The organism is Streptomonospora sediminis (genome assembly GCF_054778995.1).
The window spans coordinates 1-57,143 of the sequence record NZ_BAAGYZ010000038.1 but is presented as its reverse complement, the minus strand read 5'-3'; the positions used below and the strand labels follow the sequence as shown (position 1 = coordinate 57,143).

The following is a 57,143-nucleotide window of genomic DNA, read 5'->3' as shown; positions in this document are numbered from 1 at the left end:
AGCGTGCCCGGTCAGCGGCCGGACCGCGCCAATGTGTACGGCGGTTCACCGCAGCATCCGGCTCCTCCTCCGTCCCCGCACCGGCCCCGGGGCCCAGCGCCCGTGCCCACACCGACACCGACGCCGGACCCGGTCCCGACACCTCCCCCGCTCCCACCCGCGTGTACCGCGCAGCTCAGCGCCGCCGCTTCTTCCCCCGTCGCCTCCGCCACAACAACGGCGCTGGCTCACTGCATGCACAGCGCACCGCTGGGGCCGCTTTCGGCGGCGCTGCCCGCCGCCCCCGCGACCGCGGCTCTGTACGCCCTCACCGGGCCCCTCACCGGGCGGAACCACCGCAAAGCGCGCAGGCGGCTGCTCGGCCATCCCGTTCGCAGCCGTCCCGCCCGCCATCAGGAGCTGCTCGCCAACGCCCGCGCGCATCCGCGCGAGGTCGCCGCGGCAGGAGCGCGGATCGCGCTGAGCGAAGGCGACGCGGCCACCGCACTGGACTGGGTCGAGTTCGCCACCGCCCCGGCCACCGCACCCGGGCCATGCCGCAACGGCGCATGGCTGGGTCTGCTCGACCGGTGCCGCGAGGTGCACGTCCGCGCCCGCGGCGGCGACCCGTCCGCCCAGCGGGAGCTGTCCGGAATGGCCGACCGGCTGAGCGCCGCCCAATGGCACGCGGACTGCATGACGAACGAAGATGCCGCCGGCGCCCCGGAGCACCCGTTCGGCGCCGCGCTCGCCGAGCATCTCACCGACCGGGTATTCGTCCGTTTTGTGCGGCTGCAGGGTGTGGACGCCGCGATCACCGTGGCCGACGGCCGCGCGCTGCTGCACCGGCTGCCGTCCGCCACCGCCACGCAGGACGCAGTGGCCAAACTCGCCTACGCCGCCCGCGCGGGAATCCTCACCGATCCGCGAGACCGCAGCCGGGACCGGGCCTGCGACCGGCGGGGCGCGATCGCCGCTGCCGCCGACCTCGTCGAGCGCCTGCTGATCGCTCCCCTGGCCGACGTGCTCGGCAGCCACCGCCCGGTCGTGATCGTGCCGTCTCCCCCGACCCACGCGCTGCCTTGGGGACTGCTACCGAGCTTGCGGGGGCGCGAGGTCAGCGTCGCACCGTCCGGCCGGGCCTGGCTGGCCGCTTTCCGCGGCGGCCGGGCTGCGGCCTGCGCGGCGGGCTCTGCCCGCCCGCGGGTGCTGCTGGCCGCGGGCGATGAGCCCGCCGGCGCGGCGGCCGAGGTGCGTGCGCTGGCTGCGGTGCATCGGCACGCGGCGCTGCTGCACGGGCCGTCGGCTCGGGTGCAGGAGGTGCTGCGCGGGCTGGAGGCGGCTGACATCGCGCACCTGGCCGGCCACGGGTCGGCGTGTCCGCAGACTCCCATGCTCTCGGGCGTACTGGTGGCCGACGGACCGCTGTTCGCCTACGACCTGGAACGCCTCACCCGTGCGCCCGATGTCACCATCCTGTCGTCGTGCTGGGTGGGCTGTTCGGCTCCAGCGTCCGCAGGCGCCCCGCTGGGCATGCCGGCGTCCCTGCTCGCGATGGGCGGCAGGGCGGTGGTCGCCGGGGTGCTGCCGGTCAGCGACCACGGCATCACGCCCGCCATGCTGTCCTTCCACGCGGCGTTGCGCGCCGGGACCGGGCCCGCGCGCGCTGTGGCCGACCACCTCGCCGATGCGGGCTTTGTCTGCTACGGCGCCGGATGAGGCGGGCCGCACTACAAAACGCCGCCCCGGATCCCGGGCCCCGCTCGCCTCCCACCGACCACCGGCGGCCGGCGTCGCGCTTGGGTCCGGGCGCGGGCGCGGCATGGTCTAGCGTGCAGGTATGGACGACCACGCCGCGCAGCCTCCCTCCGATCCGTTCACCGAAGGCTCCAGTGAGCCGCGCCTGTTCACTCTTGCCGAGGCCCGCGACCTGATGCCGCAGGTCCACCGCAAGGCGCACGAACTGATCACGGTCCGCGCCGACCTGGCCGAGCTCGCCGCCGACCTGCGCGGTGGCGACTCCGCGCTGGGTGGCCGCGCGGAGCTGAAGGCGGCCGAGGCGCACCTGACGGAGCTGCAGTCCTGGTTCTTCGACAACGGCATCGAGGTCAAAGGGGTGGCGCCGCTGCTCATCGACTTCCCCGCCCTGCTCGACGGGGTGTCGGTGCGGTTGTGCTGGCTTGAAGGCGAACCCGAACTCGGCTGGTACCACCGCACCGACCTCGGCTTCGTCGCCCGGCGGCCGCTTCCCGAGCAGACCTCCCCGTTCTGACCGGGCCGCAGGTGCGTTGGCCCCCGGTCACCGCCCCCTCATCCCCGACCCCGAACGGCGGACGGCGTCGCCGCTGCGCAACGGGGGATTAGACCGCGCGGCGCGGGGATAGGGGGCGGGTATGAGCGAGAACCATCCGGAGGAGAACGAGTACCCGGAGGACCCGGTCAACGAGACCGCAGCCGACTGGGAGGAAGCCGGGCTGCCCGCGCAGGAGGACAGCACCGAGGACCAGGCGCTGCCGGGGCGGGTACCAACCGCGATGGGCGAGTTCGGCAGCACCGGCACGGAGAAGGAGGCCGGTGAGCCGTACGAGGAGGCCGGCGAACCTCTCGATCAGGCGCTCGCACGCGAGGAACCCGACCTCCCCGGCGCCCTTGGCAGCACCGCCCGCACGGCCGACGAGTTCCCGCCGCCGGGCCCGGAGCAGGAGGCCGGCGGCGTGCGCGTCGTCGAAACCGACGAAGGCATCCGGCGGGACGAGGAAGGCACCATGATCGCCCGCGACCCCGGTGCCGACCGCCAGGCCTACAGCGCCGAGGAGAGCGCCGTCCACGAGGAGGAGGGCGAGGAGGAGCAGTCCGAGCTGCCCTGACCGCTGTCCCCGGCCGCCGCCGCTGCCGCCCGCCCGCGGCTGCGGGACCGCGACCGGCTATGCCGCCGGCCTGCCACCAAGCGGCGGGCCGCCCGGCCGCAGCCGCCGACCGCCGATGGGCACGCCTGTCCGCACCGGCCGCCGCAGACCACCCCGCCCTCAGCCGCTACCAGCCGCGGGCGTGCCACTCGGGCAGGCTCGGGCGTTCGGCACCGAGGGTGGTGTCCTTGCCGTGGCCCGGGTAGACCCAGGTTTCGTCGCCGAGGACGCCGAACACGCGTTCTTCGACGTCGGCGATCAGCGACTGGAACGCCTCGGGGCTGCGGGTCTTGCCGACTCCGCCCGGGAAGAGGCTGTCTCCGGTGAACAGGTGGGTGCGGCCGCCGGGCTCGTCGTAGCGCAGGGCGATCGAACCGGGGGTGTGCCCACGCAAGTGGATGACCTGCAGCTCGGTCTCCCCCACGGGGATCCGGGAGCCGTGCTCCACTGGCTCGTCCACCGAGATCGGGAGTTCGTCGGCGTCCTCGGGGTGAGCGACGGTGCGTGCGCCTGTGGTTCCCACCACCTCGGCCAGTGCGCCCCAGTGGTCCGGATGGCGGTGGGTGGTGATCGCGCGGCCGAGGCCGTCTTCGCCGATGAGCTCCAGGATGCGGTCGGCTTCGGCGGCGGCGTCGATGAGGACCGCCTCGCCGGTGCGGCGGCACCGGAGCAGGTAGGCGTTGTTGTCCATGGGCCCGACAGCCAGCTTGCTGATGGTGAGCTCGGGCAACTCGCGTACGTCGGCGGGTCCGCCGACCCGCGTATCTCCTGAGTAAGTCACGTCGTCCATTACAACACCCAATTCGGTGATCGCTTCTCGAGGAACGCGGCACGGCCTTCGGCCGCGTCCTCACCTGCGAAGTATTCGGCGGAGAGCTCCGCCATCCGGGCGATCTCGGCCGCGCGTTCGCCCGGTGCCACCGCCCCGGCGCGGGCGAGCAGGTCCTTGGTTGCGCTCAGCGCGCGGGGAGCCGCGCTGCGCAGGCCTTCCAGTACCGCGCTGCTTGTCGGGCCGAGTTCCTCGCGCGGGACCGCGCAGGTCACCAGGCCCGCCGCAGCCGCCGCCGCGGCGTCGAAGGTCTCGCCGGTCAGGAAGTAGCGGGCGAGCTGCCGGTCGTGCATCCGAGCGGCCACCGGCACCGAAATGATCGCCGGCACGACGCCGATGCGGACCTCGCTGAAGGCGAAGGTGGCGTCGGCGGGCGCGATCGCGATGTCGGCGGCGGCGACCAACCCGATTCCGCCGGCCCGGGCCGGGCCGTTGAGCCGGGCGACCACGGGCTTGGGTGCCTCCATGAGCGCGGAGAACAGTTCGGCCATGCCGGGGGCCGGCGCCGCGGGCGGGTGGCCGGCCCGTTCGGCTGCGACCTCTTTGAGGTCGGCGCCGGCGCAGAAGGCGGGGCCGGTGCCGGTGAGCAGGACCGCCCGCACGGTGTCGTCGTCCATGGCCGCCGCCAGTGCTGCGGCAAGGTCGGCGCGCAGGCGGGCGGATAGGGCGTTGCGGTTGCCCGGCGAGTCGAGGGTGAGCACCGCGATGCCCCGCTCGGTGGTGCGGTGCACCAGCGGTTGGCCGGGATCCGCGGCCGAGCCGCCGCTCGGGCCTGTCGCCGCCGGGCCCGCTGCGCTTTCGCCCCCTGCCCGGCCCGCTGCCGCGCTGCCTTGGGCACCGCCAACGGCTTCGGCCGGCGCTGCTCCGGCCGGCTCGGCCGACCCGGCGTCTGCCGGGCTCTCGTTCCGCTCCGCCATGTTCCGGGCAGTCCCTTTCCGCTGGATACTCAGGCGCTGGATACTCAGCCGCTGGATCTTCATCTGCTGGCTCTTCAGCCGCGCCGGCACCGGCTCGCGGCGGTTCAACCGCTCTGCTCGCCGCCGGCGCGCCGCTCGCGCAGTGCCTGCAGGGCGCCGTCGGCGTGGGCCTCCATGCGCAGCTCGCTGCTGATCTTGTGTTGGATGCGCTGCTCGGTACCGATTACGAACGTGGTGCGGCGCGTGGGCGATAGCGCCCCGAGCACGCCGCCGCGGCGCACGCCGTAGCGGCGGGCCACGGCGCCGTCCGGGTCGGACAGCAGCGGGTAGTCGAAGCCGTTCTTGTCGGCGAAGGCGCGCTGGGTGTCGACCCCGTCGGCGCTGATGCCCACACGCTGGCCGCCCAGCTCGGCGAACTCGGCGGCGAGGTCGCGGAAGTGGCAGCCTTCGGCCGTGCACCCCGCTGTCATGGCGGCGGGGTAGAAGAACAGCACCACCGGTCCGCCCTGAGTCAGCAACCCGCTGAGGGTACGCGGGACACCGTCCTGGTCGCACAGTTCGAAGTCGGGAGCCGGATCGCCGATGTCCATGCGGGCAACCTTAACCCAGGGTCGGCCGATCCACCCGTCCTACCCGGTCGTGGTGACCCGCAGCAGCGGTACGCGCAGTTCGGCGGGTGTTAGGGATCCGTGGTGGCCGATCAGCCTGCTCAGGGTGCGTTCGGACTCCGGCGCCACCATGGTCGCGGTGCCGCGTGCCAGGGCGATGATGTCGCCGATGCGCGGCAGCACGGCGTCGTCGGCCCCGCCGAACAGGCCGTGAGCCAGGGCCTCGTCGCGGGTGAGGACCAGGGCGCGCTCGCCGAGCAGTTCGCGCCAGGCGGCGGCGACATCGGCTGCGGCGCCATCGCGGGTGTAGATGTGGCGGGCGCGGGGCTCGCCCGCGCGCAGGCGTACGCCCGCGTTGAAGGCCGGGTGGGACTCGATGTCGATCCGGGATTCGGGTGTGGTGTCGACCATGCCGTGGTCGGCTGTGATGTAGAGGGCGGTTTCGGACGGCAGCGAGTTGGCGATCTGCTCGGCGAGGCGGTCGACGTGGCCCAGGTGCAGCCGCCAGTAGGGGGAGTCGACGCCGCAGGCGTGGCCGAAGGAGTCGAGGTCGGCGTGGTAGACGAACGCCAGTACCCGGTCGTCGCCGGACAGGGCCTCGGCGGTCCGCACGGCGAGTTCGGTGGGGTTCTCGGCGGGGGTGTAGCGGCTGCCGCGCGCGGTGGCCCGGCTCAGTCCGCTGCTGCGGTAGGCGCCCGCGGCGATGTAGGCGGTGCGCACGCCGGCGCGTTCGGCGCGCTCGTAGGCGGTGGTGTGCGGTTGCCAGTCCTCCGGCACGATGTCGGGGTCGCCCCACCGGAGCTGGTTCAGTACGCGCTGGGTGCCGGGGATGGCGACCTGGTAGCCGACGAGGCCGTGCCGGCCGGGCGGCAGACCGGTGCCGACCGTGGCCATGCTGGTGGCGGTGGTGGTGGGGCAGCCGGCGGTGATGGGGGCTCCGGTGTCGAGGAGTCCGGCGAGGAAGGGCGCGTGCTCGCGGTGCCCGCGCAGCAGCTCCCAGCCCATGCCGTCGACGAGCAGCACGCACGCCCGGCGCACCGGGGGCAGGTCCATCTGGTTGGGTTCGCCTGCGACGCCGAGGGAGGCAAGGACCGAGGGGGTCAGCGCGGCCAGCGAAGCGCCGTCGTAGCGGGGCGCGCCGAAGTCGGCGGGGTGGGCGGGCACGGGCGGCCCCTTTCCGTGGGTGTGTTCTCCCGGATCCGGGACCGGGGATCCGGTTCTCGGTGTGTCCCGGTTGTTCGTTCCCCGGTGGGTATGCGGGCACTCATCGTCCGGCGGTTGCGGCCCGCCGGCCCGGATTTCCGCGTGCCCGCGCCTACCCGCGCCTACCCGCGCCTTCCCGTGCTTACCCGCACCCGGTGCCGCGGCCCGCGCCGCCCGCGCCGATACGCCGCCGCGGCGCTCACACGCCGGTGGCCTCGCTCAGGGCCTCGGTAAAGTGCAGCAGGTTGGCCACGGAGTCGGCGCCGTCGGCGGTCTGGCTGACCCGGACCGTCAGCGGCTCGGCCGTGATGGCCCCGGTGTAGCCGTGGTCGAGCTCGCAGGACTCGTCGGTGCACGAGGCGGGTTCGATGTCGATGTTGGTGATGGCTCCGGGGCTCACGCTCAGCCCGATGCTCAGCACGGCCTCGCTGGGCAGGGTTCCGGGGGCGTAGTTGGCGGGGTCCGAGACGACGCGGGTCAGCGCGACCGACTGGATGTTGTCCAACCGCATGGTGTCGGTGGTCGTGGATGCGTGCGGGCGGCCGCCGGATTCGGCGGGCGGGTGCTCGTCGGTGTGGCACACCAGCAGCCGGGTGGCGGTTAGCAGCAGAACGGTGATGTGCCGCCGCATCTCCAGGCCGGGGTCGAAGGTGGCCTCGTGGTGGACGACGAAGGCCTCGGCCTTTTCGTCGCCGAGCCCCGTGGCAACGGCATCGATCACCAGGGCCGGGTAGTAGCCGCTGCGCTCGATCTCCGAGCGCCAGTCGGTGGACACGGCTCGCGTTTTCCTCATGGGTCCATCCTGCCTTCTCTCCGCGACAGATCGCACCTGCCGCCGCGGTCCGTCCCTGCTCCCTGCCCCCTGTGTGCGGGCGCCGCCGCGCTCGGCGCACCACCACGCACCGGCATAAATCAGCCAAAATCCGGGCTGACCGGCCGGTGTTGCCCCGGTTTTCCCGGTGGCCAACGCCGATCCGGCGGCCCGCAATCCCCTGATGCGGCAGCCGATCACGGTACCGCCGAAGGTGGAATGCGGGGCGTTTTCGGGTAGTCCACGGGTCATGTATGCAACCGTGCCTCCAGTACCGGCACCGCCGGAACCGGGCGGCCCTCCGCTGCCCGATCCCGGGCCGCTGCCGCCCGAACCCGCTCCGGAGCCGCCCGCCCCGGAGCCGGGCCCGCTGCCGCCCGATCCGGAGCCCCAGCCCGAGCCCGCCTAGAACGCCGCGAAACAGGCTGGCACCGGCTAAAACCCGCTAGAACGTCACGCCGCGCAGCCGCCGGGGCCCGGCGTCCATGCGCCGGTCGGGTGCCTCCCGCAGCCACACGCGCGCCCCCAGCACGTGGGCGCCGGCGGAGTTGACGATCACCGGGTCCATCTCGATGTGGGCGACCTCGGGAAAAGCGTCGACCAGGCGCGATACCCGCAGCAGCGTCTCTTGGAGGGCCTCGACGTTGGGCTGCTCGGCCAGGCTGGTCGAGCCCGCGGGCAGGCCGAACAGCAGCGGTGCGGCGCGCACCGCGTGCACCAGGTCGGCGGCGTCGGTGTCGGTCAGCGGGGCGAGCCGGAACGCCCGGTCGTCGAGCAGTTCCGCGGTGACGTCGGCCAGCCCGAACCCGACGACCGAACCGAACGACGGGTTCTCGCCCGCCCGGACGACGGTGGGCACCCCGGGCACGACCATGGTCTGCACCACCAGCATGGCATCGGGGCCCAGCCGGTCGTCCAACGCGGTGAAGGCGCCATGCACGTCGCTGGCGTTGCGCAGGTCGGCGCGGATGCCGCTGCCGCCTGCCCGCAGCCGCAGGTCGGGGGCGTTGGCCTTGACCACGACCGGGTAGCCGAGTTCGTCCGCCGCAGCGACCGCCTGCTCGGCGGTGGACACCGGCCGGTAGGGCACCGCGTCGATCCCGTAGCAGGACAGCAGCTCATAGGCTGTTTCGCGGTCGGCGGCCGTTTCCTCGTTCTGCACTGGTTCGCTGGTGAACCAGACAGTTTCGTCCGATTCGTCCGGCGACGTGGCGGAGCCGCCGTTCTCCTTGCCCAGCGACCGGTCGATGACAGCGCGCGCCCGGGCGCCGTCGACGTCGGCGAGTTCGGGATGGCGGCCGCTCTCGCGCTCGCGCCAGAGCGCGTAGCGGGTGGCGTGTGCCAGCGCCCGCACCGCGTCCTCGGGAGCGGGATAGGAGGGGATGGACCCGGCCGCGGTCTCGCCGTTGTCGCCGACCCGCCGCAGCTCTTCGGGCATCCCCTGGTAGCCGAGGTAGGTGGTGACGATCGGTTTCTCGGCGGCGGCGGCCTTGTCGCGCATCACCTCGGCCACGTCGTCGGATATCGGTGTCAGCGCGGGGATGAACACCACGACCACGGCGTCGACGGAGCCGTCGGCGAGGATGGCGGTCAGCGCGGCGTCGAAGTCGGCGGCGGTGGCGTTGGGGCCCAGGGCCACCGGCTCGCGGGGTTTGAGGCCCTGGCGCACGCAGGCGTCCTTGACCAGCAGCCCGAGCGAGTCGGAGTTGCCGACGATGCCCACCCGCGGCCCCGATGGCAACGGCTGGTAGGCGAACAGCTGGGCGGCATCGAACATCTGGGTGATGTCGTCGACCCGCACCACGCCGGCCTGCTCGAACAGCGACGTGACCGCGTAGTCGGGCAGCGACAGCGCGCCGGCGGCGTGGCCGCTGGGTACGCCCTGGGAGGAGCCGCCGCTGCGCACGGCCACGACGGGCTTCTGTTTGGCGAGCCGGCGGGCCAGCCGGGTGAACTTGCGCGGGTTGCCCAGCGACTCCAGGTACTGCAGCACGACCTTGGTGGCGGGGTCCTCCTGCCAGTACTGCACGAGGTCGTTGCCGGAGACGTCGGCGCGGTTGCCGGCCGAGACGAACGTCGACAGCCCGATGCCGCGTTCGGCGACGCGCTGCAGGATGGCCCGGCCCAGCGCGCCGGACTGGGAGAAGAACCCGATGGGCCCGCGCGGCGGCGCGTAGGGGGCCAGGGTGGCGTTGAGGGACACGGCGGGGTCGGTGTTGGCGACGCCCAGGCAGTTGGGGCCGATGACGCGCATGCCTGCGGCGCGCGCGGTCAGCACCAGCTCGTCCTGGCGGGCGCGGCCCTCGGGCCCGGCCTCGCCGAAGCCGGAGCTGACCACCACCAGGCCGTGGACGCCCTTCTGCGCGCACTCCTCGACGACTCCGGTGACCATGTCGGCGCGCACGGCGACCACGGCGAGGTCCACCGGGTCGGGCACGTCGAGGATACTTGCGTAGGCGCGCACGCCCGCGACCGCCTTGGCGGTGGGGTGCACGGGGTAGACGGGCCCCTGGAAGTCGCCCGCCAGCAGGTTGCGCAGCGCCGACTGGCCGATGGTGTGGGCGGTGCGGCTGGCGCCGATGACCGCGACCGAACCGGGGAACAGCAGCCGGGCGATGGAGCGGGACTCGGCGCGCTGCTCGCGGGCTCGCATGACCTCTTGGGCGTCGTAGGTGAGTTCGAGGTCCAGCGTGAGGCGGATGACACCTTCGTCGTAGGACTGCTGGGCGGTGTAGCCGGCCTCCCGGAACACGTTGGACATCCGCCGGTTCTCCGGCAGCACATCGGCGACGAAGCGCCGCACTCCCCGCTCCATGGCGGCGGCGGCGATGTGCTCCAGCAGCACCGACGCCAGGCCGCGCCCCTGGTGGGCGTCCTCGACGACGAAGGCGACCTCGGCCTCGTCGGGGGCGACTTTGTCGTAGCGCACCACGGCGACCATGACGTCGGAGATGGTGGCGATGAGCGCCACGCGGTTCTCGTAGTCGACGTTGGTGAAGCGCTCCACGTCGCGGTCGGTGAGCTTGGGATAGGGAGCGAAGAAGCGGTAGTAGACGGTCTCCGGCGACAGGCGGTCGTGGAACTCGCGCAGCAGGCCGGCGTCCTCGGGAGTGATGGGACGCAGGTGCGCGGTGCCGCCGTCTGTCAGGACTACGTCGGCTTCCCAGTGGTTCGGGTATGACTGCACGGTTTGAGCCTATTCGAGTCGTCGGCGGGCGTGGCAGACCTCACCCCGCTGCTACGCAGAGGACTTTCGGGCAGTCGGTCCGATATCACGTAGCTCTGCCACTTCGTTACCCGACGTCTCCCTCTAACCTGTTAACGTCTGTCAGCACACAGGCTCTTCGGGCATGATCGCGCACAGTCCCCCAAATCGGGACCGCAAGGTGGTGGGCAGCAAGATGGCACGAGTGGTCGTGATCGGCGATCTCATGACCGACAGCGTCGCACAGGCGTTCTACCCACTCGCGCGCGGTAGCGATACCCCCGCTTCCGTGCTGACGTACGGCGGCGGTTCGGGCGCCAACGTCGCCGCGTGGCTGGCCATGGACGGCACCGAGACCATTTTCGTGGGCCGGCGCGGCTCCGACATCACCGGGCGCACCCGCGAGATGGAGCTGATGGGCTACGGGATCGACTCCCGGCTCGTCATGGACCCCGAGCGGGCCACCGGAACCTGCGTGGTGATGATCACCCACCGCGGCGACCGCACGATGCTCAGCGACCCCGGCGCCAACGCCCGCCTGCAGCCGGAAGACCTGCCGCGCGACGTGTTCGGCCCGGACGGGCACCTGCACGTGTCCGGTTTCACGCTGATCAACGCCGACTCCCGCCGGGCCGCCCGCATGGCACTGCGCATGGCCCGCGAAACCGGCATGTCGATCTCGGTCGACGGCGGCTCCCACGCCCCGCTGGAGCGCGCGGGCGCCGAGAACTTCCTCGACTGGACCAATGGCGCGCGGCTGCTGTTCGCCAACGTCGAGCAGGCCCGCGTGCTGACCGGCCGCGACGAGGCCGAGGCGGCCGCGAAGGTCCTCACCGCCTGGTACCCCAACGTGGTCATCAAGTTGGGCGACGAGGGCGCGCTGTGGGCTTCCAAGACCCGCGACGACCTGGTGACCCTCCCGGCCGAGCCGGTCGAGCCGGCCCCGGGCTCCATCGGCGCCGGCGACGCGTTCATCGCCGGGTTCCTGCCGCTGTGGCTGGCGGGCAAGCACCCCAAGGACTCTCTCGCCCGCGCCCAGAACCTGGCCGCCCGAGCCCTCCACCAACCGGGTGCCCGCCCGGACCTGGGCGACTAGCGGCGTAAGCGGCAGGCAGCGGTCGGCCGCCGCCCGGCCAACATCCGCACCGCACACCGGCGCGTTCCGGTCCGGCCTTTTTAACGCCTTTCCCGTCCTTAACACCCGAGCACCCGCCGTCCCCGCCCCCGAGATGGCGGGTGCACCGGTGTCTCCGCGCTCAGCCGAGGCGGGCGATGGCTGCCTCGACTTCAGCGGCGCAATCGTCGCCGAACGCGTGCAGGATGTCCAGGGCCGCGCCCAGGCAACGGCGCGCACGGCCGGTCTCGCCGCGGGCGGCCAGCGCCTCGCCCATGCCGGTCAGGGCGAGCGCTTCGCTGCTGCGGTCCTCCAACGCCTGAAAGATCCGCAACGCCTCCCCGTACTCGTCGACGGCCGCGGCGTATTCGCCCGCGGAGGCCAGCGCCGCGGCAAGCGAACGGTGGGCGAAGGCGATGCTCCAGCGCTCGCCGGTCCCGGCGAGAAGTGTGGTCGCGGAGCGGCAGTGCTCCAGGGCGGCGCCGGTGCGGCCGATCGACCGCTCGTACTCGGCGAGGCTGAGCAGCGCCATCCCTTCCCCCCGCCGGTCGCCCGCTGCGCGGAACACGTCGATGGCCTCGCCGATGAGCGCCAGCCCCTCGCTGTCGCGGTCGCGCTCCCACCGGAGGGCACCGAGTTGGCGCAGTGCGAACCCCTCGATCCACGGGATGCGGGCGTCCTCGCCGCGGGCGGTGTCGCGTGCCTCGGCGTAGTGCTCCAGAGCCGTGCCGGTATTGCCGAGCAACCGGTTGACCGTGGCAAGGGCGAGGTGGTTGCGCGCCTGCCCTTCGCGGTGGCCGGCCAACTGCGCCGATTCGAGGCCGAGCCGTTGGATCTCCAACCATTCGTGCCAGTGCCGGTGCAACTCGAACAGGCCGGAGATGTTGGCGGGCACCCGCCACGCGAGATCGTGCAGCCCGCGGTCGTAGGCGGCCTGTACCGAGCGGACGAGGTTTGCGCGTTCACCCTCGAACCAGCCGAGCGCGGCGTCCAGATCCTCGAACTCCAAGGGCTCCGCGGACGAGCCGTCCCCAGGAAGCTCGTAGCCGGGAATCGCGGCGGGCCGGAAGCGGGGAGCAAGCGACAATACCGCGCTGGTTGCGGTGCGCAGGTACCACCGGACCGTGCGGCCGAGGACCTCGTCCGCTTCCCCCGGCTCTTCCTCTGCGTGGAAGCGTTCAGCCGCATAGGCCCGCAGCAGGTCGTGCATCCGGTACCGGTCGCGGCCGGTGCGCTGCATCAGGTTCGCCCGGGTGAGCTCATCAATGAGCGGACGCACCCGCCGCAACGAAGCAGCCGCCGCAGCAGCGCACGCCGCGGCCGCAAAATCGGGCCCGGGATGGATACCGAGGCAGCGGAACAACCGGGCCGACCCAGGTGAAAGCGCGGCATAGGACGTGGCGAAGACCGCCCGGACGTCACTCAGCTCATCCTCAGCGGTACCGAGGGCGTCGAGCCGCTCGTTCTCGGCGCCCAACTCGGCGACGACGTCGTCCAGCGCGGTGGCGGGCCCGCTCAGGAGCCGTTCGGCCAGGACGCGCAGAGCGAGCGGCAGCCGCGCGCAGTGGGCGACGAGGGTGCGGGCGGCCTCAGGCTCGGAGTCGATGCGGGAGGAATCCACATGACGCCGCAGCAGGGCGAGGGAATCCTCCGTGCTCAGGGTGTCGAGATCCATCCGGCGCGCCCCCTCGCGGGTCACCAGGCCGGCCAGTGTGCTCCGGCTGGTGACGAGGACCAGACACGTGGGCGAGGCGGGCAGCAGCGGGCGGACCTGGTCGGGCGACACCGCATCGTCGATGAGGACGAGCACGCGTTTTCCGGCCAGCCGAGTCCGGTAGAGCGACGCCCTGCTGTCGAGGTCGATCGGTATTCGGTCGGGCGGCACGTCGAGCGCCTGCAGGAGCGAACCGAGGGCGGCCGATGCGTCGAGGCGGGGGCCGGGGCCGTGGCCGCGCATGTTGACGTACAGGTCGCCGTCCGGGTACCGCGCACGGACCCGGTGCGCCCAACGCACGGCCAGCGCCGTCTTGCCGACCCCGGGGGAACCGCCGATCACGGAGACCACCACGGCGCCACCGGACCCCGTTGCGTCGTCAGGGGTCTCGTGGACCGCGGAACCCTGCGCCAACGCGTCGAGCCGGCTGATCTCGGCGTTGCGGTTCACGAATCCCGTAATCGCCAACGGCAACTGGCGGGGTACGGCCGCGCCGGCGGACGACGCGGCCGCAAAGTGGACACCCCCGTGGATGGCGCCCGCCTGCACCACTGAGCCGGTTTCGCCCTGGACCTCGTTGCGGGCCTTTGCCGCGCCGGTGCGGCGAGCCGTGTCGTCGGAGGCCGGGGACTCGCTTCCGGTCTCGCTGTCCTTATCCATTGCTTGTCACAGCGGGCGCATGTAGGTGTCGAACCTGGCTTGGTACTCGGCGAAGGGCACGGACAGGTAATTGGCGCGGTCGCGCCAGACATTGGCCGCCACCACCTGCTCCGAGTCGTCGACCAGTCCGGTGGCCTGGAGCGAGCCGTCGTCGGCGTAGGTCATGGACACCAGCCGGTGGGAGTCGAACAGCCAGTAGTCGAATGCGGGAATGCCTTCGGGCCAGTCGCCCTCTTTTACGGCGAGAATGCGGATGTTCTCGCCGGCCTCGGCGTTCGGGCGGTATCCCCAGGCGCATTCGAAACGCATATAGTCCGTCAGCGGCTCGGTGACCACGTGCACACGGCTGTAGGTCCGGCCCGCGGCGGTATCGGCGCGGAGTTTCTCGCCCCAGGCATGGAGAGTGGGTGAGTAATCGTCGAGGTCATCGGCCATGAACCGCCGGAAAGGCTCTGTATCGTAAGCGGAGGAATACGTTTGGAATGTCTCCAGCCGGAACGCCGTGTAACGAAACTCACTGAACAGCCGGTCGAATTCTTCGCGGCTGATCGGGTTGCCCTTGATCTCGGCGGTCACTTAGCCGAACTCTTCCGGTATTGTTCAACTGCCCTGGCCACGACCTCGGGGGAGATCCGGACCGCAGTCTCGCCCGCAAGCGGGTTTTGCAACGCGGACCGGTCCGCCCCGGTCAATTCGGGCCCCTGGACGATGAATTCACCGGTGTCGGCAATGTAGACCGATGGGCAATCGCTGACGGGTGATCGCCCGGTATCCTTTGCAAGGAGGGTGAGCCGCATGTTTTCTCCTGAGTCCGGCCGGTGACGGAGAATCGGATAACTCACGCTAGCACCTCCCACCGGCCACCTCCAAGCTCATGACCGAATTCGGCTACTCCATCAAATAGCGCGCCCTGATCTCATTCGCAACCTCGTCATCATCGTCTTTTGACGCACGCACCAGACGCCTCAAGTCGACCGCAAACAGTACATTCCACACATTCTCGGCATTAAGTTCCGATTCTTCGCGTTTCGGGTATTCGTTGCTCGGCACTGAACCTCCTCACCTGAGTGGCGGTTCCCTCGATCCCGCTGCAGCCATCACGACCACACCTACCCGGCAGACGCCCGGAACGCGCCCTTTTCCCAGAACCCGGCCGCACGCTGGTGTGCACGCACGATAGTGGCGCCGGTATTCAGCTCGGGAACAACGATCCGCGTCCGCTGCACGTCCAACAGTCCAGGGCATGCCCGGGTCATCGACCAGGTGATCGGAGGGAAGCGCCCCAGTGGCTGTTGGTTATTCAGGTGGTTACACGGCGTTCCCGGTTGGTCGGTTGCGTCTCCGCACGGCTGCAACCAACGTCCAGCACTCATACACCTGGTTGCTGGGCCGAGGCGGTTCGCGTTCTGCGGGTCAGGAGCTCCAGTGTTTTGAGTCAGTCGATGCCGAAGGCTTGTTCTCCGGTGGTGGCGCCGTGCAGAAGCTGAAACGACGCAGGTCCCGGCGTAGCACGACGAATTCCTCAGGTGTGCGGGCTCGGAGACGTCGCGCGGATATCCGGCTGCGTGGGCTGCGGCGCCTCGGTGAGGGAGCCGAGGAGCCGGAGCTTCTCAGCGTCCGGGCTTGCCGGGCTGGCGTGGTAGACGACGAGCATCTGGCCCGAAGTACCGCTTATGGCGAGCTTCTCGCGGTTGAGGCGCAACTCGCCGAGCTGCGGATGCTCCAGTCGCATCTCGGCACCCTCCCGTGTGCGCACGTCGTGTCGTGCCCACAAGGTCCGGAAGCGGGGGCTGGCCAGTGACAGCTCACCGACGAGGTCGATGAAGCGCTGGTCATCGGTATCGGTGCCAACGGACTGCCGGAAGCCGGCGACCAGTCGCTCGGTCGCGCTCTCCCAGTCCGGATAGAGATCGGTCTCCGCAGGATTGAGGAAGACGTCCCTGAGCCGGTTGCCGCCAACGACCAGGCGCGGCGATAGGGCGGTAGCCGGTGGGTTGGCGGCAAGGACGTCGAAGTAGCGGCCTTCCACGAACGCAGGCAAGGCAAGCGTGGTCACCAGCATGGCGACGCCCGCGGGGACCGACTCTCGGCGTGGCGTACGCCGTCGGCTTCGTGGCTGCGGCTCACCGAGGCTGAGGAGGTAAGCGGTTGTGTCGTCGTCGAGTTGGAGGATATCGGCGAGCGACTCCAGGACCGCCTGGGACGGGTTGGAGTCGCGGCCCTGTTCGAGGCGGAGGTAGTAGTCCGCGCTGATACCGGCGAGCATCGCGACCTCCTCGCGGCGCAACCCCGGAACCCGGCGCGGCCCCTGCGCAGGCAGGCCGGTCTGTTCAGGAGTGACCAGGTCGCGACGGGCGCGCAGGAACTCGCCGATTCGGTTCGCTTTCTCGGTCATACTTCTGTTCCTCGAGTGGTCCCGAAGCCTCACCACGAGATGGGGCCGTGGCGGGAACTATACGTGCCGGTAGGGCCGTCGGGTGTTACCTGGGCCATTCGGACGATGACCTCGGCGCCTTCCTCGACGGTCAGGGTGCCGGTGCGGCCGTTGAGATCGGTGTTGGTGAACCCCGGCTCGACGGCGTTGATCCGGATGCGCGGGTACTGCTTGGCGTACTGGATCGTGATGACGTTGACGACCGCCTTGGAGGCGGGGTAACTGATGCCAGGGTAGAAGTGAGTATGGCTTTCCGGTTCGGCGATCCCGGAGATCGACGCCAGCCCGCTGCTGAGGTTCACGACGACGGGTGCGCCCGATTCCTGCAGCAGCGGCAGGAAAGCACGCAGCATGCGCAAGGTGCCCAAGGCGTTGGTCTCGAAGGTCTCCTTCATCAGTTCGGGCGTCTCGTCGGCAGCCGCCGGGATGGCGTTGCCGTCGAGCCGCGGCTCCACGCCGGCATTGTTGACGAGTACGTCGAGCCCGCCCTCGGCTGCGATGGTCTCGACCGCTGCGGCGACTGAGGCGTCGTCGGTGACATCGATTCCGACGAAGCGAGCGCCGAGCTCATCGGCGGCGGCTCGGCCGCGCGCCTCGTCGCGTGCGCCGACGTAAACGGTGTGCCCGGCCTTGATGAGTCGGCGGGCCGTCTCCTTGCCAAGGCCCTTGTTGGCCCCGGTGATCAGTGTTGTGGTCATGGCTCCAACCTGGCACACACGACATGCTCGTGGCAGTCCCCTGTCCTTCCCTAGGACCGCTAGGGCCACCTGGCGCAACCTGCTGTCGACTCGTAGAACCGGCGCGCTCGCCCCGTATCTTCACCGGGTTGTAGAGAGTGAGGTCACCGTCCGCGGATTGGGTCGGTCCCCAGTAGCGGCGCCAGAGCCTCGCCCGGGGCGTCTCGTTGTTTCTCTTGGGGAGCGCCCCCAGGCCCCCGAACCATTCTTCCCGAAGTCGTTCCTGCTGCTAAAAACGGGAACGACTTTTTACTGCCGCGCGGACTACCAAGCGGTCGCGGGGACTCGATACGCCGTGGCAGTTCCTTAAGCGCGGTCATCGGCTCCCTATCGGCCGCACCGAGGGAGACACAGCAGCCGGTCGGCGACGCTGCGGGGCTCTCGGCCGAGGAGGTCCGCCAGCAGGGTGTCGGTCTCGGCAAAGTAACCGGCGCGGCCGGCCTGGTACCAGGTGAGCATGAACCGGGCCGCCCGCTCGGGGACACCGGTCGCGACCTGGTCGGCGACCCACTGCTCGTCGCCGATGACGGTGCGCTTGATGGTGCGGCCGGTCAGTTCGGAGGCGGTTTCGGCGATGCCGTCGAAGGTGACGGCGGTTGGCGCGGTGAGGTTGACGGGTCCGGCGAAGGAGCGGTCGCCGGCGAGGATGGCCGCAATGGCCTCGGCTATGTCGGCACGGTCGGTATACGGGACGGGACCGTCTTGCGGCTGGGCGATCTCTCCGGTCTGCTGCCACGGGCCGAGCACCTGTTCCAGTGGGCCGTAGGCGCCGTTGCGCAGCGCGGTCCAGGCCACTCCGGAGTCGGCAAGGGCCGCCTCGGTGGCGATGTGGATTTCCGACGCCGGGTACGGATTGCCCGGGACGGCGCCCTGCTGGCTCGTGTAGAGGATCCGCTGCGCGCCGGCCGCTGCGGCGGCCGCGATGGCATTGCGGTGCGCGCGAACCAGGTCGGCCTTCGGGTCGTTGCCGGATACCAGAAGCACCTGCTCGGCACCGGCAAACGAGTTGCGCAACGCGGCAGGGTCGTCGTAGGAGCCCTGCCGCACGCGAACGCCGCGGTCGGCGAAGTGCTGCGCCTTGGCAACATCGCGGACGCTGACGCCGATCCGGTCGGCGGGCATGCGGTTGAGGAGGTGCTCGACGGTGGCGCCGCCCAGCCCGCCGGTAGCACCGGTGACAACGATCATGCGTGTGGCCTTTCCGTGAGTGTCCGCGGCGGGCTTGGTGGTGCGAGCGCGCGACACCCCAAGTTGACCGGTGCGGTCAAGTTCGCTTCCGTCGGCGACACTAGGTAACCTGACCCTGCGAGTCAAGTTATACCGGCGGCGACGGCAACGAGAGACGGTGGAGACCATGACCGGTGCGGCACCTGCGGAGCCCCGGCTGCGCGCCGACGCCAAGCGCAACGCCGAGCAGATCCGCCGTGCCGCGGTCAGCGCCTTCCAGGGCCGCGGCCTGACCGTGCCGCTGGAAGAGGTCGCCAAGGCGGCGGGAGTAAGCAAGGCCACGATCTTCAACCGGTTCGGCGGCCGGATCGGGCTCATCGAAGCAGTCATCGAAGAGGTCGTCGCGAACGAACTGTTCGCCATCGCCGACCGCACCCGGTCCATCGATGGCGCCGGGGAACGGCTGACGTACTACTTCACCGCAATCCGCGACCTGCAGTACCGCCAGCCCGCCGCCAACGACGTCCTGCTGCAGGAATACCCCCACTCGGAACAGCTCATGGAGATCTGCCGGACCGCGAGCGGGATCCACGGCGAACTCGTCGCCGGAGGCCGGGCTTCCGGCGTGCTGCGGCCCGAGTTCACGGCCGACGACCTCCAGGCGTACCTCTACGAGAACGCACTCTCCCTCAAGTACGGCACCCACCCGCGGCGGGACGACTACGACCGCCGCACCACTTACCTCCTCGACGGCATTCGCGCGCACTAGCCCGCTTCCGACGGAAGATGGCACTGCCGTCCCCGCCGTCGCCCGGTGATGCCGCGGTCACACCCCCTGGTCTTGGCCGTCGTGCCACACGACGCGGGTGGAGCGGCGGCGACCGCGGTCGCGGCCGAAGAGCCGCATTGCCGATTCGACCGACCGGAACCGCGCGAAGCCGCTACCGTCGGCACCGGTGACGACGACCCGGTCCGGCCAGGACATCCCCCAGCCGAGGATCCAACCGTCGTCGTTCTCGACGTCGATCTCGGCAACGGTGAACAGCCGCGGCGCCTGCTCGCGGCAGAGATCGGTGAGTTCGGCGGCGAGGGCGTCGGCGGGTTGGGTGGCGAGTTCGGCGGTGGAGGCGGGCTCGCGGGGGGCCTGCTCGGGGGGCATCGTTCCTCCAAGAAGTGAAGACCAACATAGTTGGATGGGAAGCACGCAGGATTTGGAACGGTTACGCTCTCTGTAACTGTTCCAAACTCTATGCTCCTCCGCAAGCACCCTGCGTAATTTCAGGTTCCCGGGCGCCCGTAGGATGCCGTTGTCCACAGCGAAGGAGGTCGTCGCAAGTGCCGCGCAAGCCAACCGTTCGAGCCCGCGGACTGGGTGCCGAACTGAAGGAACTTCGCCTCAAGTCGGGCCTCAACACTCGGGAAGCCGGCCAGCGGGCAGGCTGGTCGCACACCATGGTCAGCCGCATCGAGGTCGGCAAGCGCGGTGTGACGACGGAGGAGATTGCGACGCTGCTGGCCATCTACGAAGTGACGGGTGAGCACCGGGACCGGCTCATAGATCTCGCACGCGAGGCCCACCGGCCGGGCTGGTGGGAAAGCAGCACCTCCAGCCTGCCAAGCCAACTCACGGCGCTTATCGGCTTCGAGAGCCAGGCCACCTCCATTACGGATGTCGCGCTGAACCTCGTCCCCGGGCTCCTGCAAACCCAGGGCTATGCGCGCGCGACGATCTCTGCAGGAGGTATCGCAGGCAGTGTCATGGAGACCCGCGTTGCGACTCGAATCGGACGCCAGTCGATTCTTTCCGCAGGGAACGGTCTCCGCTACGAGGCGTTCATCGATGAGGCTGTTATCCGGCGGCCCATCGGTGCTCCAGGAGTCATGACCGAGCAAATACGGCACCTCGCGGCCATGGCCGAGCAGGAGGGTACGACGATCCGGGTGCTCCCCCTGTCACTACGAGGCCACGCAGCAATGACCGGGTCTTTCACTGTGCTGAGGTTCCCGAAGGCGCAGACCCTGGTGCACATCGAGCACCGGCGCTCCAGCTTGTTCCTGGATGCTCCCGACACCGTCGACGGTTTCTTGGGAGATATCGCTACACTTCAGACAACTGCCCTCCATCCAGCCGAATCAGCCGATTTCTTGCGCGACGCCGTCGAGAGCACCGAGGAACAGTGACAAGTCACCCGCACCCAGATTCATGGCGCAAGAGCAGCTACAGCAGCGTCGAGACCAACTGCGTCGAGACCGCTGTGCTACCTGACCAAGTCGGCATGCGCGACTCTAAGACCCCCGACACCACCCAACTCGCCTTCCCTCATCACGAGTGGATCGGCCTCCTGTGGGACATATCGTCCAAACCACACGACTGACCTCACCGGCTGGCCGGGCCGTGCAAACCGCGGCTCATCCAGCGTAGAGCCAAATCGGCCAGGGGAGAATTGGTCTCCCCTGCTGAGGAGGTTCATCATGGACAACGGCCGCTCGATACTGTCTCGCCGCAAAGGCGCCTGGACCAAGAGCAGCTACAGCCTGGAAATCTCGCAGTGCGTTGAAGCCGCCCTCTCCCCTGACCAAGTCGGCATGCGCGACTCCGTGGCTCCCGAATCTGCGCAGCTCGCCTTCCCCCACCGCGAATGGGTCGGGCTCCTCCACGCGATCACCACCGAATCGCTCAGGTAACGGGTCTCCACCCGGCGGGCCGCCCGGCGCTACCGGTGTCGACAGTGCGGAAATGCCCAAATCCAGCGCTGGATTTGGGCATTTCCGCACTGTCGACACCCCATCCCCCTCACCCACCCGCGTCAAGGGCGCTGAACTCCTCCCCTATCGCGCGGGTCATCGCCTGGGCGTTTCGTGACGGGTCCTCGTTGGTGACCAGCAGGGTTTCGCGGTTCCAGGCCAGACCCGGGTCGTGTACCGGGATCCACCTGACGCTGTGCGGGACGATGTCGGCGGCGGTGCCGGGGAGGACGGAGATCCCGAGGCCCGCCGCGACGAGGCCGAGGCGGGTGGGCCAGGTGCGGGCCTCGAAACCCACGCGGGGCTCGTCCAGGGTGGGCCACGGGCCGAACTGGGGCTCGCCGCGGCCGCCGATCCCCACCACCCAGGTCTGGTCGGCCAACTCCGCCGCATCGACCACCTCGCGGGCGGCGAACGGGTGGTCCTCCCGCACGGCGATGCCCAGGCCGCGGCCGGTGCGCACCACCTGTGAGCGCAGGTTGGCCAGGTCGTAGTCCGGCAGTCCCTCCCCCGCCGCGATGACGGCGACCTCGATGCGGCCGCCGCGCAGGCGGCGCAGTTGTTCCGGGGTGGCGGCCTCCTGCAGTGCCAGGACCAGATCGGGGTGGCGGCGCATCAGCCGGGACATTGCGCGTGGCACCACCGTCGCGGCGACGGTGGGGTAGGCCCCGACGACGAGGCGGCCGGCGAGCCGGTCGCGCAGGCCGTCGAGTTCGAGTTCGGCCGCCTCCACGTGGCCAAGAACCTTTGCCGCGTGGCGGGCCAGGGTCTCGCCCGCGGGGGTCAGGACCACGCCGCGCGGCTGCCGCTCGAACAGCGGGGTGCCCAGGGACTGTTCGAGCACGCCGACCTGGCGCGAGACCGCGGACTGGGTGTAGGCGAGCGCTTCGGCGGCGGCGGTGAACGAACCGCGGTTGGCGACCTCGACCAGGACCCGCAGCCCGGTGAGCGAAAGATCCAGCATGCCGCCCATCGTGGCAGGTGCGGTCCGGTATTTCATTTCCGCATGCCTGAGATGAAAAGCCATCGCTTGTACTCATGTCTTCGCGAATCCAGCATGGAGGGGAAGGGCGGATACCCCACATCAGGATCACTGGAGAAACCAGCATGACCACTTGGTTCATCACCGGAGCATCGCGCGGCATCGGCCGCGAACTCGTAGAGCAGGTGCTGGCCCGCGGCGACCGCGTCGCCGCTACGTTGCGCCGGCCCGAGCAGCTCGACGACCTTGCCCAGCGGTACGGCGACCGGCTCTGGACGCGCCGGCTCGACGTCACCGATACCGACCAACTCGGCGCTGTGGTGAACGAGGCCTTTGCCGCGCACGCGACCATCGACGTCGTCGTGTCCAACGCCGGTTTCGGCATCTTCGGCACGGCCGAGGACCTCTCCGACGAGCAGGTCGAGCGCATGATCGCCACCAACCTGACGGCCTCGGTCCAGCTGGCGCGCCGGGTCGTCCCGCACCTGCGCGAGCAGGGCGGCGGAACCTTTGTGCAGCTGTCCAGCATGGGCGGCCACATCACGTTCCCGGGCTTCGGGCTCTACCACGCCGCCAAATGGGGGGTGGAGGGATTTTTCGAGGCCTTGTCGAAGGAGGTTGCACCCTTCGGTATCCGCACGGTGCTGGTCGAGCCCGGCATGGTGCGCACCACGTTCTACGGCGCCGCGGAACGGGTCGAGCCGAGCGCGCCCTACCGCGGCGGCCCGGCCGATGCGCCGCCGCCCGCGGTCGCGGACATGCCCGCCAGCCAGTCGGGGGTGGCCCACGCGACCATCGAGGCGGCACTGGCCGCGGACCCGCCGCTGCGGCTGCTGATCAACTCCGACGCCTATGAGGCGGTGACCTCGGCCGTGCGGGAACGCCTGGCGGCCTTCGAGGCCCGCCGCGACGCCGCATACGCCGCCGACGCGGAGGTGGCCGCCGCCCCGGCTTGACCGGCGCGCCCCCTGCTCGGCCGGTGCTGCTCCGCGCCGCGGCCGCGGTAGCCGTTGCCTCGGCAGGACCGGACCGCCGCGGCGGTCGCCGGGCGGCGGGGCGGTTGCGGGCGTCCCCCCTCGGGCGGCACCGAGGCCGGTTGTGCGACCCGGCCGGAACACCGCACCGCACAGCCGGCCCGATACCCGCCCTTTCTTGACCGCACGGTCCACATCTGACAACGTTATGGACGAAACAGTCCATAACCTTCAAGGAGGACGGCATGGCCGTCTTGGCAGACAAGGTCGCTGTGATCACCGGCGGCAGCACCGGCATCGGCTTCGCGACCGCACGCGCGTTCCGCGACGAGGGCGCCAAAGTCTTCATCACCGGCCGCCGCAAGGACGCGCTGGACACTGCGGTCGCCGAACTCGGTCCGGACGTGACCGGCGTGGTCTGCAGTTCTTCGGTGCCCGCAGAGCTCGACGCGCTCTATGGGACCGTGCGCGAACAGGCAGGACGCATCGACGTGCTGGTCGCCAACGCCGGCGTCGGCACCGCCGCTCCGTTCGGCGAGGTAACGGCGGAGCTGATCGACTCGGTGTTCGACACCAACGTCAAGGGAACGATCTTCACCGTGCAGCAAGCGCTGCCGCTACTCAGCGCAAACGCTTCGGTGATCCTTACGGGCTCGACCGCTACGACACGGCCGAACCAGGGACTCGAGGTTTACGCGGCCTCGAAGGCCGCGGTCCGCAACCTCGCCCGCGGGTGGGCCCTCAGCTCGCGCGAGCACGGCTTCCGGGTCAACGTCGTTTCGCCGGGCGGCACACGCACCCCCGGCCTGCTCGAACTGGTCCCGCCCGAGGCACTCACACAGGCCGAAGGCGACGTCCCACTCGGCCGACTCGCCGAACCCGCGGAGATCGCCGCCGTAACAACGTTCCTGGCCTCGGACGCGTCGAGTTACGTCAACGGTGCCGAGATCTCCGCCGACGGTGGCTTTGCACAGGTGTGAGTCCGCGTAGTCCCCGGCACCGTCGCGACGATAATGCGGAAATGCCCGTCTCAGCTTTACACGGGTTTCGTGGTTTCGGGCGCGGTGTCCGGTTCGGCAGGGGACCGGCTCACGCCGCGGTAGCGGGGTGGCGCCTGTGCCCGGTTCCGGTGCCGTGCGCGACGGGATCACCCCCGCAGAAGGGGCCGCGGTCGCACCCCGCCCCCGCCGCTCGCGGCCGTTGGTGCCGCTTTCAGTGCAGGGCGCCCGCCGCCCGGCCGCGGGCAAGGCCGCATAGTGAACCAGAGCCGCCGCCCACCGCCGCCCACGGCAGCGGCGGGGCGGCGGCCCGTCACGGACGGCGCTCCGCGACACCCGCGCCGACCCGGGCCGGCGGCCGGCGCATGTGGGAGTTCGGGGAGATCGGGAAAATCGAGGAGATCAGGGAGATCGTGCTCTATCGAGCGGGTCGATACCGCAGCGTGAGCCGGCTCCCCGAACCGGACACCACACCCAAAGCCACGAACCCGCGGCTTTAAAATCCGGGAATTCCTGCATGATCATCAGTGCGCCGGTCTAGCTGCGCGCCGCCAATACCAGGGGCAGTACGCCCGGGGCGCCCGCCTCGCGCAGGAGACGGGTGGCCGCGGTGAGGGTCCAGCCGGTGTCGGTGTGGTCGTCGACCAGCAGAACCGGGCCGTCGAGGGCGGCCAGCGCGTCGGCGGTGGGTGCGGGGACCGCGAAGGCGCGGTGGGTCTGGGCCAGGCGGTGGGCGCTGTTGTGGCGGCGCGGGCCGGTGCCGGAATCGGGGTCGGTGTATGCCAGAGAGCCGACCGGCGCCAGTCGGCCGACCTGGCACAGGCGGCGGGCAAGGTCGGTGATGAGTTCCGGGCGGGTGAGCGAAGGCATGGCGACCACTCCCGCTGGGCGGCGCTGCCAGGGCCAGGCGGCGAGCACGTCGACAACCCCCTTGAAGACGCGGTCGGACACCGGTTCGTCGGGGGAATCGGGGTTGAGCAGCCGCCGGAGTTCGCCGCCCCAACCGATATCGGTGAGCCGGGCCAGCGCCCGCCCCTCGTCGGCCTGGTAGCCGGCGCTGATCTTGCCGGAGAGGTCGACGCCGAGCGCGGCCATGCCCGAAGGCCACTGCTTGCGCGGCGCAATGGCCACGCCCGGACGTTCCAAGTGCTTGGCCGCGGCCTCGCGGCCCGCTGAGTCGGTGGCCGCGGGGTAGGGCGCCCCTGCGCAGTTGTCGCACCGGCCGCACGCGGCGGCGTCGGGATCGTCGAGCTGGCCGCGCAGGTACTCCATGCGGCAGCCGGCGGCGCCGACGTAGTCGAGCATGGCCTGCTGTTCGCGTTCGCGCGCCGCGGTGACCGCGGCGTAGCGCTCGGAGTCGTAGTGCCAGGGTTGGCCGGTGGCGGTCCAGCCGCCGCGCACCCGGCGCACCGCGCCGTCGACATCGAGAACCTTGAGCATCTGCTCAAGCCTGCTGCGCCCGAGGTCGACCCGGGTTTCCAGCCGCGGCAGCGACATGGGGCCCTCGGCCTCGGCCAGCACCGCCAGCGCGTGGCGAACGGTGTCCTCGGCGGGAAACGCCAGCGAGGAGAAGTAGGACCAGATTTCGCGGTCTTCGCGGCCGGGCAGCAGCACCGCCTCGGCGCGCTCCAGCCCGCGTCCTGCGCGGCCGACCTGCTGGTAGTAGGAGATCGGCGACTGCGGCGCACCCAGGTGCACGACGAAACCGAGGTCGGGCTTGTCGAAGCCCATGCCCAGCGCGCTGGTGGCCACCAGCGCCTTGGTGCGGTTGGCCAGCAGGTCGTCCTCGGCGCGGCGGCGGTCGTCGGGATCGGTCTGGCCGGTGTAGGCGCGCACGTTGTAGCCGCGTGCGGCAAGGAAGTCGGCGGTGTCGTTGGCGGCGGCGACGGTGAGGGTGTAGACGATGCCCGAGCCCGGGAGTTCGTCGAGGTAGCGGGCCAACCAGCCCCACCGGGCGGTGGTATCGGGCAGGTCGACGACGGACAGGCGCAGGCTGGGGCGGTCGAGCCCGCCGCGCAGCACCAGGGTGGCGGCGCCGTCGCCGGTTTCGAGCTGTTCGGCGACGTCGCGGGTTACGCGGCCGTTGGCGGTGGCGGTGGTGGCCAGCACCGGAATGCGCGGCGGGAGTTCGCGCAGCAGGGTGCGGATGCGCCGGTAGTCGGGGCGGAAGTCGTGTCCCCAGTCGGAGATGCAGTGGGCTTCGTCGATGACGACCAGCCCGGCGCCGGCTGCCAGCTGCGGCAGCGCGCGGTCGCGGAAGTCGGGGTTGTTCAGGCGTTCGGGGCTGACCAGCAGCACGTCGACCCCGCCCGCGGCGACCTCGGCGTAGATGGGGTCCCAGTCGTCGGGGTTGGCACTGTTGATGGTGCGGGCGCGGATGCCGGCGCGTTCGGCGGCGGCGATCTGGTTGCGCATCAGGGCCAGCAGCGGGGAGACGATGACCGTGGGCCCCGCCCCTGCGGCCCGCAGCAGCGCGGTGGCCACGAAGTACACCGCCGACTTGCCCCACCCGGTGCGTTGCACGACCAGGGCGCGGCGGTGTTCGGCGACCAGGGCGCGGATGGCGCTCCACTGGTCTTCGCGCAGCCGCGCGGATTCGCCGGCCAGCGCCCGCAGGTGGCCCTCGGCGGCCTCGCGCAGCGCATCGCCGCCGGTGTCGGCACTGCCCGCGGCGGGCCCGGCCGAGTCGTCCGGGGCGGCGGAACCGTCCGGACCGGGGGACGGGGGTGCGGTCGCCGGGCGGTTATCGGAAGGCACAGGGGTCACCATGGCCCCTTGCTACCAGAACCCGGTGTCCGGACGCGGCGGCCGTCCACAGGCACCCGTTCCCGAATCCGTTGCCCGCGCCCGGTGCAGCGTTCCCGTTCCCTTTCCCACACCCGGACCAAGCTCAACTCCCGGTCCCGTCCTCGCCCTTCTCCCGCGAGCGGTCGACCGCGTCGGCCAGCTCGTCGGCGACCAAATGGTCGGCGCTGATCTCGCCGCGGCTGTAGGCCACGCGGCCCAGTGTCTGCGCCAGCACCGGGACCGTGAGGAACTGGAACAGCGCCGCCAGCCCCAGCCAGGCGGCCGCCCTGATGTCGTCGAGCTGGAACGCCGCCCCCGCCAGGATCAGCACCAGTCCGACCGTGTCGGGCTTGGTGGCGGCGTGCACGCGCCCCAGGAGGGTCGGGAACCGCACCAGGCCGATCGTGCCGACGAAGGCGAATAGCGCCCCCAGCGGCATCAGCACTGCGGTGGCGATATCAGCCGCGGTCATGGGCCCTCCTTTCGGCGAAGCGCGCCGCGGTCAGCGACCCGACGAAGCCGAGCAGGGCGAAGGTGATCACCAAGCCGATGTAGGCGGGGTCGCCGCGCAGCGCCACCTCGACCGCGATGAAGCTGATCAGCAGCACCGACGTGGTGTTCAGGCACACGATCCGGTCCATCACCGAGGGCCCGCGCACCAGCCGGTACATGGCCAGCAGCACGGCCCCGCCCAGCAGAACGAAGGTCGCCGCGTAGGCGTAGTCCAGGATGTTCATCGGTTCCCCTCACCGGCGTCGGCGGCACCGCCGGCGGCCGCGTTTTCGGCATCGCGCATGGACCGCTCCTCCAGCTCGAATTCCTCGATATCGGCCAAGGTGCCGAACGCGCGGACGAAGCGCTCCTCGGTGCGGCGGACCTGCCGGCGCAGGTTTCGCACCGACCGCTCGGAGTGGATCGGGGTCCCGTGGACGTACAGCACGCCCTCCTCGCGGTTCAGCTCGATGACCAGGCTTCCGGTGATCAGCGAAAGCCCCGCGGTGGTCAGCGCCAGCAGCAGGTCGGAGTCGGTGCGCATGGGCACCGCGACGATCACCCCGCGCATGCGCTCGGGCCGCCACACCGCGTGGATCGCGACGCGCACACTCGAGGTGACCAGGTCGACGGCGATGCGCCCGACCAGCAGCAGCACGTGCAGGGGCCGGAAGCTGAGCCGCACGGGCAGGTGCGGCAGCTTCGCCACCGCGTAGCAGCCCGACGCCACGCAGGCCCCCGCCACCACCGTTCCGGGACTGGGGTCGCCCCACAGGATCACCCACATCGCGGTCAGCCACACCACGGTGGCCATGCGTCCCAGCAGCCGCTGCGGCAGGCTGCGTGCCGATGCCGCGCCGGTGCCGGGATCCGGTGCCGCGGGGCCTGTGCTCATCGCGCGTCCTCCCCCAGCACGGCCTCGATGTAGGACGTACCGTTCATCAGGTCGTGCGCGGCGACGAAAGCGAGCTCCGAGAGCGGTCCGGCCGCTGCGGCCACCACCAGCCCGAGAGCGACCATCACCCCGGTCGTCCACGCCATCACCCGCAGGCCGCCCAGGTGGGCGCCGCTCTTGAGCCGCGCGCGGGCCTCGACCATGTCGGGCATCGGAGTGCCCCAGAAGCCGCGCACCCATACGCGGAAGATCGCCACGATCGTCAGCAGGCTGGTGGCGACCCCGGCGCCGATGGCGGTGTAGACGAGCCAGCCGCCGGCGCCCACCCCGGCCTGGAACAGGGCGACCTTTGCCATGAACCCGGACATCGGCGGCAGGCCGGCCAGGCTCATGGCGGGCAGGAAGAAGAACACCGACAGCAGCGGCGAAACCGTGGTCACCCCGCGCATGGCCCGCAGCGAACTGTGCCCGGCGTACTGCCGGATCAGCCCGTTGACCAGGAACAGGTTGGCCTGGACCACGATGTGGTGCACCAGGTAGATCACCACACCGGCCATGCCGGCCACCGAGTGCAGGCCCAACCCGAAGATCATGTACCCGATGTGGCTGACCAGCGCGAAGGACATCAGCCGGTTGATGTCGTCCTGCACCAGCGCGCCGAGAATGCCCACGATCATGGTCGCGATCGCGACGCACAGCAGCACCGCCGAGATGTCATCGCGCCCGAAGAGCAGGGTCTGGCTGCGGATGATCGCATAGACCGCGACCTTGGTGAGCAGGGCGGCGAAGATTGCCGAGATGCGGGTGATGGCCACCGGGTAGCTGTCGGGCAGCCAGAAGTGCATCGGCACCAGCGCGGCCTTGATGCCGAACACCACCAGGAACAGCAGCGCCAGCACCATCCGCAGCTCCGGCGGGGCGCCGCCCAGCTTCACCGCGATGTCGGCGAGGTTGACCGTGCCGGTCAGCCCGTAGACCAGCGCGATCCCGGTCAGGAACAGGATCGAGGAGGTCAGGCTGACCACGGTGTAGATCATGCTGGCCCGCACCCGCGCCCGGGTGGGCGCCTGGGTGATGAGCGCGTAGCTGGCCGTCAGCATGATCTCGAAGCCGACGAAGAGGTTGAACAGGTCGCCGGCCAGGAAGCTCAGGCACACCCCGGCGGTCAGCACCAGGTAGATGGGATGGAACACCTGCGGCATGGCGCGGCTGAGCCCGGCCATGTCCTGGCCAATGGCGTAGAGCTGCACCACCAGCAGCACCACCGCCGACACCGCCAGCAGCAGCCCCGACAGCGGGTCGGCGACGATGGTGATTCCCAGCGGCGCCTCCCAACCGCCGGCCTGGCTGGTCAGCACGGTGCCCTCGGCGGTGCTGCGCAGCAGCAGCGCGGTCGCCACGACCACCGAGACCAGCGCGGCCACGGCCACCCACTGCTGAAGGCGGGGGGTGCGCCGCAGCAGCAGGCTGGCGGCAGCGCCCAGCAGCGGGACCACCACCGGTACGGCCAGCAGCACGTTCACGAGGAGTCCTCCGGCTCCGAGAGCCGCCCGATGCGGCGGTCCTCCAGGTCGGCGGGCACCTCGTCGTTGGCATCGCCCAACCACACCCGGTAGGCCAGCGCGAGCAGGAAGGTGGTCACGCCGAAGGTGATCACGATCGCGGTCAGCGCCATGGCTTGGGGCAGCGGATCGGAGATGGCGCCGTCCTTACCGGTCAGCAGCGGCGGCAGGGTGATCGCCCGGTCGGTGAGCATCAGCGAGAGGTTGGCGGCGTGGCCCAGCACGACGATGCCGAAGACCACCCGCATCAGGGAGCGTTGGAGCAGCAGGTAGAAGCCGCTGGAGTAGAGGACGGCCACGGCCACGATGAGGATGAATCCGGGCGCGCTCATCGGGTGCCTCCCCCCGCAGTGCCTGCGCCCGCGCCTTCGCGGCGGCCGCGGGCCTCCTCTTCCTCGGCCTCCATACGCGCCCCCAAGGCGGCGACGACGGAGAGCACCAGACCGACGACGATGAGGAACACCCCCGATTCGAATAGCAGGTAGCTGGCGAACTTGACCTTGCCGAAGAGCGGCAGGTGCGCGGTAAAGCTGTGGACCTCCAGGACCGGGTGGCCCAGCAGCAGCGGCGCGGCGGCCGTGCCGCAGGCCAGCAGCAGCCCCAGGGCGAGCAGGGTGTTGGGGAACATGGGCATGCCCGCCCGCAGTTCGTGCCGGCCGCCGGCGATGTAACGCAGCACGTAGGCCATGCTGGCCACCAGCCCGCCGGCGAACCCGCCCCCGGGACGGTCGTGCCCGGAGACCAGCAGGAACACCGCGAACGTGAGGATGGCGGGGGTGAGCAGCCGGGCGGCGACCTCCAGCAGCACCGAACGCGGCCCGAAGGCGGGCCGCACTCCGGTGCTCAGCCAGCGCTCGCGGGGCGCCTCCCAGTCCTCGGGCGGAGCGCCGCTGCGGTCGGCCCGGCCCCACTCGCCGTCGGCGCGCCCGGGGCTGGGTTCGGGGCGGACCGGTTCATCGTCGGTCATCGTCGCTCCCCTCGTCGTCGGCCGCCGGGGCGGTTCCCGTGCCCGGTTCCGCGCTCGTGCCTGCGTCCGTACCTGTGCCAGTGCCCGCGTCCGTGTCCGCGGAGCGGCGCCGCAGCGCCAGCGCGCCGGTGCCTGCGGATTCGGACTCCTGCCCGCCGCCCGCACCCCCGGATGGGGCCGGGCCGGTCTCGTTCTCGGTCTCGGCGGCGGGTTCGTCGACGACCCGGTCGCGCCGGTTCAGCAGGACCAGCGAGGCCACCGCGACCGCCGCCGTGGCCAGCACCGCGACCTCGCCGAAGGTGTCGAGCGCGCGGAAGTCGGCGAGGATCACGTTGACGAGGTTCGCGCCGCCCGCCTCCTTGGCCAGGTCCGCATAACCCGTGGAGACGGGCCCGTCGGTGCGCGCCGCGGTCATCAGCCACAGCGCGAGCGCGATGAACGTGCCCGCCGCCGCGCACAGCAGCACGGTCAGCCGTTTGGCCCAGCCGCCGGGCCGCACGCTGAACGTCGAGGGCAGCCGCCGCAGCACGAACACGAGGATGATCGTGGTGAGGGTTTCGACCAGCACCAGGGTGAGTGCCAGGTCGGGTGCGCCGTGCAGCACGAAAAGTCCGGCGATGCCGAACCCGAGCACGCTGAGCAGGATCAGCGCCGGGAAACGCCGGTGCTCGCGCACCGTGGCCACGGCCGTGATGACAATGACCGCCGCCACCAGCAGCTCCAACGGGCTGTCCCAGAGCCGCAGCCCTTCATCGGGACCGGGGATGGCGATCCCGCCGGTGATCAGCCCGGCCACCAGCCGCGATCCGGGAAGCACCAGCAGCGCGGCCAGGATGATGCCCAAATACACCGGCAGCGAGCCGCTCTGCGTGCGGCGGGTGACGCTCAGCGCGATGCTGTAGATGCCGTGGATGAACAGGTGGTAGCCGTACTCGGCGTCGGGCCAGCGCGGCATGGCGTTCTGCAGGCGGCCCACGGCCCGGCGCTTGGCGAACAGCAGCACGCCCGCGGCCACCACCCCGGCGGTCAGCAGCAGCGGCGGTGTCAGCCCGTGCCACAGCGCCAGGTGGTAGGGCTTTTCGCCGGCCGGTAGCGCGTGGGCGTAGCCCTGGGCAAGGGTGTCGGTGAGTCCCGGGACCACGCCCAGGACCAGGCTGATGGCCGACAGCGCCACGGGTGCGGCGATGAATGCGGCCGATGGCGCCTCGAAGCGCCGCTCGGAGACGGTGGGGCGGTCGGCGAAGGCTCCCCAGAGGAACCGTGCGCTGTAGGCGAAGGTGAGCACCGAGCCCGCCACGAGCCCGGCCAGCTCCACCGCCGAGGCCGCCGGCGGGGGTTGCGGCGCTGCGCCCGGCACGAACGCCTCCAATGCCGCCTCCTTGGCGGCGAAGCCGATCAGCGGCGGCAGCCCGGCCATCGACGCGGCCGACAGCCCCGCCGCAGCGGCCAGCACCGGCATGCGCCGACCCAGCCCGCTCAGGCGGCTGATGCCGCGGGTGCCGGTCTGGTGGTCGATGATCCCGACGGTGAGGAACAGCGCCGACTTGAACAGGCCGTGCGCCAGCAGCGCGCCGACCAGGGCGGTGCCGGCCACCTGGGTGCCGGCTCCCCCGAGCAGGGTGAGGAAGCCGAGCTGACTGACGGTGCCGTAGGCCAGCAGCAGTTTCAGGTCGTCCTGGCGCAGCGCCCGCCACCCGCCCACGATCATGGTGGCCAGGCCGATGCCGAGCACCAGCACCTGCCAGACTCCGGCGTCGGCGAACCCGGGGGCCAGGCGGGCGACCAGGTAGACACCGCCTTTGACCATCGCCGCCGCGTGCAGGTAGGCGCTGACCGGGGTGGGGGCGATCATCGCGCCCGGCAGCCAGAAATGCATCGGCACCTGGGCCGACTTGGCGAAGGCGCCCACCAGGATGAGCACCAGCGCAGCGGTCAGCCACGGCCCGCCCTCGGGCGGGTCGGCCACCAGCGACGAGATGCTGTAGTCGCCCGCGGCCCAGCCCAGCATGATGAACCCGATGAGCATCAGCAGCCCGGTGCCCGCCGTGGTGACCAGCGCCTGGGTGGCCGCGCGCCGCGCCTGCTCCTTGCGGTCGTCGTGGCCCACCAGCAGGAATGAGGTGATCGAGGTCAGTTCCCAGAAGACGTACAGCGCGAAGAGGTTGTCGGTGGTGACCACGCCGAGCATGGAGCCGGCGAACAGGGTCAGGATCGCGGCCAGCCTGCCCAGGTGGCGCTCGTCGGAGTGGAAGTAGACGGCGCAGTAGCCGAAGATGACCGCGCCCACACCGCTGACGAGTAGGATCATGGCCAGCGCGAGCGCGTCGATACGGAACGCGAAGGCGATACCGAGCGCGGGCGCCCAGGCCACGGCCGCCTGCACCGGCGTGCCGGCGAGGATTCCGGGGGCGTGGGCGATCGCCCATACCGCCGCCGACACCGGCGCCAGCCCGGCGAGCAGGAAGATGCGGGCGCCGAGCCGACCGGCGAGCGGCGGCAGCACCACCGCAGCGGCGGCGTGCAGCACGAGGATGGCAGGCAGCAGCATTGGCACGTCGTTCATCGTCGGTCGGACCGGCGGGGGCGGCCCGCTGCAGGGCGGCGGGCGTGCGGTGCCGGCGGAGCGTGCGTGATGGGCGGGGTCGCAAGGGCTGTCGGGGTTTTCGGCGGCTCTGGAGCACGGCGAACGGTCTGGGCGATCGGGGACGCACGGGACCGGCCGGGCCTTCCACAGGTTAGCCGCGGCCGCTGTCCACACCTTGACTGCCCTGTTAACGGGTGTATCATCCGCCGCCTCCGCTCGCCCGCACCGGCCCCGTACTCTGCGTAATGCACCGCCGCCACCTGGGCAGACGCCAAGCGCTCTGCGACACCTCCTGCTCATCTTCCCGATCCCGGCGTGGTCCTTCTCACGCGCGGGCGGCCGGAGCCACCGACACCGGAACCCCCGCCGTCACGCACCGTGAGCATCGTCGCGACCACACGGCGCTTCAAACCCGCGCCCGATCCAAATTACCGGCATTTTGACGGAATCCTAACGCGGCGCGACCGGCCGGGGCGAGGGTCCTGGTTCGCGATGGTCTGCGCGGCGGGCCAGAATTACCGGCATGGCCCGTACTACCTCTCCACCGCCCGAGGACCTCGCTGAGAAGATCATCGACATCGACGTGTCCGAGGAGATGCGCGGCAGCTACCTGGAGTACGCGTACTCGGTGATCTACCAGCGCGCCCTTCCGGACGCCCGCGACGGGATGAAGCCCGTCCAGCGCCGCATCCTCTACCAGATGAACGAGATGGGGCTGCGCCCCGACCGCGCCCACGTCAAGTGCGCCCGCGTGGTCGGCGAGGTGATGGGCAAGCTGCACCCGCACGGCGATTCGGCTATCTACGACGCAATGGTGCGGATGAGCCAGTCCTTCGCGATGCGGGTGCCGCTCGTTGACGGGCACGGCAACTTCGGCTCGCTGGGCGGCGACGACGCCCCGGCCGCCATGCGCTACACCGAAGCCCGCCTGGGCAGCGCCGCTCAGCTTCTGGTGACCTCCCTCGACGAGGATGTCGTCGACTTCCACCCCAACTACGACGGTCAAGAGAACGAACCGGAGGTACTCCCCGCCGCTTTCCCCAATCTGCTGGTCAACGGCACCTCGGGCATCGCCGTTGGCATGGCCACCAACATGGTCCCCCACAACCTCGGCGAGGTCGTCGCGGCGGCCCGCCACCTCATCGCCCACCCCGACGCCACACTGGACGACCTTCTCGGCTTCGTGCCGGGCCCCGACCTGCCCACCGGCGGCACCATCGTCGGGCTCGACGGCATCCGCGACGCCTACCGCAAGGGCCGCGGCACCTTCCGCACGCGGGCGACCGTCAGCGTCGAGAAGGTCACGCCCCGCCGCACCGGCCTGGTCATCACCGAACTCCCCTACGGTGTCGGCCCGGAGAAGGTCGTCAGCCGCGTCAAGGAACTGGTGCAGAGCAAGCGGCTGCAGGGCATCAGCGACCTGAAGGACCTCACCGACCGCAACCAGGGCCTGCGCCTGGTCATCGAGCTGAAGAACGGCTTCAACCCCGAAGCCGTGCTGGAGGAGCTCTACCGGCTCACGCCGATGGAGGAGAGCTTCGGCATCAACAACGTGGCGCTGGTCGAAGGCCAGCCGCGCACACTGGGCCTGCGCGACCTGCTCCAGGTGTTCGTCGACCACCGCCTCGACGTGGTCCGCCGCCGCTGCGAGTACCGCCGCGCCAAGCGCGAGGAGCGGCTGCACCTGGTCGCGGGCCTGCTGGTGGCGCTGCTCAACATCGACGAGGTCATCGCGCTCATCCGCGACTCCGAGGACACCGCCCAGGCCCGCCAGCGGCTGATGACCACGTTCGAGCTGTCCGATACACAGGCGCGCTACATCCTCGACACCCCGCTGCGCCGGCTGACCAAGTACGACCGGCTGGAGCTGGAGACCGAGCGCGACCAGCTCACCAAGGACATCGAGGAACTGACCGCCATCCTGGAGTCCGACACCAAGCTGCGCCGCCTGGTCTCCAAGGAGCTCGGCGACGTCGCCAAGGAGTACGCCACCCCGCGGCGCACCGTGCTGCGCGAAAGCTCGGGCGAGACCCGCAACGCCTCCATCCCCCTGGAAATGGCCGACCAGCCCTGCCACGTGCTGCTCAGCGCGACCGGGTTGCTGGGCCGCAGCGCAGGCCCGCAGGTACCGCCGGTACACGAAGGGTTGCGCACCCAGCACGACGCCACCGCGGTCTCGGTACCGGCCACTTCCCGTGCCGACATCGCCGTGGTCACCGACTTCGGCCGGGCGATCCGGGTGCCGGTGGTGGAGCTGCCCGAACTGCCCGACGACGCCACCGACTCCCCACCGCAAGCCCACGGCCTGCCCATAACGGAGTTCGTCTCTTTGGAGGAGGGCGAGCATGCGGTGTCGGTGGCCACCCTGGACGACGACGGCCCCGGAATCGCGGTCGGTACCGCCCAGGGCGTGGTCAAACGGGTGACCTCGGAGTCTCCGGCCAACAAGGACGACTTCGAGATCATCAACCTGCGCGAAGGCGACCGGGTCATCGGCGCCTCGCAGCTGACCACCGGCGAGGAGGACCTCGTCTTCGTCACCTCCGAGGCGCAGCTGCTGCGCTTCAGCGCCGATACCGTCCGCCCGCAGGGCCGCCCCGCCGGCGGCGTGACCGGTGTGCGGCTGCCCGAGGGCGCTTCGGCACTGTGGTTCGGCGCGGTCTCGCTGCCCGAGGACACCGTGGTCCTCACCGTCGCCGGGAGCTCCACCGAGGAGCTGCCCGGAATCGGGGCCGGTTCGGCCAAGGTCACCCCATTCGAGGCGTTCCCCACCAAGGGCAGAGCCACCGGCGGGGTGCGCTGCCAGCGGTTCCTCAAGGGCGAGGACCAGCTCATCCTGGCCTGGGTCGGCCGGGCGCCGGCCCGCGCCAGCAAGGCCGACGGCGGTCCGATCCGGCTGCCCGACCTCGACGAGCGCCGCGACGGCTCCGGCGAGCCGATGCCGCGCACCATCGCCGTGATCGGCACCGGCCGCACCGACACCGGAGTCGCCACGGCCGCCGGCACCACCTGAGCCGGGTGCGCGGCGGTACCCGGTCCCCCGGGAGCCGCCGAGCGCCTGGCCGAGACCCCTGCAGGGCCGCCGGTTCCCGGTGGCCCGCACCGACCGACGCGGTCCTGCGGACCCGCCGCCGCGCCAGTGCGGCGGCGGGGTTCCCGCCGCGACCACCGCTGCCCTGCAAAGCGGGCGGGTGCGCCCGCCCGCGCGGGCCGAGCCTTCGGGAGTACCGAATGAACAGCGCATTCGACGACCTCTACGCCGCCAATGCCGACTACACCGCCGGATTCCAACTGGCCGGCCTGGCCCCGGTCGCCGCCCGCGGGCTGGCGCTGGTGACCTGCATGGACTCCAGGATCGAGCCGCTGGACGCGCTGGGCCTCAAGCCCGGCGACGCCAAGATCCTGCGCAACGCCGGCGCCCGTGTCACCGAGGACACGCTGCGCACGCTCGTCCTGGCCGTCTACCTGCTGGAGGTCGACCGGGTGCTGGTCCTGCCGCACACACGGTGCAAGATGGCGTCGGTCTCCGGCGACGACGAGGTGCACGCGCTGATCGAGCGGCAACACGGCATCGACACCCGCAGCCTGGAGTTCCGCACCGACTCCGACCAGCTCGGCGCGCTGGCCCACGACCTGGAGCGCATCCGCCACCACCCGCTGCTGCCGCGGGACCTGCCGGTGGCCGGCGCCGTCTACGACGTCGACACCGGCCGCGTGGAGCCCGCCGACGTGTGAGCCGCGGGGCGATCGGGAAACGGGCAACGAGGGACGGGAATAGCACGTTCCGCTTCCGGGTTGTGCAGCCCGACGAAGGGAGTGCCCTGTGCAGGAGACCACCTACGAGACCTTCAGCCGCGGCAAACTGTACTTCGACCTGGGCGACTACATCGAGGCCGCCCGCATCCTGAAACCCATCGCCGAGGACGAACCCGGCAGCAGGTCCATCCTGGAGCTGCTGGGCCGCGCCTACTTCCACTCGGCACAGCTCGTCAAGGCCGAGCACACCTTCCGCAGGATCATCGAGCTCGACCCCTGCGACAGCTGGGCCCACATCGCCCTCGCACGCTCCCTTGAGCGCCAGAGCCGCGCCGACGAAGCCGCGCCCTACCGGCGGATGCACTCGGCCATGTCCGGCGGCTCGCTGGACTGACCGGGCCATTGCCGGGCCCCCGACCCGGCCGGCGGGGCGGGCGGGCACACGCTCCCGCCCGCCCCGCCCGCGCCGGCCGGCTCGCACCACCGCCCGCCTTGAGGTGAGCGCACCGGTGCGCACGCCTCCGGCCGCTGCGCGACCGGCGGGAACCCGGCCGATAAGGTCGGCGCATGACCACCCCATCCGCCGGCTCCAACGGTCCCGAAGGACGCGACCCCTGCGTGGAGCGTTCCTCCGCCCGCACCCGCGCCTGGGTGGACGAGGCGATCCGCCGAGTGGTGGCCGATGCCAACCGCTCGGCCGACACGCACCTGCACGTCTTCCCGCTGCCGCCCGAGTGGGGCATCGACCTGTATCTCAAGGACGAATCGGTCCACCCCACCGGTAGCCTCAAGCACCGGCTCGCCCGGTCGCTGTTCCTCTACGCCCTGGCCAACGGGTGGATCGGCGAGGGCACCACCATCGTCGAGGCCAGTTCGGGCTCCACAGCGGTCTCCGAAGCCTATTTCGCCCGGCTCATCGGGCTGGACTTCGTCACGGTCGTGCCGCGCAGGACCAGCCCGGAGAAGATCTCCCTCATCGAGCGCTACGGCGGCAACTGCCACTACGTGGACGTGCCCGCCGAGATGTACCCCGAGGCCGAGCGGCTGGCCGCTGAGTCCGGCGGGCACTACATGGACCAGTTCACCTACGCCGAACGCGCCACCGACTGGCGCGGCAACAACAACATCGCCGAGTCGGTCTTCGAGCAGTTGGCCATGGAACGCCATCCGGTGCCGGAATGGATCGTCGTGGGCGCGGGCACCGGCGGCACCTCGGCCACCATCGGGCGCTACCTGCGCTACCGCAGGCACCATACCCGCCTGGCGGTGGTCGATCCGGAGAACTCGGCGTTCTTCCCGGGCTGGGTCACCGGAGCCGCCGACTATTCCACCGGCATGCCCTCACGGATCGAGGGCATCGGCCGGCCGCGGATGGAGCCCAGCTTCGTGCCCTCGGTCATCGACCTGATGGTGCCGGTGCCCGACGCCGCCAGCATCGCGGCGATGCGCCACCTCAACGAGGTCACCGGGTTGAGCGCGGGCGGGTCGACCGGCACCAACATGTGGGGCGTGTGGCATCTGATCGCGCGCATGCTGGACGAGGGCCGCCGCGGCAGTGTGGTCACGCTGATCTGCGATGGCGGCGAACGCTACCGGCACAGCTACTACGACGACGAGTGGGTGGCCGCCGCCGGCATGGACCCGGCGCCCTACACGGCGGCGGTGGAGCGGTTCCTGGCCCAGGGCCGGTGGCTGCCGCCCACGTGAGCCCGCAGGGGCCCGCGCGGGGGCGCCGGCGCGCAGTGCGCCGCACCGGCCCGCGCGGGCCCCGCGATCAGGTGTCGATGCGGCTGAGGTCGAGTTCCTGGGCCCCCTGCGAGATGAACTCGCGCCGCGGCGCGACCTCGTTGCCCATGAGCAGGTCGAACACCTTCGCGGCTTCCTCGGCGTGCTCGACGCGGATGCGGCGCAGCGTGCGGTGGCGGGGGTCCATGGTGGTCTCGGCGAGCTGGTCGGCGTCCATCTCACCAAGGCCCTTGTAGCGCTGCACCGGCTCCTTCCAGCTGAGCCCCTTCTTTTCGAGTTCGAGCAGCTGCCGCTGGAGCTCGGCGTCGGTGTAGGTGTAGATGTAGCGGTCCTCGGGCTTGGCGCCGCGCTTCTTGCGGACGTTGGTCAGCTCGATGCGGTGCAGCGGCGGCACCGCGGCATACACCCGGCCGGCGTCCAGCAGCGGGCGCATGTAGCGGTAGAACAGGGTCAGCAGCAGGCAGCGGATGTGCGCGCCGTCGACATCGGCGTCGGCCATGAGGATGACCCGCCCGTAGCGGGCGGCGTCCAGGTCGAACGTGCGACCGGATCCGGCGCCGATGACCTGCAGGATCGCAGCGCACTCGGCGTTTTTCAGCATGTCCGATACCGAGGACTTCTGCACGTTGAGGATCTTGCCCCGGATGGGCAGCAGCGCCTGGAACTCGGAGTCGCGGGCCAGTTTGGCCGTGCCCAGCGCGGAGTCGCCCTCGACGATGAACAGTTCGCTGCGGTCGAGGCCCTCGCTGCGGCAGTCGACGAGCTTGGCCGGCAGCGCGGAGCTTTCGAGCGCGTTCTTGCGCCGCTGGGTCTCGCGCTGCTGGCGCGCGGCGAGGCGGGCCTTGGCGGCGTTGACCACCTTGTCCAGCACCGCGCGGGCCTGCTGTTTCTCGCCGCGGCGGGTGGAGGCCAGGAACGTGCGCAGCTCCTTGCCGACGACCTGGGAGACGATGCGCGACGCCGCGGAGGTGCCCAGGATCTCCTTGGTCTGCCCCTCGAACTGCGGCTCGGGCAGCCGCACGGTGATGACCGCGGTCAGCCCTTCGAGAGCGTCCTCCTTGGTGATCGGGTCGTCCTTGTCCTTGAGCAGTTTGCTGGCGCGCAGTTGGTCGTTGACCACGCGCACCAGCGCCCGCTCGAAGCCGGCGATGTGCGTGCCGCCCTTGGGGGTGGCGATGACGTTGACGAAGGAGCGCGCCGTTGTGTCGTAACCGGTGCCCCAGCGCAGCGCGATGTCGACCTCAAGGGTGCGGTCGACCTCGGTGGGGGTCATGTGCCCTTGGTCGTCGAGGACGGGGACGGTCTCGGTGAAGTTGCCCGTCCCCTGGATGCGCAGCACGTCGTTGACCGCTTCGTCGGGGGCGAGGTAGGTGCAGAACTCGCCGATCCCGCCGTCGAAGCGGAACTCCTCCTCGAACGTGCCCTCGTCGGGGAAGCGTTCGTCGCGCATGGCGATGGCCAGCCCGGGGATGAGGAACGCGGTCTGGCGGGCGCGGTCGAGCAGCGAATCGCGGGTGATGTCGGCGTCCTTCAGGAAGATCTGGCGGTCGGGCCAGAACCTGATGCGGGTGCCGGTGACCTTCTTGGCCACCCGGCGGACCTCCTCGACACCGGAGCCGGGCGTGAACGCTGCGTCGGGGCCTTCGCCGTCGAAGGTCCCGGGGATGCCGCGGCGGAAGCTCATCGCGTGGGTGCGGCCCTCGCGGTCGACCTCGACGTCCAGGCGGCCGGAAAGGGCGTTGACCACCGAGGCGCCCACGCCGTGCAGGCCGCCGGAGGCGGTGTAGGAACCCGAGCCGAACTTGCCGCCCGCGTGCAGTTTGGTCATGACAAGTTCGACACCTGAGAGCCCGGAGCGGGGTTCGGCGTCGACGGGGATGCCGCGGCCGTTGTCGCGGACCTCGACGGAGCCGTCGCCGTGCAGCACGACGTCGATGCGGGTGCAGTGGCCGCCCAGCGCTTCGTCGACGGAGTTGTCGATGATCTCCCACATGCAGTGGGTGAGGCCGCGGCTGTCCGTGGACCCGATGTACATACCGGGGCGCTTACGGACCGCCTCAAGGCCTTCCAGGACCGAAAGATGCCGCGCGGAGTAGTCCTCGGGCTCGTCGACGGCTGCGGTAAGGGCGGTCACGTGGGGTTCTCCTGCGTTCGACGGACAGGGCCGGCGCACTGATCGGGGCGGGGTGCGTGCGCTGGACGTGGGCGGACAGGGGCAGGTGCTGCTGCGGCCAGCTTGACGCACCGGTGTGACAGGAACGTGACACCATTGCACACCCCGTGGGCCGGCCCCGGGTCGGCGGGGCGACCCGAGCGCCGCGGGCGGCATTCGAGCGGATCCGGGCCATGGCGCGGCGAAGGCGCCGGTGGCGTGCGGTTCACCGAAGCGCAGCGGCGCGGTCGCCTGATCATCACGTGCACACCACGCGTGAGATTACCACCTCGGATTCGGCGGCCCTCGCCGCATCACCGGCGTTCGGGGGCCTTTCGGGCACTCCACGGCATCACCGGCGCCCCATTGACCGCATCCGCTCCCTCCCGAACCCGGTTCGCGGCCCGGTGCAGCGGACCGGGACCGGGTACGAGTAGGGTGAGGCCCATCACCATCGACCACCGTGCGAGGACCTCCTGAACGGCAGTAACCGGCCGGAAAGCCCCAGAATCCCCCGCCAGTCGGGGCTGGATACGGCCGATTCCGCTGTTGGCGTACAGAGGGGCTGGTTGGGAAGCTCTCGGGCCGGTTAGATGTTGTGCAGAGTGACTAGCGCCGAGTATTGAGGAAGGCGAAGTGACTGGAACCCTTGCCCCCACCCAGCCGCTGACGGCTGCTGACCGTTGCGACCGTTGTGGTGCGCAGGCGTACGTCCGAGTAGTTCTCAACTCCGGTGGCGAACTGCTGTTCTGCGCGCATCACATGCGTGAGCATGACGATTCGATTCGCAAGATCGCCTCGGAGATCCAGGACGAGACCAGCCGGCTGCAAGAGTCCCCGGCCGCGTCCGCCGAGGATGAGCGCTAGTTCATAGCGAATAGCGTGCGGCGGCGGTCCTCCCCGAGGGCCGCCGCCGGTTTTTGTTCCGGGCGCCGCATCGCGGTCCGGCCGCTCCGGCGGCGCGGCCCGCTGTGCGGTGTCGCCCGCAGACTCCCGCAGGTTGCCCGCAGCCGGTACCAACGGCTCCTGCTAACCGCGTATTTCCGGCGCCACCCGGTAGCGATAGGCGCATTCGACCGCGAAACCCGCCCGCTCATAGACCCGCAGGGCCGCTGCGTTGTCCTCCTGCACCAGCAGGTAGGCGCGCTCGGCGCCCTTGGCGCGAGCCCATTCCAGCAGCGTCTCCAACACCGCGCCGGCGAACCCGCGGCCGCGCTCGGCGGTGCGGGTGACCATGGCGTAGACCCCCGCCCACTCTCCGTTCAGCACCACGCACCCGCGGGCGGCGCCCGCGGGTGCCAGGCCGTAGCCGACGGCCGGTGCCCGGTCCAGGATGCGGTGCAGCGCCGGGACACGCTCCGGCGGCTGGCCGGCTTCGGCCCACAGCGCCCGCCACGCGGCATCGGGCGACGGCACAACACCCATGCCGCCGGTGTCCGCGGCCGGCGGGTGTTCGCCCAGGTCGCGCACCATCACCTGCGCGGCGCGCTCCACGCTGTAGCCGAGCCGGGCCAGGCGCTCATCGGCCTCTTCGTCGCCGGGCCAGATCTGTACGCAGGGCGCGAGCCCGCGTTCGCGGTAGAACCTTTCGACGACCTCGGTGGGAGCCCCCGGCTCCAGGCACACCGCGGAGTTCGCCCGCCGGGTCACCCCTTCGCTGTAGGACAGCCGCCAACCCGAACGGGTCTCGGTTTCGGCTGCCGGCCAATCCGCCGCCACCCGCTGTGCCCACCACGCTCCCGACCGCACCTGCACCGCGCCCTCCCGATGTTGCGCTGCTGTTTCCGTGACCGCCGCGCCGCGGCCTCCGCCCGGTGCCTCCGTGCTCCCGAGGCGGCAAGCGCCCAACCTATTGTCCGGGATATCCCGGCCGGGAAGTGCCCGGCGGGAAGTACCGGGGGCATCGGAATACCGGCGCCGCCCCCATTCCGGACCCCCGTGCCGGCTTTCGGACGCGCGCCTCGGCGCAGGTCGGGCCGGTGTGCGCAGGGCGGCCCGGCGGAGTCCTATCCTTGGGAGCCGCGGCGGCTGCGGGGCGGCCCCCTCGCCGCGGGCCGCACCCTCCCGTCCTGCGCCGGTCGTGCGCACTGCGTACCGCGCCGTTATGCATCCTCCAGTTGGAAAGATTCCGCATGCTCATCCTGCTGCCGCCTTCCGAGGGCAAGGCCCTGTCCGGCGACGGCCCACCGGTCTCCATGCCGGAGCTGGCGCTGCCCGAGGTCGCCGAGGCGCGGGAGGCGGTGCTGGAGCGGCTGCAGGAGCTGTGCCGCGGCCCCGAAGAGGCGGCCCGGGAAATATTGGAGCTCTCCGCCGCCCAGGGCGAAGCCGTGCGGCGCAACCGGGCGCTCGGCCGGGCGTCCACGCTGCGCGCGGCCGACCTCTACACCGGTGTGCTCTACGACCGGTTGGCGCTGCCGGCCCTGCTGGATTCCGCGGCGGCCGACCGCACTGCCCGATCCGTGCTGATCTTTTCCGGGCTCTGGGGCGTGCTCGCCCCCGGCGACCGGGTACCGCCCTACCGGCTGTCGATGGGTGTGCGGCTGCCCGGGATCGGCGCGCTGGGGCGGTTCTGGCGTGCGCAGCTCAGCGACCTGCTGGACAAACGGGCCGAGGGCCGACTGATCATCGACTGCCGCTCATCGGTGTATGCGGCGGCGTGGCGGCCCGGCGGCGACACCGCCCAGCGCACGGTGTCGGTGCGGGTGCTACGCGAAACCGGCACGGGAGCCGCGGCCAAACGCAGTGTCGTCAGCCACATGGCAAAGGCGGCGCGCGGCACCATCGCACACAGCCTGCTGGCCGAAGGGGTGGACCCGCAGACCCCCGCTGAGGTCGCGGCGGCGCTGAACGACTTCGGCTACACCGCCGAATTGAGCGGTCCCGCCGGCCGCAGCCGCTCGTGGACGCTGGATGTGGTCGAGCGGGCGTAGGCCGCCCGCCGCGGTCGGCCGCAACGGCAGCGCACCGACCCGTCCGCCCATTGCATAACGAACAGGTCTCGACGCTTTATCTCCGCCATACACGGTACTCGGCATGATTACCGGTGTCGGATGAGGAAGTTATACGGGGCGGCTTGCATGGCCCTGGTGCTCCCTGGAAAGTCGCCACACACATGGGGAGCCCACCAGGTCGGGCCGCTGAAACGTTCCGGGCCGGTCCCCCTGGTCAGGAAGGACCGGCCCGGCCGGTACGTCGAACCGGCACATCGGCGGCAGCGGCTCGCCGCACCGCCTGCCGGCGCTCAACCCCTTGGCACTCGGCCCCGCCGCCCCTCGGCGGGCACCGGCAAAGCGCACCACGAACGACACGGAGTATGGACAACGCGACACGAGACCGAGCATCGGCCCCGGCAGCGCCGAAGGGCCGGTCCCGCGGCCGCCCGACACTGCGCACACCGTCCCCGAAGCACGGATTTCCGCGCATCCGCATCAGCGGGTACCCGTCGCCTTTCGTCCGCTGCGCCGGGCAGGTCAGCGCAGTGGGGCCGACGGGCGGGTCCGCACCGGTCCGGCCGGTCCGATCGATCCACTCGGCCCGCCCGGTTCGGTCAATCCGTTCGGCTCCAGTAGTCCGGCCAGCCAGGTCGCCCGGGTCAGTCCAGGTAGTCGCGCAGCACCTGCGAACGCGACGGGTGGCGCAGCTTCGACATGGTCTTACTCTCTATCTGCCGAATTCGCTCCCTGGTCACCCCATAGACCTTGCCGATTTCGTCGAGGGTCTTGGGCTGGCCGTCGGTCAGCCCGAACCGCATCGATACCACGCCGGCCTCTCGTTCCGAGAGCGTGTCCAGGACCGAGTGCAGCTGCTCCTGCAGCAGGGTGAAACTGACCGCCTCGCCCGGCTGGATGGCCTCGGAGTCCTCGATGAGGTCGCCGAACTCGGAGTCGCCGTCCTCGCCCAGCGGGGTGTGCAGCGAGATCGGCTCGCGGCCGTACTTCTGCACCTCGACAACCTTTTCCGGGGTCATGTCGAGTTCCCTGGCGAGTTCCTCGGGCATGGGCTCGCGGCCGAGATCCTGCAGCATCTGCCGCTGCACCCGCGCGAGCTTGTTGATGACCTCGACCATGTGCACCGGGATACGGATGGTGCGGGCCTGGTCGGCCATCGCCCGGGTGATCGCCTGGCGAATCCACCACGTGGCGTAGGTCGAGAACTTGAAGCCCTTGGTGTAGTCGAACTTCTCAACGGCGCGGATCAGCCCGAGGTTGCCCTCCTGGATCAGGTCCAGGAACAGCATGCCGCGGCCGGTGTAGCGCTTGGCCAGCGACACCACCAGGCGCAGGTTGGCCTCAAGGAGGTGCTTCTTGGCCCGGCCGCCGTCGTCGGCGATCCATTCGAGTTCGTCGCGGAACTCGTTGGTGAGGGTGTGCGCCTCGTCTGCGAGCTTCTCCTCGGCGAACAGGCCGGCCTCGATGCGCTTGGCGAGCTCGACCTCCTGCTCGGCATTGAGCAGCGCCACATTCCCTATCTGCTTGAGATAGTCCTTGACCGGGTCGGCCGTGGCACCGGCGGCCACCACCTGGGCGGCCGGGGCGTCGTCGTCATCGTCGTAGAGGACGAACGCCTCGTCCTCGGAGGTGTTGGCGGCGGCCTTCTCCGGGATACCGACGGACTCGGGTTTGACCCCCGAACCGGCAACCGGGCCCTCGGCAGGGGCGAGCCGGTCGTCGGTGTCCTCGACGAGCTCCAGCTCGGCGCCGGTCTCCTCGAATTCGTCGTCGGTGGCCTCAAGTTCGAGGTCTTGTTCCTCGGTCACCTCGATCGCGGTGTCGTCGTCCTCGCCCTTCGCCTCGCCCTGCGCGGGTTCGGCGGCGGGAGCGGCCCCGGCGATCTCGGTGCCCTCGGCGGACTTGGCGGACTTGGCCTCGGGCTTGGCCTTCTTGGTTTGCGCGGTGGACTTGGCCGCGGTCTTGGCGGCGCTCTTGCGGGCGGGCTTCTTGGCCGGCTCAGCGGCGGCAGCGCCGTCTTCCTCCGGTGCGGGTTCCTGCACCGGTGCCGCAGCGCGCTTCTTCGGCGCGGTGACGGTGTCGGTCGGCGAAGCGGAGTCGACGACCGCCGTAACCGTGTCGGCGGTCTGCTCCTGGGCGGCAGCGGCACGCTTGGCCTTGGGCGCGGCCTCGGCGGGCTTCTTGGTGGTCTCGCGCTTGCGGCGCGCCCCGGACTTGCGGCGCGACGGCGCGGACTCCTCGGCACCCACGACGAGGGTCACACCCTCTTTGGTCAGGCTGCGAAGCACGGCCTGCGCCTGCGACATCGGGATGTCGGCCTCTTCAAAGGCACGGCGCACGTCCTCGGGCTCAAGGTACCCCTGGGACCGCCCACGCTCGATCAACTGCTGGATGACGGGCTCGTGCAGCGAGTCCGGCTGCTTAGAGCGGGTCGAACTGGCAGGTGACACAAACACCTCTCGAACGGACGTGTGGCGAGATTGCTGGACCCGGCGGCCCTATGAGCCGCGAGGGGAAGGCACCGCCTTCTCCTCGCTCCTGCCCGGGATCATCCCCGCCTGGACGACGGGGACACCGACTTCTTTCAGCGTATGTGCCCTCTCTAGCGTTTGGGCACATACGCCCAGTAGGATTTTTCCGCACCGTGCGCGGATCCAACCCCACCGTCGGGTCCTCGAACCCACCCCCCGCCGAAGCGGGGCTGATGGCTCCTCCACCTTAGGCAAAGTGGCGGACTTCTTCGTACGGTCTCCTACTCCGGTGCTATGTCCAGCACCGGGAGGTGGACGGCGAGCAGCGTGACATCGTCGTCCTGCTCATACCCTGCGAGCATGCCCTCAACAAGGTACTGGAGCATGTGCTGTGGATCGCCCACCACCTCCGGCCGCGCCTGTGACGCAACGGTGACCAGTTCGTCGAGACCGGAGGCGACTGCACGCTTCCGGTTCTCAACAAGTCCATCGGAATAGAGCACCACAGTGTTACCGGGTTGGACGAAAAACTTGTGGTGGCCCCGCTCGGAGCTGACACCCAGCGGGGTGTCGGGGTCGGTCTCCAGCAGCCACGGGGCGGCGTGCTCGGTCACGACCAGCGGCGGCAGGTGGCCGGCGTTGCTCAGGTCGATCTGGCCGGTCTCGGGGTCGAGCACGAAATAGACGAGCGTGGTGACCTGGTCGGCGCCCTCGGTGGCATCGAACATCCGGTCGAGTCCGGTGAGGACATCAGCGGGCTCGGGCATGCTGAACGCCAGTGCGCGCAGCGCGTTGCGCACCCGGCTCATGCCGGTGGCGGCCTTGATGCCCTTGCCCATGACGTCGCCGAGGACTCCGGCGATCCGGCCGTCGGGCAGCGGGAAGGCGTCGTACCAGTCGCCGCCGACCTGCACGTGCTGGGTGCCCGAGCGGTAGAACGCCTGCATCCGGATGCCCTTGACCTTGGGCAGGTCCTCGGGCAGCAGGCTGGTCTGCAGCGCCTCGGCCGTGCGGTGCTCGCGCTCGAAAAGCTTGGCGCGTTCCAGGGCGAGCGCGCACTGCCCGGCCAGCGCCTCAAGGAACACCTTTTCCTCATCGGGGATGTCGCGGGCGGTGGAGAACGCGAAACGCAGCGCACCGATCGGCTGGCCGGCACTGAGCAGCGGCAGCGCGACCCAGGCGCGTTCGTCGGCGGCGCCCGGGTAATCCTCGGAGCCGGGTTCGTCCTCCAGCAGCGCCCGGAGTTCGGCGGGGTTGCCGGCGATGATGGGTTTGCGTTCGCGGGCGGCGAGTTCCATGGTCGTCGGGCAGCCCTGCGCGGCGTGGCCGGCCCGGGTGCCCGAGCGGGCGCCGGGATCGTCACTGAGCAGGTACAGCCGCAGGTCGTCGCGGTCGAGTTCGCCCACCGCGGTGGAATCGGCGCCCACGGCGGACTGCCCGATCTCGGTCATGGCCTGCACGACCTCGCCCACGGTGAGCGCCTCGGCGAGGTCGGCGGTGGCTTTCTGCAGCCGCACGGTGCGCAGCGCGGCCTCGCCCAGCTGCTGGGTGAGGCGCCCGCGCATGTCGTCGGCCTCGTGCTGGGTGGTGATGTCGCTGTGTGCGCCCACCCACTCCATGAGCGAGTCGCCGCGCATGATGGGCACGGCCCGCGAGCGGTAGTAGCGGAAGTCGCCGGACTGGGTGCGCACCCGGAAGATGGCGTCGAAGGTGGCGTGGTCGGCGACCGCGTCGTTCCAGGCGCGCTCGACCTGCTCGTGGTCGTCGGGGTGGGCGGCGTCGAGCCAGCCGCGCCCCAGGTACTGTTCGGCGGTCTGACCGGTGATGGTGCGCCACTGCGGGCAGTCCTCGCGGACCTGGCCGTCGGCATCGGCGGTCCATACGACCTGGTTGGTGGCGGTGAGCAGCGACCGGTAGCGCTCCTCGGTGCGTCGCAGGGCGACCTCGGCGCGGTGGCGGTCGGACAGGTCGACGGCGATCAGTGCCACACCGTCGACTTCGCCGTCGCCGCTTGCGGGGTACCAGGCCAGCGACCACTGCCGCTGCCGGCCGGAGTCGTCGGTCTCGCCGCCGGTGAGCCGGCGTTCGCTGTTGACCACGCCCTCGCCGGCGAGGACCGCCGCGATGGCCGCCTCATGGGCGGCGGCGTCGGCCGGGGCCAGGACGTCTGCGGGTGTGCGCCCGCGGCACTGGGCGTCGTCGATCCCGTAGATCGCGGCCAGCGCCCGGTTCACCCGCTGGAACCTGCCCGAGGGGTCGAAAAAGGCGAACCCGATCGGGGCCTCGCGCAGCAGGGTCTCCAGCAGCGCGGAGTCGACGGGGCCCAGTTCGGACATGCGAGGGGGCGGAACGGACGTCTCGGTGCTCAACAATGACCCCTCCGGGGTCCTTTCCCCCGTTCGAGGGGGCTCGCCTGGGCGAGCGCCAGAAGCTTAACCAATGCGGGCCGGGCACCTGTGGGGTGGACGCCGCTTTTCCGCGGGCCACCGGTGGTCGCGTCGATCACTCCCTATCGTCCATGACGCACCGGCGGTGCGCGATCCCCGCTTGGGCACGGAGGCCGGGCTGGAACCGCCACCGGATCAGCATAGGCCACAACCGCATCGACTTGCCGAGACGGGGGGACAGCGGAAAGTCAGCGGCCATAGCGGATGGTAAATAATACGCCGTCGCGCCCACCCTAGGCGCCTGTCGGCCGTTTCGGACGACCTTTTCCCGCCGCGATGTAGTTTGCGCAGATTAGAGGGGTAAATCCACCCTGCGACTGGCCCATATCTTGTCCCAAATGCGACATAACGGTGACGGCAGCGCCGCACTCGCCGGCCACCGCCGCCCGCCCCGACCGCTCGTCGGCCGCGGCCCAGCAGCGCGCAAAACCTCGTTAAGGCAGCCCGTTGCAGGGGTTGACACCCTGCCATAACGAAGTGAAATGGATGAGGGATGCCGTACCAGACACAGCGGGCGCAGGGGGCGTGAGCAAGGATGCTTCAGACCTATCCAGTGGTTGATCTGCAACGTATCGCCGTACGGCTCCACGACGAGTTCACCGTGCTTTCCCATCGCTGCGTCGAACGCTGTGTCAACGACACCTGGAAGTGCGCCGAGCACCTCGGTTTCATGGCAACCCCCGGCCTGGTCGAACGCGTGGCCCGCGAACACCTGCAGGCGATGATCAAGTCCGCCCCGCCCTCCGGCCTCATCGCCCCACCGCGCGCCCACGGCCACGACCGGCTGGTTTAGCGGCCCCGGCCTGCGACCACCGCGGGCCGCGGCATCCATCCTCGGGCGCCCGGCGACCCGCGGCCCGAGGCACCCCGGCCCATGGTGCCGGTGCCCTAGGCTCTGTGGGGTGTCCGTACCGCCCCACCCAGACCAGCCCGATGATCCCGAATCGCCGGACCAGCCCGACCAGCCGGACTCCGGCGCCCTTCCCGACGCGGTTTTCGCCGAGATGCTGCGCGCCGCCCGCACGCTGCTCGCCACGCGCGATCCCCTCGACGCCGAGGTCGGTGTCAGCGAGATGCTCGGCTCGTGGTGGGGCCGCCGCGTGCCAGGTGTCGACATCGAACGCGTGCTGGGCGAGGGCCTGATCGCCCACGCCGCCGCATCGGGCACGCCGGCCGGCCTGGCCCTGCTCACCGGTATCTCGGTTCTGGGCACCACTGTGCGGCAGCGCGAGCTGGCCGAAAAGGGGGCCGCGGCCCTGGTCGACCTCGGGACCGCCCGCCCCGTCTGGGCCGAACCGATCGGGCGCGCCCGCCCTGTCGCCGCCTATCTCTCGGGCACCCGCTTCGGCGACACCGACGACATCATCACCACCTTCCGCTACGACAGCGCCGGCGCCGCCGACTCCGGCGAGCACGCGCTGATCGCGGTCGTCGACCACAACGCCGGCGGTGTGCTGCGCGACGCCTGGGTGAGCGCCAAGGTCGACAAGGTCCTGGCGCACTGCCGCGCCCGGGCCGAGAACGGCGACCCGATGCCGACCTTCCGCCAGATAAAACCGGAGCACGCCCGCGCGCTGCTGGAAGGCGCCATCCGGCAGACCGACCGGGCCGTCGCCGCCAACGCGGGAGGCCGGCAGCTCACCGGCGGCAAGGCGGCGGCCCACCACGCCCTGATCCGGTCCCGGATCCGCGTGCTGCCACGCGACCCGAAAACCCAGAACCGTTCCGCGCGCAGCCGCGACCGGCGGGCGATGCTCGCCGCGCGGTTCCTGGCCTCCGACTCCGCCGCCGAACTCTCCGACTCCTATGCCGCGAGCCGCTGTGTCGACCACATCATCGCCTACGGGTGCGACGCCGATTCCGACCGCCCACTGCGGGTCAGCCCGCGCAAGGTCGAGGCGTTCCTGCTGAGATGGCTGCCCCGGCGGGTGATCCTGCTCCCCGAGGAGCGCGAGGCGATGCCGCACGTGCTGGCCGCCTGGATCCGGTGGGCGGGTCCGCGCCACGGGCTGCCCGAGGTGGCGGTCAGCGCGACCCTCGACGCGCTCTGGGAGGCCACGTCCGCCTTCACCACCTCTTATCTGGACGTCTCGGCCTCCTTCGGGCTTCCGCCGGAGGTGGTGCGCCGGCTGCTGCCCGACGGCGACCTGTCCGCGCTGCCCCGGCGGATGTTCGCCTTCCCCCTGCTGACCAGCGAACTGCTCGCCGAATCCGAGGACGAGTTCGACCCCGCCACGCGCGAGGGCAGGCGCGCGCTGCTGCGGCTCGACCACTTCGGCGAGTACGACTCCCCCATCAAGCACAAGGGCAAGCACTCCACCGGCGATCCCGGCCCCGCCGCCGGCTCGGCCGCCACCGAGGAGGCGCTCGACGCGCACGAGCGGCTCGCCGAGCACCTGTGGAAGGGCGACCCGCCGGAGCTGTGGAACGCGGCCGAGCGCCTGCTGGACCGCGGGCACGAGCGCCCGGTGGTGCTGCGCACCCTCATGGAGGTCATCGGCGACGCCGAGCCCGGCGAGGACATCTCGGCCCGCCTCGAAGAGCTCTGAGTATCCGCCCGTAGTTGTGATCCGCTGTGGACACGGGTCCGCTCGGCGGCCTTGCCCGCGGCCGGGCGACGGGTGACCTGGACTGAAAAGCAGCAGCAACGGGCCGCGGGCGGCCGGGGCGCGCGGTCACCGGTCCCCGCCCACACAGGGGCGCACCGACCCTGCAGAAATGCCCAGATATCAAGGCTGAGACGGTCATTTCAACATGATCATCAACGGAAACCGGACATAACGCACGGACTGCCACCCTGCAATCCGACATAACGGACACACACTCGCGCCCGCCCGGACCGACCGCGGCCCTCGGTGCCGCTAACACACACTTCCTGAACAGGGCTTACTAGGGCTCAGGCCGGGTCCAGCATGCGGCCGCGCAGGGCGTCGATGGTGGGCTGTTCCAGGCCCAGGCCTGCCGTGACGTAGCCCTCGAAGGAGCCGAAGGCGTCGTCGACCTCGGCGAAAGCCGTTTCCAGATACGAGCGGCGGCACTCCACCATCGGCTCGATGAGGCCGAAATCGACGCCCGACCTCTCGGAGATACCGCGCATCGCCGCCCGGAGCTTGCCCAACCGGCCGTTGCTGGCGAGGTAGTCGGCGAAGACGGTCTCGCGCGGCACGTCCAGCAGCTCCAGCAGCAGCGCAGCCGCCCACCCCGTGCGGTCCTTGCCTGCGGTGCAGTGGATGACGGTCGGGCCTGCGCCCGCCGCGATGCGCCGGACCATCTCGGCGTACCCGGCGCGGGCGTCCTCACCGGTGACGAGGATCCGGTTGACCTCGTGCATGAAACGGTCCGCTCCGCCGTCGCCGAAGACGCTTTCGGCCCGTGCGGGGTCGGTGAGGACCTCCACCAGGTCGGCACCGGTGGAGTGGTCGCCCTGCACGTCCAGCACGACATGGTCGGCGCCTTCGGGCAGCCGGTCGGCGTTGGTCTCGCGTTCGAAGACCGTGCGCAGGTCGATGACCTGTCGGATACCGAGATCGCGCAGCACCTGCCGGCCGGGGCCGTCCAAGCGGTCGAGCGCATCGGAGCGGTAGGCGACACCGCTGCACACGCGCTCGCCGCCGCGGGTCCGGTACCCGCCGAGGTCGCGGAAGTTGGGCGCGGTGGGGAGCAGGCCCGGTGCTTCGTTCGTCACGGGCGCGACGATACCGGGCACCGTCCCGCCCGTCCGCGCCGCCCTCGCGGGCCGCGCAGATCGCGCAGCCCGCGTACGGACCCGCGGCGGGCGCTCAGCCCGCCGGCTGGGAGCCGAGCAGCGCCGGGATCTGCTCGCTGGCCTCCTTGACGTCCTTGACCGTGTCCACGCCCCGCCAGAACCCGTCGATCCGGTATCCGAAAAGGCGGCCCTGGGCGGCCAGTTCGGGGAAGGTGCTGGACTCGTGGTCGCCCTTGGCCGGCAGCAGTTCGGTGATGGAGTGCTCGAACAAGTAGACGCCGGCGTTGATCCAGAACGGCAGCATGGGGCTCTGGGTGAACCCTTCGATGGCGCCGTCGCCGGTGACGTCGACGATCCCCCAACTGGTCTGGTACTGGGCAAGGGCGAGAGTGGCCACCCCGCCCTTGCCGCGGTGGAAGCCGGTGAACTCGTCCAGCGGGAACCAGGTCAGCACGTCGCCGTTGAGCGCGAAGTAGGGCGCTGCGGAATCGTGCAGCCCGGTGGCCGCGTACCGCAGCGCACCGCCGCGGCCGAGCGGCTCGTCCTCGACCAGCAGTGTGGTCTCGGGGCCTGCGGGATGGTCCTCCAGGTGCTCGCGCAGCACCTCGGCCTTGTAACCGCAGGAGACGACGACGTGCTCGACTCCGTGCCCGGCGAGCCATTCCAACTGGTAGTCGATGATCGGGCGGTCGGCGACCTCGACCATGGCCTTGGGGCGGGTGTCGGTGTAAGGGCGCAGCCGGGTCGCCTGGCCGCCGGCGAGGATAACGGCCTGGCGTACGGGGGCGTTGGGTCCACTCATGGCCCGGACACTAGCAGCAGACGCCCCGGGCGGAACGTGGCCGGGATCTCAGGCGGTACCCCGGTCCGGTCCGGGCTCAGCGCCGGCGGGCCGCGGACTCGGCAGCGGCTTCAGCGCTGCGTGGCCTCGTCGTAGGCCTGGCGCACGTCGTCGCTGGTGACAAGGGTCAGCTCGGCGGCGGTCGCGCTTTCGCCCAGTTCGTCGGCCACCCGCACGTCGCGGTGCGAGCACGCCTTCTCGAACAGGGAGCGGGCAAAGCGGCCGTTGCCCAGTTCGTCGATCCATCCCTCGCCGCACACGTAGCCGAAGATCCGCTGCAGGTCCTCGCGGGCGGAGCCGTCGAAGGCGTCGCCGGTGCGTTCGGCCGCGGCCTCGGCGATCTCGGTGAGCTCCTCGGCCGTGTAGCTGGGGAAGGCGACGCGGATGTTGAACCGCGAGGACAGCCCGGCGTTGCTGGCCAGGAACCGGTCCATTTCGGCGGGATAGCCCGCCAGCACGATCACCAGGCGCGAGCGGTCGTCCTCGGCGCGCTTGAGCAGGGTCTGAATCGCTTCGGCGCCGAAGGCGTCGCCACCGCTGTAGCCGGGGTTGGCCAGCGCGTAGGCCTCGTCGACGAACAGCACCCCGCCCAGCGCACGGTCGACCAGCTTGTTGGTCTTGATCGCGGTGGCGCCCAGGTGTTCGCCGACCAGATCCGAGCGCTGGGCCTCGACGACGTCGGCGCGGCCGAGCAGCCCCAGCGCGGCGAAGACACGGCCGAGGACGCGCGCCACTGTCGTCTTTCCGGTGCCGGGCGGTCCGGAGAACACGAAGTGCCGCATGGGCGGGTGGTTGCGCAGCCCTTGCTCTTCGCGCAGTTTGGCCATCTGCAGTTGGGCCACCAGCGAACGGACCTGGCGTTTGACCGGCTCCAAGCCGATCATGGCGTCGAGCTCGGCCAGGGCCTCATCGATGTCGGGGGTGTCGCCCAGCCCGGGCAGGCGCGCGGTCAGCCCGTCGAAGGCGGTGGCGATGTCGGATGCGCGCACGGTCACCAGGTCTTCGGGGCCGGGCGGGTGTTCGGGACCGCCCGAGGTGACCACGCGGACGTCGCGCGCCTCGGCGGCCTTTTCGACCAGCGAGCGCACGAAACGCCCGTTGCCCAGGTCGTCGATGGCGCCGCGCTGCACCGCCTGGTCGAAACGGCGGCGCAGGGCCGGGCGGGCCTGGTCGTCGAGGAGGTCGCCGCGCTGCTCGACCAGGATCTCGGCGATGCGCTGCAGCTCGTCGGCGCTGTAGCTGGGGAAGCTGATGCGGGTGGCGAAGCGCGAGGCCAAACCGGTGTTGGAGGCCAGGAACCGGTCCATTTCAGACTCGTAGCCGGCGAGGATGATCACCACCCGGTCGCGGTCGTCCTCGGCGCGCTTGAGCAGGGTCTGCACGGCCTCGTTACCGAACCGGTCGGGTTGGCCGTCGCCGTCGTTGACCAGCGAGTAAGCCTCGTCGATGAACAGCACCCCGCCCAGCGCACGGTCGACCAGCTCGTTGGTCTTGATCGCGGTGGCGCCCAGGTACTCCCCCACCAGGTCGGCGCGCTGGGCTTCGATCACCCGGGGGGTCGGCAGCAGCCCGAAGGAGTGGAAGACGGTGGCCAGGGTGCGGGCGACACTGGTCTTGCCGGTTCCGGGAGGTCCGGAGAACACCAGGTGGCGCAGCGGACGGTCGACCGAGTAGCCGGCGTCGGCGCGCAGGCGGGCGGCCTCGATGGAGGCGGCGATCGCGCGCACCTGCTGCTTGACCGGGTCCAAGCCGATCATGTTCTCCAGCTCGGCCAGTGCCTCGCCGACGGGGACGGTGGCGGACGCTGCGTCCGTGTCCGTGTCCTCGCCGCGGCCCGGGCGGGCGCGCCCGCCCTCGCTCGCGCGCTGGCGCGCCGGGGCGGCAGCGGGTGCGGCGCCGCGCACGCCTCCTTCGCGCGCGGGTGCGGACAGGTCGCTCATGGTGCGGCGCAACCGGTGCGCCGCCAGCGCCCGCCACAGCAGCGCCAGCCCGGCGGCTGCGGCGGCGCAGAGCACCCCCAGCGCGGGCGGAGCCGATCCGGCCAGCATGCCGGCCAGCGCCACGCCCAGGCCGACGATCAGCCCGATCAGCAGTGCGAGCAGCGTGGTGTGCCAGACCGGGAAGGCGGTGATGCGGGTGGCGGCGAACGAAACCAGCAGCGGCAGCAGCGGCAGGAGCAGCAGCACCGAGGCGTCGGCGACCCGGATCGGGATGAGGAACAGGGTGTAGGCCAGCATCAGCCAGCCGATGCTGATCAGCGCGGTGGCGACGGCGTCGCTGGAGCGCATCAGGGCGGCGAAGACCAGCAGGACGGCCACTGCCGCGCCCATGGTCGTCAGCACCGGCCCGCCCAGGATGAGCGCCGCGGCGGCCAACACGGTGACGGCGACCAGGCCCGCGATCAGGCGGGTGCGCAGGGCGTAGCCGTAGTAGACGGCGCGCAGGCGGTTCAGGGCGGAGGCGCGCCGGGGCGGATCGGTGGTGCGGGAACGTTCGTCGCGCGGCATCCCTGTCCCTTCCTTGCGTAGCGGATCGGCGGCGGTATCGCGGCCCGGTGGCCATTGCGGCTGTGGTGGCTCGTGCGGCTGTTGCCGCTTTGGGGCTCTGGGGTTCCGGTCGCCCGGTGACCCTGGTGGCTCTTGCAGCGGGGACCGCGCTGCCGCCGGCCGACGGGGTTGCCCGCCCGGGAAAGGTACGCCCGGTGCGGAAAAGCCGGGGCGCCGCGCCGGCCGGCCTACAGCAGCGGTATCTGGCCGCCGGGGTCGGGGCGCTGCTTGCGCAGGTGCCGCCACGCGGGCAGATCGTCCAGATAGGACCAGGTCATGCGGTGGTGGGGGGTGGGTCCGTGCTCGGCCAGGGCTGCGCGGTGCACGGGCGAGGGGTAGCCCACGCAGGTGTCGAAGCCGAAGGCGGGGAAGTCGGGGTGGACCCCGGCCATGAAGGTGTCGCGGTGCACTTTGGCCAGGACCGAGGCCGCGGCAACGGGGATGCTGGACAGGTCGGCCTGGACCAGGGTGCGCACCTGCCAGGGGGCGCCCAGGTAGTCGTGCTTGCCGTCGAGGACAACGGTGTCGGGCCGGGTCTGCAGGCCCTCAAGTGCGCGGGTGGCTGCCAGGCGCAGCGCCCGGGTCATGCCCAGTTCGTCGATCTCGCCCGGGTCGGCGCTGCCGATGGCGTGGTCGCGCACCCAGGGCCGCAGCAGTGCGGCCATGGCGGTGCGCCGCTGGGGGGTGAGCTTTTTGGAGTCGGTGAGTCCTTCGGGGGCCGCGGTGGAGTCGGTGACCGCGGCGCAGACGACGACCGGTCCCGCCCATGCGCCCCGGCCGACCTCGTCGACTCCGGCGACGGTCACGGCGCCGCCGGCCTGGAGTTCGTGTTCCAGGTCGTGGGTTGGCACGGGTGGGCGTTCGCTGCCGGACGCGGAGGGGGTGCGGGCCGCGCCGGCCGCCGTTGCGGGGATCGAGGAGGTCTCAGCCACGGGCTCAAGCCTAGAGGTTCGACGTGCGCGGGCACACCTTTGCGGCGCGATGCGGCAGGGGTTTTCGGCGGACCACCGCGTGTTACGCACCACCACTCCTTGTTGCGGTATGTAGTTTCCGTATAACTCCGGGTAGCAACGGAGGACGGCCGCTGAGGAAGGATGCATGGGGCTGAGTGGAACAGAGGGCGGCGGTGGTCCGCGCACCCGGACCGGCCGCCGCTCCGGGCAACCGCAACCGGTGGCGGCCGGGCGGCGGCGCTCGGGTGCCTACGCTGCGGTGCCCGGCGCCGCCACCCAGGGGCCGCCCGGGCCGCCCGCCGGCGCT

Annotated in this window: 49 protein-coding genes (1 of these 49 running past the window's edge); 18 read left to right on the top strand and 31 right to left on the bottom strand. The window is 71.0% G+C overall.

The window, feature by feature from the left end; all coding sequences use genetic code 11:
• The 3 genes from ACYVD5_RS10405 to ACYVD5_RS10395 form a co-directional block, all read left to right on the top strand.
• Positions 1-1,698 carry the 3' portion of a CHAT domain-containing protein gene (locus ACYVD5_RS10405; RefSeq protein ID WP_461000754.1) on the top strand. 1,230 nt of this gene lie to the left of the window's left edge, so 1,698 of the gene's 2,928 nt are visible here — the last part of the coding sequence; its start codon lies off the left edge, out of view; it ends in the stop codon at positions 1,696-1,698.
• Between the two features lie 121 nt (positions 1,699-1,819).
• Complete coding sequence (locus ACYVD5_RS10400) at positions 1,820-2,251, top strand: DUF2203 domain-containing protein (RefSeq protein ID WP_461000753.1); 432 nt, start codon at positions 1,820-1,822, stop codon at positions 2,249-2,251.
• A 121-nt stretch (positions 2,252-2,372) separates the two neighbouring features.
• Positions 2,373-2,846 (top strand): DUF5709 domain-containing protein, encoded by a 474-nt coding sequence (locus tag ACYVD5_RS10395; protein ID WP_461000752.1) that lies wholly within the window; start codon positions 2,373-2,375, stop codon positions 2,844-2,846.
• A 166-nt stretch (positions 2,847-3,012) separates the two neighbouring features.
• Here the strand turns inward: ACYVD5_RS10395 and ACYVD5_RS10390 are convergent, their stop codons facing one another.
• The 6 genes from ACYVD5_RS10390 to ACYVD5_RS10365 all read right to left on the bottom strand — a co-directional run bounded on the left by ACYVD5_RS10390 (position 3,013) and on the right by ACYVD5_RS10365 (position 10,440).
• A complete protein-coding gene (locus ACYVD5_RS10390; RefSeq protein WP_461000751.1) occupies positions 3,013-3,666 on the bottom strand; it encodes an MBL fold metallo-hydrolase in 654 nt (217 codons plus the stop codon).
• 8 nt (positions 3,667-3,674) lie between these two features.
• On the bottom strand, positions 3,675-4,631 hold the full coding sequence (locus ACYVD5_RS10385; protein ID WP_461000750.1) for an enoyl-CoA hydratase-related protein: 957 nt from the start codon (positions 4,629-4,631) through the stop codon (positions 3,675-3,677).
• Positions 4,632-4,735: 104 nt separating this feature from the next.
• Complete coding sequence (locus tag ACYVD5_RS10380) at positions 4,736-5,221, bottom strand: peroxiredoxin (protein WP_461000749.1); 486 nt, start codon at positions 5,219-5,221, stop codon at positions 4,736-4,738.
• Between the two features lie 39 nt (positions 5,222-5,260).
• Positions 5,261-6,403, bottom strand: a complete 1,143-nt coding sequence (locus ACYVD5_RS10375) for an alkaline phosphatase family protein (protein ID WP_461000748.1) — start codon at positions 6,401-6,403, stop codon at positions 5,261-5,263.
• A 238-nt stretch (positions 6,404-6,641) separates the two neighbouring features.
• Entirely contained in the window at positions 6,642-7,235 is a 594-nt protein-coding gene (locus ACYVD5_RS10370; RefSeq protein WP_461000747.1) for a DUF5998 family protein, read from the bottom strand.
• 463 nt (positions 7,236-7,698) lie between these two features.
• Positions 7,699-10,440, bottom strand: coding sequence for a bifunctional acetate--CoA ligase family protein/GNAT family N-acetyltransferase (locus ACYVD5_RS10365; protein WP_461000746.1), 2,742 nt, complete (start codon positions 10,438-10,440; stop codon positions 7,699-7,701).
• Between the two features lie 223 nt (positions 10,441-10,663).
• Here ACYVD5_RS10365 and ACYVD5_RS10360 point away from each other — a divergent pair, with 223 nt between their 5' ends.
• Positions 10,664-11,554 carry a carbohydrate kinase family protein gene (locus tag ACYVD5_RS10360; protein WP_461000763.1) on the top strand — a complete coding sequence of 297 codons (891 nt, stop codon included), beginning with the start codon at positions 10,664-10,666 and terminating at the stop codon, positions 11,552-11,554.
• A 160-nt stretch (positions 11,555-11,714) separates the two neighbouring features.
• Here the strand turns inward: ACYVD5_RS10360 and ACYVD5_RS10355 are convergent, their stop codons facing one another.
• The 7 genes from ACYVD5_RS10355 to ACYVD5_RS10325 form a co-directional block, all read right to left on the bottom strand.
• Positions 11,715-13,946, bottom strand: coding sequence for an NB-ARC domain-containing protein (locus ACYVD5_RS10355; RefSeq protein WP_461000745.1), 2,232 nt, complete (start codon positions 13,944-13,946; stop codon positions 11,715-11,717).
• 6 nt (positions 13,947-13,952) lie between these two features.
• The gene (locus tag ACYVD5_RS10350) at positions 13,953-14,522 is read right to left on the bottom strand and encodes a DUF6879 family protein (RefSeq protein ID WP_461000744.1); all 570 of its coding nucleotides are present in this window, start codon (positions 14,520-14,522) and stop codon (positions 13,953-13,955) included.
• The gene (locus ACYVD5_RS10345) at positions 14,519-14,788 is read right to left on the bottom strand and encodes a hypothetical protein (RefSeq protein WP_461000743.1); all 270 of its coding nucleotides are present in this window, start codon (positions 14,786-14,788) and stop codon (positions 14,519-14,521) included. The genes ACYVD5_RS10350 and ACYVD5_RS10345 overlap by 4 nt, the downstream gene beginning before the upstream one ends.
• Positions 14,789-14,834: 46 nt before the next feature.
• Complete coding sequence (locus ACYVD5_RS10340; RefSeq protein ID WP_461000742.1) at positions 14,835-14,996, bottom strand: hypothetical protein; 162 nt, start codon at positions 14,994-14,996, stop codon at positions 14,835-14,837.
• Positions 14,997-15,468: 472 nt separating this feature from the next.
• On the bottom strand, positions 15,469-16,341 hold the full coding sequence (locus ACYVD5_RS10335) for a helix-turn-helix domain-containing protein (protein WP_461000741.1): 873 nt from the start codon (positions 16,339-16,341) through the stop codon (positions 15,469-15,471).
• A 29-nt stretch (positions 16,342-16,370) separates the two neighbouring features.
• On the bottom strand, positions 16,371-17,078 hold the full coding sequence (locus ACYVD5_RS10330) for an SDR family NAD(P)-dependent oxidoreductase (protein ID WP_461000740.1): 708 nt from the start codon (positions 17,076-17,078) through the stop codon (positions 16,371-16,373).
• Positions 17,079-17,444: 366 nt separating this feature from the next.
• Positions 17,445-18,305: an NAD(P)H-binding protein gene (locus tag ACYVD5_RS10325; protein ID WP_461000739.1), complete on the bottom strand. Its 861-nt coding sequence runs from the start codon at positions 18,303-18,305 to the stop codon at positions 17,445-17,447.
• 166 nt (positions 18,306-18,471) lie between these two features.
• On the opposite strand from ACYVD5_RS10325, the gene ACYVD5_RS10320 reads away from it, so the two are divergent.
• Positions 18,472-19,053, top strand: a complete 582-nt coding sequence (locus ACYVD5_RS10320) for a TetR/AcrR family transcriptional regulator (RefSeq protein WP_461000762.1) — start codon at positions 18,472-18,474, stop codon at positions 19,051-19,053.
• A 57-nt stretch (positions 19,054-19,110) separates the two neighbouring features.
• On the opposite strand, the gene ACYVD5_RS10315 is transcribed toward ACYVD5_RS10320, so the two are convergent.
• Positions 19,111-19,443 carry a hypothetical protein gene (locus ACYVD5_RS10315; RefSeq protein WP_461000738.1) on the bottom strand — a complete coding sequence of 111 codons (333 nt, stop codon included), beginning with the start codon at positions 19,441-19,443 and terminating at the stop codon, positions 19,111-19,113.
• A 176-nt stretch (positions 19,444-19,619) separates the two neighbouring features.
• Here ACYVD5_RS10315 and ACYVD5_RS10310 point away from each other — a divergent pair, with 176 nt between their 5' ends.
• The 3 genes from ACYVD5_RS10310 (at position 19,620) to ACYVD5_RS10300 (ending at position 20,969) form a co-directional block, all read left to right on the top strand.
• Positions 19,620-20,465, top strand: a complete 846-nt coding sequence (locus ACYVD5_RS10310; protein ID WP_461000737.1) for a helix-turn-helix domain-containing protein — start codon at positions 19,620-19,622, stop codon at positions 20,463-20,465.
• On the top strand, positions 20,462-20,659 hold the full coding sequence (locus ACYVD5_RS10305) for a DUF397 domain-containing protein (RefSeq protein WP_461000736.1): 198 nt from the start codon (positions 20,462-20,464) through the stop codon (positions 20,657-20,659). Before ACYVD5_RS10310 ends, ACYVD5_RS10305 begins: the two co-directional genes overlap by 4 nt.
• 97 nt (positions 20,660-20,756) lie before the next feature.
• A complete protein-coding gene (locus tag ACYVD5_RS10300; RefSeq protein ID WP_461000735.1) occupies positions 20,757-20,969 on the top strand; it encodes a DUF397 domain-containing protein in 213 nt (70 codons plus the stop codon).
• A 109-nt stretch (positions 20,970-21,078) separates the two neighbouring features.
• On the opposite strand, the gene ACYVD5_RS10295 is transcribed toward ACYVD5_RS10300, so the two are convergent.
• The gene (locus ACYVD5_RS10295) at positions 21,079-21,993 is read right to left on the bottom strand and encodes a LysR family transcriptional regulator (protein ID WP_461000734.1); all 915 of its coding nucleotides are present in this window, start codon (positions 21,991-21,993) and stop codon (positions 21,079-21,081) included.
• Positions 21,994-22,136: 143 nt separating this feature from the next.
• On the opposite strand from ACYVD5_RS10295, the gene ACYVD5_RS10290 reads away from it, so the two are divergent.
• On the top strand, positions 22,137-22,967 hold the full coding sequence (locus ACYVD5_RS10290) for an SDR family oxidoreductase (protein ID WP_461000733.1): 831 nt from the start codon (positions 22,137-22,139) through the stop codon (positions 22,965-22,967).
• A gap of 263 nt (positions 22,968-23,230) precedes the next feature.
• Complete coding sequence (locus tag ACYVD5_RS10285; RefSeq protein WP_461000732.1) at positions 23,231-23,965, top strand: SDR family NAD(P)-dependent oxidoreductase; 735 nt, start codon at positions 23,231-23,233, stop codon at positions 23,963-23,965.
• 555 nt (positions 23,966-24,520) lie between these two features.
• Here ACYVD5_RS10285 and ACYVD5_RS10280 read toward each other — a convergent pair.
• The 8 genes from ACYVD5_RS10280 to mbhE form a co-directional block, all read right to left on the bottom strand.
• Positions 24,521-26,752: a RecQ family ATP-dependent DNA helicase gene (locus ACYVD5_RS10280; protein ID WP_461000731.1), complete on the bottom strand. Its 2,232-nt coding sequence runs from the start codon at positions 26,750-26,752 to the stop codon at positions 24,521-24,523.
• Between the two features lie 121 nt (positions 26,753-26,873).
• Positions 26,874-27,242, bottom strand: a complete 369-nt coding sequence (gene mnhG / locus ACYVD5_RS10275) for a monovalent cation/H(+) antiporter subunit G (protein ID WP_461000730.1) — start codon at positions 27,240-27,242, stop codon at positions 26,874-26,876.
• A complete protein-coding gene (locus tag ACYVD5_RS10270) occupies positions 27,229-27,507 on the bottom strand; it encodes a monovalent cation/H+ antiporter complex subunit F (protein WP_461000729.1) in 279 nt (92 codons plus the stop codon). The genes mnhG and ACYVD5_RS10270 overlap by 14 nt, the downstream gene beginning before the upstream one ends.
• Positions 27,504-28,157: a Na+/H+ antiporter subunit E gene (locus ACYVD5_RS10265; RefSeq protein WP_461000728.1), complete on the bottom strand. Its 654-nt coding sequence runs from the start codon at positions 28,155-28,157 to the stop codon at positions 27,504-27,506. Before ACYVD5_RS10265 ends, ACYVD5_RS10270 begins: the two co-directional genes overlap by 4 nt.
• Entirely contained in the window at positions 28,154-29,680 is a 1,527-nt protein-coding gene (locus ACYVD5_RS10260; RefSeq protein WP_461000727.1) for a Na+/H+ antiporter subunit D, read from the bottom strand. Before ACYVD5_RS10260 ends, ACYVD5_RS10265 begins: the two co-directional genes overlap by 4 nt.
• On the bottom strand, positions 29,677-30,051 hold the full coding sequence (locus tag ACYVD5_RS10255) for a sodium:proton antiporter (RefSeq protein ID WP_461000726.1): 375 nt from the start codon (positions 30,049-30,051) through the stop codon (positions 29,677-29,679). Before ACYVD5_RS10255 ends, ACYVD5_RS10260 begins: the two co-directional genes overlap by 4 nt.
• Positions 30,048-30,686, bottom strand: coding sequence for an MnhB domain-containing protein (locus tag ACYVD5_RS10250; RefSeq protein WP_461000725.1), 639 nt, complete (start codon positions 30,684-30,686; stop codon positions 30,048-30,050). Before ACYVD5_RS10250 ends, ACYVD5_RS10255 begins: the two co-directional genes overlap by 4 nt.
• Positions 30,673-33,249 carry a hydrogen gas-evolving membrane-bound hydrogenase subunit E gene (gene mbhE, locus ACYVD5_RS10245; RefSeq protein WP_461000724.1) on the bottom strand — a complete coding sequence of 859 codons (2,577 nt, stop codon included), beginning with the start codon at positions 33,247-33,249 and terminating at the stop codon, positions 30,673-30,675. The genes ACYVD5_RS10250 and mbhE overlap by 14 nt, the downstream gene beginning before the upstream one ends.
• 544 nt (positions 33,250-33,793) lie before the next feature.
• On the opposite strand from mbhE, the gene ACYVD5_RS10240 reads away from it, so the two are divergent.
• The 4 genes from ACYVD5_RS10240 to cds1 all read left to right on the top strand — a co-directional run bounded on the left by ACYVD5_RS10240 (position 33,794) and on the right by cds1 (position 38,733).
• Positions 33,794-36,283, top strand: a complete 2,490-nt coding sequence (locus ACYVD5_RS10240; RefSeq protein WP_461000723.1) for a DNA gyrase/topoisomerase IV subunit A — start codon at positions 33,794-33,796, stop codon at positions 36,281-36,283.
• A gap of 218 nt (positions 36,284-36,501) precedes the next feature.
• Positions 36,502-37,005: a beta-class carbonic anhydrase gene (locus tag ACYVD5_RS10235; RefSeq protein ID WP_461000722.1), complete on the top strand. Its 504-nt coding sequence runs from the start codon at positions 36,502-36,504 to the stop codon at positions 37,003-37,005.
• An 88-nt stretch (positions 37,006-37,093) separates the two neighbouring features.
• Positions 37,094-37,420 carry a tetratricopeptide repeat protein gene (locus ACYVD5_RS10230; RefSeq protein WP_461000721.1) on the top strand — a complete coding sequence of 109 codons (327 nt, stop codon included), beginning with the start codon at positions 37,094-37,096 and terminating at the stop codon, positions 37,418-37,420.
• Between the two features lie 173 nt (positions 37,421-37,593).
• On the top strand, positions 37,594-38,733 hold the full coding sequence (gene cds1 / locus ACYVD5_RS10225; RefSeq protein WP_461000720.1) for an L-cysteine desulfhydrase Cds1: 1,140 nt from the start codon (positions 37,594-37,596) through the stop codon (positions 38,731-38,733).
• A 67-nt stretch (positions 38,734-38,800) separates the two neighbouring features.
• Here the strand turns inward: cds1 and ACYVD5_RS10220 are convergent, their stop codons facing one another.
• Positions 38,801-40,906, bottom strand: coding sequence for a DNA gyrase/topoisomerase IV subunit B (locus ACYVD5_RS10220; RefSeq protein WP_461000719.1), 2,106 nt, complete (start codon positions 40,904-40,906; stop codon positions 38,801-38,803).
• Positions 40,907-41,560: 654 nt separating this feature from the next.
• Here ACYVD5_RS10220 and ACYVD5_RS10215 point away from each other — a divergent pair.
• Positions 41,561-41,791 carry a DUF7455 domain-containing protein gene (locus ACYVD5_RS10215; protein ID WP_461000718.1) on the top strand — a complete coding sequence of 77 codons (231 nt, stop codon included), beginning with the start codon at positions 41,561-41,563 and terminating at the stop codon, positions 41,789-41,791.
• 162 nt (positions 41,792-41,953) lie between these two features.
• On the opposite strand, the gene ACYVD5_RS10210 is transcribed toward ACYVD5_RS10215, so the two are convergent.
• Positions 41,954-42,679 carry a GNAT family N-acetyltransferase gene (locus ACYVD5_RS10210; protein WP_461000717.1) on the bottom strand — a complete coding sequence of 242 codons (726 nt, stop codon included), beginning with the start codon at positions 42,677-42,679 and terminating at the stop codon, positions 41,954-41,956.
• Between the two features lie 377 nt (positions 42,680-43,056).
• Here ACYVD5_RS10210 and yaaA point away from each other — a divergent pair, with 377 nt between their 5' ends.
• Positions 43,057-43,854 (top strand): peroxide stress protein YaaA, encoded by a 798-nt coding sequence (gene yaaA, locus ACYVD5_RS10205; RefSeq protein WP_461000716.1) that lies wholly within the window; start codon positions 43,057-43,059, stop codon positions 43,852-43,854.
• Between the two features lie 662 nt (positions 43,855-44,516).
• Here the strand turns inward: yaaA and ACYVD5_RS10200 are convergent.
• Together ACYVD5_RS10200 and ACYVD5_RS10195 are read right to left on the bottom strand one after the other, a co-directional pair.
• Complete coding sequence (locus ACYVD5_RS10200) at positions 44,517-46,211, bottom strand: RNA polymerase sigma factor (RefSeq protein WP_461000761.1); 1,695 nt, start codon at positions 46,209-46,211, stop codon at positions 44,517-44,519.
• A gap of 413 nt (positions 46,212-46,624) precedes the next feature.
• Complete coding sequence (locus ACYVD5_RS10195) at positions 46,625-48,679, bottom strand: SpoIIE family protein phosphatase (protein ID WP_461000760.1); 2,055 nt, start codon at positions 48,677-48,679, stop codon at positions 46,625-46,627.
• A 646-nt stretch (positions 48,680-49,325) separates the two neighbouring features.
• Between ACYVD5_RS10195 and ACYVD5_RS10190 the strand changes: the two genes are divergently transcribed.
• Both ACYVD5_RS10190 and ACYVD5_RS10185 read left to right on the top strand, forming a co-directional pair.
• The gene (locus ACYVD5_RS10190; RefSeq protein ID WP_461000715.1) at positions 49,326-49,583 is read left to right on the top strand and encodes a hypothetical protein; all 258 of its coding nucleotides are present in this window, start codon (positions 49,326-49,328) and stop codon (positions 49,581-49,583) included.
• 211 nt (positions 49,584-49,794) lie between these two features.
• Complete coding sequence (locus tag ACYVD5_RS10185) at positions 49,795-51,339, top strand: hypothetical protein (protein ID WP_461000759.1); 1,545 nt, start codon at positions 49,795-49,797, stop codon at positions 51,337-51,339.
• A gap of 347 nt (positions 51,340-51,686) precedes the next feature.
• Here ACYVD5_RS10185 and ACYVD5_RS10180 read toward each other — a convergent pair whose 3' ends face one another.
• The 4 genes from ACYVD5_RS10180 to ACYVD5_RS10165 form a co-directional block, all read right to left on the bottom strand.
• Positions 51,687-52,475: a tyrosine-protein phosphatase gene (locus tag ACYVD5_RS10180; protein ID WP_461000714.1), complete on the bottom strand. Its 789-nt coding sequence runs from the start codon at positions 52,473-52,475 to the stop codon at positions 51,687-51,689.
• Positions 52,476-52,569: 94 nt separating this feature from the next.
• Positions 52,570-53,298 (bottom strand): nucleotidyltransferase family protein, encoded by a 729-nt coding sequence (locus tag ACYVD5_RS10175; protein ID WP_461000713.1) that lies wholly within the window; start codon positions 53,296-53,298, stop codon positions 52,570-52,572.
• Positions 53,299-53,408: 110 nt separating this feature from the next.
• Positions 53,409-55,844, bottom strand: coding sequence for an AAA family ATPase (locus tag ACYVD5_RS10170; RefSeq protein WP_461000712.1), 2,436 nt, complete (start codon positions 55,842-55,844; stop codon positions 53,409-53,411).
• Positions 55,845-56,071: 227 nt separating this feature from the next.
• On the bottom strand, positions 56,072-56,797 hold the full coding sequence (locus ACYVD5_RS10165; RefSeq protein WP_461000758.1) for a ribonuclease HII: 726 nt from the start codon (positions 56,795-56,797) through the stop codon (positions 56,072-56,074).
• Between the last annotated feature and the right edge of the window lie 346 nt (positions 56,798-57,143).

What these genes read in the sequence shown, in the direction of transcription:
- ACYVD5_RS10235 (WP_461000722.1), top strand. Translation starts at nt 36,502, where the DNA reads ATGAACAGCGCATTCGACGACCTCTACGCCGCCAATGCCGACTACACC.
- ACYVD5_RS10280 (WP_461000731.1), bottom strand. Translation starts at nt 26,752, where the DNA reads ATGGTGACCCCTGTGCCTTCCGATAACCGCCCGGCGACCGCACCCCCG.
- ACYVD5_RS10400 (WP_461000753.1), top strand. Translation starts at nt 1,820, where the DNA reads ATGGACGACCACGCCGCGCAGCCTCCCTCCGATCCGTTCACCGAAGGC.
- ACYVD5_RS10195 (WP_461000760.1), bottom strand. Translation starts at nt 48,679, where the DNA reads ATGTCCGAACTGGGCCCCGTCGACTCCGCGCTGCTGGAGACCCTGCTG.
- ACYVD5_RS10370 (WP_461000747.1), bottom strand. Translation starts at nt 7,235, where the DNA reads ATGAGGAAAACGCGAGCCGTGTCCACCGACTGGCGCTCGGAGATCGAG.
- ACYVD5_RS10190 (WP_461000715.1), top strand. Translation starts at nt 49,326, where the DNA reads ATGCTTCAGACCTATCCAGTGGTTGATCTGCAACGTATCGCCGTACGG.
- ACYVD5_RS10185 (WP_461000759.1), top strand. Translation starts at nt 49,795, where the DNA reads ATGCTGCGCGCCGCCCGCACGCTGCTCGCCACGCGCGATCCCCTCGAC.
- ACYVD5_RS10240 (WP_461000723.1), top strand. Translation starts at nt 33,794, where the DNA reads ATGGCCCGTACTACCTCTCCACCGCCCGAGGACCTCGCTGAGAAGATC.
- ACYVD5_RS10170 (WP_461000712.1), bottom strand. Translation starts at nt 55,844, where the DNA reads ATGCCGCGCGACGAACGTTCCCGCACCACCGATCCGCCCCGGCGCGCC.
- ACYVD5_RS10250 (WP_461000725.1), bottom strand. Translation starts at nt 30,686, where the DNA reads ATGACCGACGATGAACCGGTCCGCCCCGAACCCAGCCCCGGGCGCGCC.
- cds1 (WP_461000720.1), top strand. Translation starts at nt 37,594, where the DNA reads ATGACCACCCCATCCGCCGGCTCCAACGGTCCCGAAGGACGCGACCCC.
- ACYVD5_RS10320 (WP_461000762.1), top strand. Translation starts at nt 18,472, where the DNA reads ATGACCGGTGCGGCACCTGCGGAGCCCCGGCTGCGCGCCGACGCCAAG.
- ACYVD5_RS10330 (WP_461000740.1), bottom strand. Translation starts at nt 17,078, where the DNA reads ATGACCACAACACTGATCACCGGGGCCAACAAGGGCCTTGGCAAGGAG.
- ACYVD5_RS10325 (WP_461000739.1), bottom strand. Translation starts at nt 18,305, where the DNA reads ATGATCGTTGTCACCGGTGCTACCGGCGGGCTGGGCGGCGCCACCGTC.
- ACYVD5_RS10300 (WP_461000735.1), top strand. Translation starts at nt 20,757, where the DNA reads ATGGACAACGGCCGCTCGATACTGTCTCGCCGCAAAGGCGCCTGGACC.
- mbhE (WP_461000724.1), bottom strand. Translation starts at nt 33,249, where the DNA reads ATGAACGACGTGCCAATGCTGCTGCCTGCCATCCTCGTGCTGCACGCC.
- ACYVD5_RS10315 (WP_461000738.1), bottom strand. Translation starts at nt 19,443, where the DNA reads ATGCCCCCCGAGCAGGCCCCCCGCGAGCCCGCCTCCACCGCCGAACTC.
- ACYVD5_RS10175 (WP_461000713.1), bottom strand. Translation starts at nt 53,298, where the DNA reads ATGAGTGGACCCAACGCCCCCGTACGCCAGGCCGTTATCCTCGCCGGC.
- ACYVD5_RS10265 (WP_461000728.1), bottom strand. Translation starts at nt 28,157, where the DNA reads ATGAGCACAGGCCCCGCGGCACCGGATCCCGGCACCGGCGCGGCATCG.
- ACYVD5_RS10255 (WP_461000726.1), bottom strand. Translation starts at nt 30,051, where the DNA reads ATGAGCGCGCCCGGATTCATCCTCATCGTGGCCGTGGCCGTCCTCTAC.
- yaaA (WP_461000716.1), top strand. Translation starts at nt 43,057, where the DNA reads ATGCTCATCCTGCTGCCGCCTTCCGAGGGCAAGGCCCTGTCCGGCGAC.
- mnhG (WP_461000730.1), bottom strand. Translation starts at nt 27,242, where the DNA reads ATGACCGCGGCTGATATCGCCACCGCAGTGCTGATGCCGCTGGGGGCG.
- ACYVD5_RS10270 (WP_461000729.1), bottom strand. Translation starts at nt 27,507, where the DNA reads ATGAACATCCTGGACTACGCCTACGCGGCGACCTTCGTTCTGCTGGGC.
- ACYVD5_RS10385 (WP_461000750.1), bottom strand. Translation starts at nt 4,631, where the DNA reads ATGGCGGAGCGGAACGAGAGCCCGGCAGACGCCGGGTCGGCCGAGCCG.
- ACYVD5_RS10290 (WP_461000733.1), top strand. Translation starts at nt 22,137, where the DNA reads ATGACCACTTGGTTCATCACCGGAGCATCGCGCGGCATCGGCCGCGAA.
- ACYVD5_RS10355 (WP_461000745.1), bottom strand. Translation starts at nt 13,946, where the DNA reads ATGGATAAGGACAGCGAGACCGGAAGCGAGTCCCCGGCCTCCGACGAC.
- ACYVD5_RS10285 (WP_461000732.1), top strand. Translation starts at nt 23,231, where the DNA reads ATGGCCGTCTTGGCAGACAAGGTCGCTGTGATCACCGGCGGCAGCACC.
- ACYVD5_RS10395 (WP_461000752.1), top strand. Translation starts at nt 2,373, where the DNA reads ATGAGCGAGAACCATCCGGAGGAGAACGAGTACCCGGAGGACCCGGTC.
- ACYVD5_RS10335 (WP_461000741.1), bottom strand. Translation starts at nt 16,341, where the DNA reads ATGACCGAGAAAGCGAACCGAATCGGCGAGTTCCTGCGCGCCCGTCGC.
- ACYVD5_RS10295 (WP_461000734.1), bottom strand. Translation starts at nt 21,993, where the DNA reads ATGCTGGATCTTTCGCTCACCGGGCTGCGGGTCCTGGTCGAGGTCGCC.
- ACYVD5_RS10380 (WP_461000749.1), bottom strand. Translation starts at nt 5,221, where the DNA reads ATGGACATCGGCGATCCGGCTCCCGACTTCGAACTGTGCGACCAGGAC.